The following is a 56,358-nucleotide window of genomic DNA, read 5'->3' as shown; positions in this document are numbered from 1 at the left end:
CGTCCCTATGTCGAGAATGAGTGTACGGCGAGCCTTCTCGCCGAGCGCACGATCGGCAGCTCCGGCAGGGAAGGCGGACTTGCGATGATCATCATCGACGACGACGTTCAGGCAGGCTTTCTCATTCGCGGTATTCCCTATTCCGGCGTCCACGGCCGGGCAGGCAGCATCGGCGAAATGCTGACCGGTCCCGACAATGTCCAGCTCAATACCGTCGTCGGTTTCGAATCCCTGCGATCACGGATTGGCGATCAGGCGTTCACTAGCCTGCTGAAGGGCGAGGAAATCTCCTCGCCGTTGCTGTCGCAATGGATACGGGAAGCCGCAGGCCATCTGCTCGACCCGATCATCGCCATGGCCGGTTTTCTCGCGCCGAGCGTCGTCATGATCGGGAGCGATCTGTCGCAGAGCGTGATCGAAGCGCTGATCCATCAGCTTTCCATCGAGCGGCGCGACACTTCCACGAGACCGTTGCTGACGCCCTGGATTTCGCCGATGAAACCCGCGAGCTTCAGCGGTGGCGGTGTTGCGCTTGGTGCAGCACTCCTGCCCTTCCTCAACACTTTGCTGCTGCCGCCAGCTTCCGCCTGATGGCCGGGTCAGCCGAGCGCTTCATCGGCGCGGCTGAGATCGGAGGCCAGCGCCTTGTCCAGGACTTTCTGGATATTGGCCGCCCGCCGGAACGAGGGTTCCTGGGTCCTGCCCGCCCGCACGGCCTGGACGAAACGCTGGTAGTTGGTCTCGACCGGATCGAAGGGGACGTCACGCCAGGTCGCGGTGTGCACGTCTTCTCCAAGGCAGGCGCGAAGTGTCGATTTTCCGGTATCGTAGATCATCTCGATCGAGCCGGTTTCGCCATAGACCCTGAGGCGCAGCTGATCCATCTGTCCGGCCGCCGTGCGCGTCGCCTGGATCGTCCCGATCGCCCCGCCGGTGAAATCGACATTCATCGTAAAGCTGTCATTCGCATCGAGATCATATTCGCCGATCTTGTGGCCCGGCGCCTTGTCGAAGGTCTTCAGCCGCGCGAAGACATGAGCAACGTCGAGGCCGGAGCCGTAGGACGCGAAATCAACGATGTGGATGCCGATATCGCCGAGCGCGCCGTTGGATCCATGCTTCTTGCTCAGTCGCCACAGCCATTTGCTTTCGCTCTTCCAGTCGCCCCAGTGACGACCGACCAGCCAGCTTTGCAGATGCGACGCCTCGACATGGCGCACTTGCCCGATTTCGCCGGCGAGAACCATCTGCCGGCCTTTCTGGAGAGCGGGCGAATTGCGATAGGTGAAATTGACCATGCCGACCTTGCCCGATCGCTCGATGGCCTCGGTCATCTCCATGGCCTTGATCGCATCGGTGGCGAGCGGTTTTTCGCAGAAGACGTGCTTGTCGGCGGCGATCGCCTGTAGCGTCGTCGGGTGGTGAATGCGGTCCGGCGTGACATTTGCGACAGCGTCGAATTCGCCCCAGGCGAGAGCTTCCTCAAGGGTCGTGAAACGGTTAGCGATGCCATGTTCAGTGCAAAAGGCCGCGAGCCGTTCCGGCACGACATCGACGCCGCCGACGACGCTGACGCCTTCGATCGCCTTGAAGTTGGCGGCATGCTGGTTGGCCATGCCGCCGGTACCGAGAATGAGTAAACGCATCTTATCCTCCATAGAATTAACTTCCCTGCCGCAGTTCGGCCGGGGCAAACCGCACTCACGCCATCGCAGCCATCCGCGATTGCCTCGTGCTCTTCTTCAGGAAAATTGCGGTCGACGCGCCGCGTGTCCCACAGGACGCTCCATCACTCTCACGGCGCAGATCCTTTTCCGAAAATCGATCTCGATTTTCCGGAACTGTGCACTAGCTGCTGTTGATTGTCGCCAGCATCTCAACCTCCCAGGTTCTGGCCTCCCAAGCTGTGGCTTGACATCAAATCAAAGTAACTTAATCTAATTAATGCAGCACGGAAATGAGGAGAGGTCAACTGACCGCCAGGCTGTATCCGTTCAAAATGGGGAGGAGACCCATCATGAAGAGCGCCACCATCAGCGCATTTGCGCTGAGCACCATGTTATTTTCAGCATCTACGTCATTTGCCCAGGAACTTGCCACGAAGGACAGGATCGGCCTTGCCGATGCGCCAAAATCCCTCGTCGTCCGTTTGACGAACGACAGTCCCAACAATTCGGATCCGGCGATCGCCGAGGGCTATCAGAAGCTCTTCGTCGATTTCATCAAGAAGCACCCGGACTGGAAATTGCAGATGCAATTCATGTCCTCGGACATCGGCACGGAACAGGCCAAGATGCTGGAGCAGGCCAAGGCCGGCAACGCGCCTGATTGCGCCGCTGTCGACTCCTTCGTGCTTTCGCAATTCATGGTCAATCACGTGCTTGCGGACTTCACGCCGTATTTTTCGAAGGAGGAAGTGGATGACCTGTTCCCCTTCATCCGCAGCGGCATCACGGATAAGGACCAGACGGTCCGCGCCTGGTGGTGGGATACGGACCTTCGTGTGCTCTACCGCAACAAGTCGATCGTTGCGGACGCCCCGCAGACATGGGACGACCTGAAAAAGGCCGCACTCGCCTCCACCAAGGAAGGCATGGAAGGCGTTCTCTTCAATGGCGGGCGCTGGGAAGGGACGACCTTCGACTGGCTCGCGAATTATTGGGCGCTGGGCGGCAAGCTCGTCGACGACTCGGGCAAGCCAGTATTCGGCGAAGGCGAGAACAAGGAGAAATTCCTGAAGGCGCTGAATTATTTCAAGGATCTCGTCGATTCCGGCGCCGCGCCCAAGCGCGTCAGCACGATCGCGAATTACGACGATATGAACGCTGCGGCCGCAGCGGCGACGACGGCTCTCTTCATCGGCGGCAATTGGCAATATGCGCAGCTGAAGGCCACGCTCGACGAGGACGAGTTCAACAACTGGACCTTCTCGCCGATCCCCGGCCCCAGCGCCGATCAGCGTTCGACCGGCACCGGCGGCTGGACGATCGCCTCCTTCAGCAAGGACAAGGACAAGGTCGAGATGTGCGCCAACCTCGCCCGCGAGGTCTACATGGGGCCGGCAAACGCGCTGCAGCAGCAGTTGCCGACCAGGAAATCGCTGTTCGACAAATATGAGGTCTTTTCCACCGAAGCCAACAAGACCTTCGCCAAGGCTCTGGTCGACGGACAGGCACGCCCGGGTGTGCCGATCTATCCTGAAATCTCCAACCAGATCCAGATCATGATGGGCGACGTGCTTTCGGGGACCAAAAAGCCGGAAGACGCTTTGAATGCTGCCTTCAACGCGGCGCTGGAGGCTTACAAGCGTCTCTAGTGCTTCTGAGCGTGACGGCGCCTGCTCCCAGGCGCCGTCGACCTACAGTGCCGCGCGTCTCTTCAGACGCGCAAAGGACGCTGTAAGACTTTGAATCTGCGCATCGTGCTTTCCGATGCGCTAGCGAAACCCCGGACAGAGAAGCTAATGAGCCCCATTGCCATCGAGGCCGACAGCCCGCCTCAAAGCAGAACGTTCATGCGCCGTTTTGCCGGTGCGCCCCTGCCCTGGATCATGCCTGTGATCGTCGTCATCGGCATCTTCTATCTTTATCCTGTCATCGACGTTTTCAGGCTTTCATTCACCAATGCCACGCTGATCGGCGACAACCAGGATTATACGCTAGGGTCGATCACCAATGCGTTGAGCTCGCCGCAGCTGCCCGACATTTTATGGGCGACCCTCATCTTTGTCGGCGGCAGCGTCATCGGTCAGCAGATCTTAGGTCTTGCGGTGGCTGTTGTGGTCATCCGCGGCGAAAAGCGCGGCCTGTTCGGCACCACCATCCTCAGAACGACGGCGCTGGTTGCCTGGGTCGTCCCCGGAATTGCCGGCGGCATCATCTGGCAGATGCTCTTTTCCGAAGCGCCTTATGGCGCGCTGAACAGCATTCTCAGGCTGATGCACATGCCGACGGTCGCGTGGCTCTCGGACCCTGCTATTGCGCCGTGGTCCACCCTCATCTCCAACATATGGCGCGGCACCGCATTTTCGATGGTCGTCATGTATGCGGCGCTGAAGTCGATCGATCCCTCGCTCTATGAAGCGGCCGAGGTCGACGGCGCGACGGCATCGCAGCAGTTTTTCTTCGTCACGCTTCCGCAACTGCGCGCGGCGATCCTGGTCAATATGATCCTCATTACGATCCAGACGGTGAATACCTTCGATGCGATCATCACGCTGACGGGCGGCGGTCCGGGGCGTGCGACCGAAGTCATCTCACTCTACGTCTTCAATATCGTCTTTAGAAACTACGACCTGTCCGGCGGCAGCGTGCTCTCCGTGCTCATGCTGATCATCAGCCTCGGGCTTGCCTTCATCTACGCGTCGTTCCTGCCGAAGGAGGAAGAGCAATGAGCGGACGGACCGGAACGCGGCTCGGCGATGCGATGAGCTATCTGTTCATGCTGATAATGTTCGTGTTCTTCGCCGGCCCCCTCACCTATCTCCTGTCGATGGCAATGCGTGACAAGCGCGAGATCTATCGCGGCGCGGCGCGATATATTCCAAACAATCCCACCATTGATAACTTCATCACCGTTTTGAACAACAGCTACTTTCCGATCTATCTCTGGAACGGTCTCAAGCTTGCCGCCCTCAGCGGACTGGGCGTCCTGATCGTCGCACTGCCCGCGGCTTACGCCTTTTCCCGATTTCAGTTCCGGGGCAAGGGCCTGTCGATGATGGGGCTGCTTCTCTTCCAGATGATCTCGCCGCTCGTCATCATGGTGCCGCTCTATCGCTACATGAACCGTCTCGGCCTGCTGGATACGCATTTTGCCGTCGTTATGGTCTACATCGCGCTGGGCGTTCCGCTGGCGACCTGGCTGTTGAAGAGCACGGTCGACGGCATCCCGCGCAGCCTCGACGAAGCGGCCATGATCGACGGCTGCAACAGGTTTTCCGTCTTCTGGCGCATCGTTCTGCCATTATCGGCGCCGGGCATAGCCTCGGTCTTCATCATCACGGTGATTGCAGGTTGGTCGCAATTTTTGGTGCCTTTTCTGTTGCTCACGAAAAATGATCTGATGCCGATCGGCGTCGGGATCTTTAACTTCCGCGGCATGCAAACCGACTCGTCCATCCAGCTGCTTGCCGCCGCCTGCCTGATCGCGGTCGTTCCGGCGATCGTCGCCTTCCTGTCGCTCCAGCGACTGATCCTCGGTGCGATGACCAGCGGCGCGGTCAAGGGATGAGCGGTTCAGTCTATGCGCACGGAAGGATTTCGAGCATGAACCAGACACTCGGCGCCAGGCTGTCGCCGGATCTGACCGGCGCCAATGTCGAAGATGCAGGCGAGCATAACAGGGCCGTCGTCCTGCGCTGCATTCATCGCCAGGCGCCGATTTCGCGCGCCGAAATTGCCAGGCGGACGGGTTTTACCAAACCGGCAATCGCCCGGATCGTCGATCGCCTGCTGGACGAGGGGCTGATCATGGAAGCCCGCCGGCGGCATGGGTTGAGAGGTCAGCCGGCAATCGAACTCGAAATCAATCCGGATGCCTGTTTTGCCATCGGCATCAATATCGATCGCGACCATCTGACAATCCTGGCCGTCGATGCCGTCGGCAATGTCCGCGCCCGCGTGCATCACGAGAAACGTTTCATCCTGCCGACGGAATTCCTGCAGCTCACGGCCGATGCTATTTCGCATTTCCAGCGCAGCCGGCTCATCGACGACGCGCGCCTCGCCGGCATCGGTCTGGCGATGCCGGATTGGCTTGGCGAGATTTCGCTCCTCGGCAAGCCCAAGACCTATCAGGAGTGGACGGCATTCGATGTGCGCGCAGCACTGGAAAACCTGACGCAGCATCCCGTCTTCATCGAAAACGAAGCCAATGCCGCCGCCCTTGCCGAACTCGATTACGGACTGGGCGCTGAAAGCAGCAGCTTCTTCTACATTGCCATCAATCCTTGCCCGGGTGGCGGCCTCGTGCTCGACGGCAACGGTCATCGTGGCGCCATGGGCCTCAGCGGCGAAATCGGCTGGCTTCCGATCGCCGACGGCGGGGACGGAAAGGCCCATAAGGTCCAGCTTCTCGGCGAGATATTCTCGCTGTTCTTCCTCTATGATTTCCTCGCGCAGCACGGCGTCGAGGTGAGTGTTCCGCACGATCTCCTGACGTTGGATGCGCATGGCAGGCGCCTCGTGTCGCAGTGGCTGAAGGAAATGAGCGCGCATCTGGCAGTCGCCGTCAAGCATATCGGCATGATCGTCGACCCCGACGCCGTCCTCGTCGGCGGCAGACTGCCGATCCGCATTGTCGATGAATTGCTGCGCTACGTGCACGAGCATCTGGATGCCGAGGACACCAGCCTTCCCTCGCTTCATCGCGCTTCGCTCGGAGAGGATGCCTCGGCCATGGGGGCGGCGGCCATGCCGATGGCAGCAGCCCTGATGCTCGCATCGGCGGACGCTGCGCAGCGCACACGTTCGCCACTCAAGAACATGGATCGCCTGAACAGTTGAAACGGCCGGCGAGGCCCACGGATTTTGGTGAAGAACGGATTTTGGTGAAGATGGGAGGATTTTGGTGAGGATCGGCTTTTACACCTCGACATTCAACGATCGTCCCCTGGAGGAAGTGGTGGATTTCGCCGCATCGGCAGGTTTCGACGCAATCGAGATCGATGTCGGCGGCCATATCAAGACGCCCGATCGGGTGGATGCCGCCGTCGCGCTCGCACGCAGCCGCGACCTCTTCGTGTCGTCGATCACCTATTTCGGCAATCAGCTCGATGCTGACCGCGCAAAGCGTGAGGCACTTCGGGCGAAGACCGCCGAGTTTGCCGGCGCGATCGGTGAAGCGGGTGTCCCAATCTTTGTGATCTTCCCAGGCCGGGACGACACCGCAAGCGACGAAGCCAACTATGATGACTTCGCCGATTTCGCCAACGGCCTGATCGCGCAGACACAATCCCAAGGCCTGACCTTTGCAATCGAGAACTGGCCGGGTCCGAAGGACAATTTCATTGGGACGACGCCAAGAGGGTGGCAGGAGCTTTTTCAGCGGATCAGGGATCCTCGTTTCGGGCTGGAATTCGATCCCTCCCACCTCATTCGCATCGGCGTCGATCCGTACCAGGCGATGGAGGCGGTGAAGGATCGCATTGCCATCCTTCACGCCAAGGACACGGCAATCGATCCGGAGAGCCTGCAGGCTGTCGGCTATCACAGCAAGGGCTGGTGGCAATACAAGCTGCCGGGGCTCGGCCTGATCGATTGGCCGCGTTTCCTGCGCCAGGCCCGCGGGGCTGGTTTCGACGGTACGCTGTCGATCGAACATGAAGATGCCGCCTATGGCTGGCCGGGCAAGGACTTAACCGCACGAAAGCAGGGCGAGCGCCTCGGCCTCGATTATTTGAGAAATGTCCTGAGCGGACTTTGATAGCGATTTCGGGAGAACTGTTATGGCCCATGTTTCGGTCAACAATGCGCGCAAGGATTACGGCGCGTTCAAAGCCATCAAAGGCGTATCAGTCGACATCGGAGACGGCGAGTTCGTCGTTCTGGTCGGCCCCTCGGGCTGCGGCAAATCCACCCTTTTGAGGATGATTGCCGGCCTGGAGGGCATCACCTCAGGGCAGATCCAGATCGGCAAGCATATCGTCAACGAGCTTGCGCCCAAGGACCGGGACATCGCCATGGTGTTCCAGAATTATGCGCTCTACCCGCATATGACCGTTGCGAAGAACATGGGCTTTTCGTTGCGGCTGAAACGAATGCCGCGGACGGAGATCGATCAGCGGGTCGGCAACGCCGCGAAGATTCTCGGCCTCGAAAGTCTCCTGGAGAGATATCCGAAGCAGCTATCGGGCGGCCAGAGACAGCGCGTGGCGATGGGGCGGGCAATCGTGCGGGACCCGGCCGTCTTTCTCTTCGACGAGCCCCTGTCGAACCTCGATGCCAAGCTCAGGGTGCAGATGCGCTCGGAGATCAAGGAACTGCATCAACGGCTGCAGACGACGACCATCTATGTCACTCACGACCAGATCGAAGCCATGACCATGGCCGACAAGATCGTCGTCATGAAGGACGGTCTGATCGAGCAGTCGGGTTCTCCGCTGGAATTGTACGATCGTCCAAACAACCTTTTCGTCGCCGGATTTATCGGCTCTCCGGCAATGAATTTCATCAGCGGCACCATGACGGAAGATGGGTTTCGAACCGCCGATGGCCTGCTCCTGCCGAGCGAGCGCCGTCCGCCTGAAGCCGTGACCTACGGCATTCGTCCCGAGCATCTCCGATTGGACCCGGGCGGCATCGAGGTAACAACGGTGGTCGTCGAGCCCACGGGTTCGGAAACGCTGCTCATCGCCCGGCTGGGAACGCAGACGCTCACTTGCGTCTTCAAGGACCGGATCAGGGCAGCCCCCGGCGAGGTGCTGAGGATCGCGCCAATCCACGATGCGGTTCATCTGTTTGCCGGAGACGAGCAGCGGATCACATCAGGCGAAGCCCCGTTGAATTGACCCGGCCGATTGCCCCTCCCCTTCGGCCGGCGCCAGCCGGGGGCGCGTTTTCCGCGCCCCCGGCCCCGAAAGCTCTCAGTCCTGCACGGCCGGTTTTCGCGCTCGTTTAAGGCCGCGTCGCTGGCGAGCGTGATGCTGGCGGCTGTGGTTTCCTCCACCATCGAGGCGTTCTGCTGGTTACCTGGTCGAGCTGGCCTATCGCCGAATTGATCTCCGACAGGTTCGTCGCCTGTTCGCGCGCCGAGGCCGCCAGCGCTTCCGACGTTGCGCACGCAGAATGGGACACTCTAACTCTAACTGACGGCGTTCCTTTTGCCGAGGAGGGCTGCGCGGATCTGTTCGCTTTTGCTCAACGAGGGAGGAGGGACCGGTGGTGTCTGCTCTGGCGCGTCGGCTTTGCCGGTGGTCTGCTTGAGGCTCAGGAAGCGTTTTTGCGCGACCAGCCGATCTTCGGACGACAGTGGTTCGACGGGTTCACCGTCAAGGTCATGGCGCATGGAATCGGGCTGGGCGCTGGCGAAATAGTAGCGCCGGCCGTGGACATAGGCCGCGGTCGCCCGCCTGAGCGTCGTGACGCCGGCATCGGGCTTCAGGAGCGGGCGGAGTTCGTTGAAAAGGCCGACGGCAAAAGGAAGGACCGGATCTCCCGCCTTGGCAGGAAGGACGCCGACCGGCCGGATCAACAGCGTGTTGATCGCGTTTGCCTTCTCCACGTCGAGCTCGGTTGCCGCAATCGGTCCGCGGCTGATCTTCCAGGGCTTGTCCATGCGTCCTCCATGTAACGTCCATAGCGACCGACTGTGATGGTATCTTGACGGACAGGGCGAGCAACGGAAGTCGCACATCGTCGGTTCCACTGCAAGCAGGTGAGACGCGGAACAGGAGCCTGGTGGCGAAAAGCCGCTCCCCCGGGGCCGATATGGTCCGGTGTCATCGGTTGGCGTTTCATCTAATCGTTTTTATCACGGAATATGCATTGACCTGCCGCATCGATTACACTTCATATCCGCGCCCAAGATGGAGTGACCGGCCGGGGGAGGATATATGCGGGTTTTCTCGAGCATTGACGAGCTGCGCCACACGCTCGATGCGCTGAGGCGGCAGGGGCGGACCGTCGGCCTCGTCCCGACGATGGGCTATCTCCATGCCGGTCATATGGAGCTCGTGTCGCGCGCTCGCGCCGAAAACGACATCGTCGTCGTCTCGATTTTCGTCAATCCGCTGCAGTTCGGCCCGGCGGAAGACCTCAGCAAATATCCGCGCGATCTGGAGCGCGATGCCACCATGCTGAGACAGGCCGGCGTCAATTTCCTCTTTTCGCCCGGCGTCGAGAACATGTATTCCCGCCCAATGCTGACCGTTGTCGACGTTCCCGATCTCGGCCGCGAGCTCGAAGGGGCGGTCCGGCCGGGGCATTTTGCCGGCGTCGCCACTGTCGTCTGCAAGCTTTTCAACATCGTCCAGCCGCAGACCGCCTATTTCGGAGAGAAGGATTACCAGCAGGTCGTCATCATCAAGCGCATGGTGGACGATCTGGCCGTGCCGGTGCGCGTGATAGCAGTGCCGACGGTCAGGGACAGCGACGGCCTCGCATTGTCGTCGCGCAACGTCTACCTCAGCGCGGCGGAGCGGCGCGCGGCGGTGATCGTCCCTCAGACCCTTGACGAGGCGGAGCGTCTGGTCGCCGGCGGCCTTGCCGATCCGGTGCAACTTGAGGCAAAGCTCACGGCGTTTCTCAATCGCGAGCCTCTGGCAAAGCCCGAGGTCGTCGCCGTCAGGGATGCCTCGACGCTGCAGCCGGTCACGTCGATCGCAGCCCCTGTCGTCGTGGCGCTCTTCGTTCGGGTCGGCTCGACACGGCTTCTCGACAACAGGGTTGTTGGTGACAACCGAGTGATCGGGAACAACAGGGTTGTCGGCCGGCGGGGCTTGCCGGGAAAGGGAGTGACCAGATGAGCGCGGCCGGAATTCAAAAGCGCCTGACACCAACGCGCATCTCAGCCATGAAGGGCGGCAAGCCGATCGTCTGCCTGACCGCCTATACGACGCCCATGGCGCGGCTGCTCGATGAGCATTGCGACCTCCTGCTGGTCGGGGATTCGCTCGGCATGGTGCTCTACGGGATGGAGAGCACCATCGGCGTCACGCTCGACATGATGATCGCGCACGGCAAGGCGGTGATGCGCGGCGTCGACAAGGCCTGCGTCGTTGTCGACATGCCGTTCGGCACCTATCAGGAATCGAAGGAGATCGCGTTCCGCAACGCTGTCCGCATTCTGCAGGAAACCGGCTGCGATGCCATCAAGCTGGAGGGCGGCGAGGAGATGGCCGAGACCATCGCCTTTCTGACGAAGCGGGGGGTTCCGGTCATGGGGCACATCGGTCTGATGCCGCAGCAGGTCCAAACCGCAGGCGGCTATCGTTCCGTTGGTCATTCCGAGCACGAGACGTCGAAGATCCGGCGCGACGCCCACGCTATCGGCGGCTCGGGAGCCTTTGCCGTCGTCATCGAGGGAACAGTGGAGCCGCTCGCCCGGGAAGTGACGGCCGCCATGCACATCCCGACCATCGGCATCGGCGCTTCTTCCGCCTGCGACGGCCAGGTTCTGGTCTCCGACGACATTCTGGGGCTCTTCAACGATTTCACCCCGCGTTTCGTCAAGCGCTACGACGAACTCGGCAAGAGGATTTCGGCCGCCGCCGCCGCTTACGCCGGCGAGGTCCGGTCGCGACAGTTTCCGGCAGCAGAGCATACGTTCAAGCGGCGATCCTGAGGCGAGGCGATGTCAGGTCCATCACCGCGCGATATACTGTTCGCGCATGCTGTCGGCTGAGCGGCGAACCGCCTCGGAAACCTGCACGAGCTGTTTGGCCATGGGCGTCGAATGGCGCCAGATCATCCCGATCGTTCGCGACGGCTGCGGAGACTGGAAGCGCGAAATCGAAACATGCGCCGAGCGCGTTTCGAGGGGAACAGCCATCTCGGGAATTAAAGTGATGCCGATCCCGGCGCTGACCATCTGAACCAGGGTGGATAAAGAGCTGCCTTCCATGACTTCCCGGGGGCGGGCCGGCCCTATCTTGCAGAACGACAAGGCCTGATCGCGAAAGCAATGGCCTTCCTCGAGCAGCAGCAACCGCATTTCGCGCAGCGCCTCGCGTTCGGGCACCGGCTTGCCCTCGTCTTCGGGCCGCCGGACCAGCACGAATTCTTCCTTGAAGAGCTCGAGCTCGGTCAGGGAGGGTTCCGACACCGGCAAAGCAACAATTGCCGTGTCCAGCTGGCCTTGCGCCAACTCCTGAACCAGCTTCGACGTCTGCGTCTCGCGCACCTCGATCTGGATGCCGGCAAAGCTCCTGTTCAGATCGTTGATGATCGCTGGCAACAGATAGGGCGCAATCGTTGGGATGATGCCGATGCGCAGCCGCGTCAGGAAGGGATCGCGCGAGGCCCGCGCCAGCTCCGCCAGTTCATCCACGCCACGCAGGATATCGCGGATCCTGAGAGCCACGGTCTGACCGAAGGCGGTCAGCTTCACCTCACGCGCGTTGCGCTCAAAAAGCTCACCGCCCAATTCTTGCTCAAGTTCTTTGATTTGCATTGACAATGCCGGCTGGGAGATCGCACAGGCGTCGGCAGCGCGTCGGAAGCGGCCATCTCTTGCCAGTGCTTCAAAATAACGTAGCTGTTTCAGGGTAAGGTTCTTCATAACCTCAGCTTATCGCAACGATCAGTAAATCCAACTTAAATTTATGAAGCGCTTCCGATATGAAGACTGCAAGGGGAGAGTGGGGCGCCAGCTCGGCTCATCTTTTTACGCGCAGACAGATCAAGCAATGAAGGAGACGATCATGGACAACCCCACTGACAGCGCAGGCAAATGTCCTGTGCCACACGGCAATACGCCTCGCAGCAGCCGATCCAACCGCGACTGGTGGCCGGACCAGTTGAACGTGCAGATTCTTCACCAGAATTCAGGCCGCGCCGACCCGCTCGGCCAAGCCTTCGACTATGCCGAGGAGTTCAAGAAGCTCGATCTCGACGGACTGAAGAAGGATCTTCACGCGTTGATGACGGATTCGCAGGATTGGTGGCCGGCCGATTTCGGTCACTATGGCGGCCTGTTCATCCGCATGGCCTGGCACAGCGCCGGCACTTACCGCATCACCGATGGCCGCGGCGGCGCCGGGGCCGGCCAGCAGCGTTTTGCGCCGCTCAACAGCTGGCCGGACAACGTGAACCTCGACAAGGCCCGCCGCCTGCTGTGGCCGATCAAGCAGAAATACGGCAACAGGATCTCCTGGGCTGACCTGTTGATCCTCACCGGCAACGTCGCGCTCGAATCCATGGGTTTCAAGACCTTCGGTTTCGCCGGTGGTCGCGCCGACGTCTGGGAGCCGGAAGAACTCTACTGGGGTCCTGAGGGAACCTGGCTGGGTGACGAACGCTACAGTGGCGAACGCGAACTGGCAGAGCCGCTTGGCGCCGTGCAGATGGGCCTTATCTATGTCAACCCGGAAGGCCCGAACGGCACTCCGGATCCGCTGGCATCCGCCCGCGACATCCGTGAAACCTTCGCCCGTATGGCGATGAACGACGAAGAAACCGTGGCGCTGATCGCTGGCGGGCATACCTTCGGCAAGACCCATGGCGCCGGCGATCCGTCGTTTGTCGGTGTCGACCCGGAAGGCGGCGAGCTCGAAGCTCAGGGCCTGGGCTGGACCAGCAAGTTCAACACCGGCGTCGGTCGCGATGCCATCGGCAGCGGCCTCGAAGTGACCTGGACCCAGACGCCGACCCAGTGGAGCAACTACTTCTTCGAAAACCTGTTCGCTTTCGAATGGGAGCTGACCAAGAGCCCGGGCGGCGCGCATCAGTGGCAGGCCAAGAACGCCGATGCCTCCATTCCGGATGCCTATGATGCATCGAAGAAGCATCTGCCGACCATGCTGACCAGCGACCTGGCACTGCGTTTCGATCCCACCTACGAAAAGATCTCGCGCCGCTTCCTGGAAAACCCTGCCGAGTTCGCCGATGCCTTCGCCCGCGCATGGTTCAAGCTGACCCACCGCGACATGGGACCGAAGGTGCGCTACCTCGGTCCGGAGGTTCCGGCCGAAGACCTGATCTGGCAGGACGTGATCCCGGCCGTCGATCATCCGCTCGTCGACGACAAGGACATCGCCGACCTCAAGGTAAAGGTGCTGGCAACCGGCCTCACCGTACAGGAACTGGTCTCGACGGCTTGGGCGTCCGCCTCGACCTTCCGCGGCTCCGACAAGCGTGGCGGCGCCAATGGCGCGCGCATCCGCCTTGCCCCGCAGAAGGACTGGGAAGTCAACCAGCCGGCGCAGCTCACCAAGGTCCTCGGTGTTCTCGAAGGCATCCAGAAAGACTTCAACGCCGCCCAGACTGGGGCGAAGAAGATCTCGCTGGCGGACCTGATCGTTCTGGCCGGTGCAGCCGGTGTGGAAAAGGCGGCAGCGGCCGGCGGTCATGCCGTCAGCGTGCCGTTTACGCCGGGCCGCACGGACGCCGCCGAGGCGCAGACCGACGCGCATTCCTTCGCGGCGCTGAAACCCCGCGCCGATGGTTTCCGCAACTATATCGGCGGCCGGCAGTTCATGAAGCCGGAAGAGGCCCTGGTGGACCGCGCCCAGCTGCTGACGCTGACCGGACCTGAAATGACCGTTCTTGTCGGCGGTCTGCGTGTGCTGAAGGCCGGCGCGCCTGAGCATGGCGTCTTCACGTCTCGTCCGGAAACGCTGACGAACGACTTCTTCGTCAACCTGCTCGACATGGCCACGCAGTGGGTTCCTGCCGCCGGCAAGGAAGGCGTCTATGAAGGCCGCGACCGCAAGACGGGCGCTGCCAAATGGACCGGCACCCGCGTCGACCTGATCTTCGGCTCGCACTCGCAGCTTCGCGCCTTCGCCGAAGTCTACGGCCAGGCCGACGCCAAGGGGAAGTTCGTCAAGGACTTCGTCGCCGCCTGGAACAAGGTCATGAACGCCGACCGCTTCGACCTCGTCTGATCGGCAGCATTTTCCCCGGGCGCAGTTGCGGCTGCGCCCGGGCATTTTCTTTTTTCATCGTCTTGCGCTTCCACCGCATCGCTTCTTCTCCCTCATCTCTGTGCTTGTCGTCACAGAGATCCAGTGCGCCCAAGTCCTTGGGCGCGGGAGACTTCCTTGCTTTGATAAGCGTCATTCACCGCGCAGACGCGCGGTGGCTGGATTCCTGTGACAGGCACAGGAATGAGGAACGCGGGTGGCGTCGCACGATCGCAGCACAGTCTCTGTGCTTTAGCGAGGCAGAATGGCGAAAGGCGAAAGTGACAGCAGATCGGGATCAGTCGTCGCCGTTACTGTCGCTACCTGGGCATGGCTTATGCTGTAGCCGTAGGTGAGGACGCGGTCACCGTCGATCATGAAGAATTGCGCCTGATCCAGGCCGGGCCGCAGCGTAGCCGTCACGGTGACGGTCTCGTACATTCTTGCCAGGTGCAAAGGCTCTTCCGGAACGATACGAACCAGTTGGTTGGGCGGAGGGGAAGGCATGTGGCTGCAGGCTCCGGCCCAAGGCACCAGCATGAATTCGTAGACAAGATCGCCATCCTGGTCGATCGGCAGAACGAAGCCCGTCAATGCGATCGGATGCCCCTCGCCATGCCAGGCGAGTGTTTCGCCCTGTGGGCCGCTGACCGCCTTGCCCGACAGCGGCACTGTCGCTTTGGCCTGATCGGCCGGCCGTAAAGCGCTCCAGAAGATAGGCTGCGCCGCAGCGTAGGCGTTAGAAATTGGCCATGCGGAACCAAATGCCAGCGCCGCGAACGCCAGGAGGAAAGGTTTGTGTTTCATCATTGCATCTCCACGGGGTCGGCCGCTTTGACTACCTTGCCGCTGCCGCGTGGATGCTTCTCTCGATCCCGCTTAGCCGTCAAAGCTTCGGGCGCGGACTACTCAGGGCTTTGCAGGGAACAGGGAGAGGGTATGCCGTGCAAGCCCTCTCTTTCGTCATGTTCGAGCCCGTCCTGCTGCTGTTCGGCAAGAAAGTGACCCGCAGCGCCAGGCAATCGCTGCCATCGACCGGAGGAAATAGCTCGGGGGAACGACGACCGAGTGGTTGGCAGTCAGGAGACCCCGCGTGAGGTGAACACGGGATCTCCCTGCCGGACCGGCAGGCCGGTGAAGCCTTACGTCTCCGGCATCATCGAAGAGTGGTGTGAGGTGATCAGCCAGTTCCCGTCCTTGAACTCATAGGTATAGGTGTAGCGGGCGGGAACCTTCGAGCCGTCCTTCAGGCTGAAGGTGTAAGTGCCGACGTCGACGGCCCAGTTACATCCGATCTGGATGTCGCGGCTGTCGATGTGGCCTTTCGGCTCATTCGCCAGGAAATGCTCGAAATAGTCGATCCGGTCCGCCTGGGTCAGACGAGGTTTGTCCGACAAGGTCGCGAGAAGCACCGAGTCCTCACTGTAATTCTTGGCGACCTCCTGGGGGCTCAGCGTCGCGAGCGAGGTATTCCAGCGGTCGAAGAGCTTGGCGATTTCCGCCTCGCTTGTCGGCGCACAGGTTGCGGTTTCGGTAGCCGCCGCGGCCGACTGGACGTGAACGAAACCGAGAACGAGGGCGGCGGCAATGATGGTACGCATTTTGACTTTCCTATGTGGCGGTTCCGGCGGACATCGCATCGGTCAACCGCATGACCAGCAATTTAAGTGTCCTATGCTGCCGCCACATCTGCCGGCTGGCTTCGATCCGATCTGCCAAACGGCATAGATGACATTCCCGTCGGAATGACTATCGTGCCGGCGTCATTCATTTTCGGAGCAGTCCTATTGGGCATGGAGCACGATACAAGTTCGACGCATTCGCCAAACGTTGCGGAACTGCGGGCCCTTTACCGGGCGGCGGAAGCGCGGGCGGCTCGTCTGCGTTTCATCATCGAAGTGCAGAACCTGCTCGATGCCGCGGCATTCGAAACGGCTGCCCAAGACGTTCTGTCCCGGCTTGCCGACTTCGCAGGAGCATCGCTTGCCAGCCTCGTTTTTCCGTCGTTCCAGGGAAAAGCGCCTGTGCAGCTGACGGTGGGCAAGTCGACGAGCCCGGAAAGCGATAACATCTTGTTTGCCTCGCAGGACGGCTCCGATCTCCGTTTGACGATTATCGGCGCGTCGAAAACACGCGTCATCGATGCCGACGACCGGCAGACATTGGAGGTGGTGGCGGGACAGCTCGCCGACGCCTACAATCTCAATCGGCAGGCGGCGGAAAATCAGGCGCTTCTCGGCGATCTCCAGCGGCAGCGAAGTGAACTCGCGGCCCTTGTTGCGCAGTTGATCCAGGCGCAGGAGCAGGAGCGGCAGCGGGTGGCGCTCGATCTTCACGACGGCTCAGCGCAGCTGGCGGCAGGCCTCAGCTATCGCCTGCAGGACCTTGCGGCCCGCATCGGCGAGGCGCATGCCCTGAAGCCTGAGATTGACCAGCTGGCGACGCTCGCGCGCCATTCCGTTGCCGATCTCAGGGCAGCCATCGCGGATCTTCGCCCGCCCGAGCTCGATGACCTCGGTGTCGCCGCGGCCCTGCGCACGCGTCTCGATGCGATCGATGATCTCGAGGTGATCGCCGATCTCGATGCCGCCGCCGACCGCTGGCCGGCATCGACGGGGATCATCTTCTATCGTGTCGCGCAGGAAGCGATCACCAATGTGATCAAGCACGCCGAGGCGAGCCGGCTGGTCGTCCGTCTCTTTGAGGATGGCGCGGGCGAAGCGCATCTCGAAGTGATCGATGACGGCAAAGGCATCGGCGAGGTGCGCCATCCCCAGATGCGGGGCGGGCGGCTCGGCATCGTCGGCATGCGTGAACGGCTGGCGCTGCTCGGCGGCCGGATCGAGATCAGCGCGGGGTCTTCAGGGGGCACACATGTCCGTGCCGCGGCCCCGCTTGTGCAGGAGACGACATCAGAATGACGGCATCGATCCTTGTCGCCGACGATCATGACATCGCCCGCGCAGGCCTTATCGCCATGATCGGCGGTGAAGATGATTTTCATGTCGCCTGGGACGTGCGCGACGGCGTGGAAGCGGTGGAGGCCTGTAGGCTGCACAAGCCGGATCTCGCTCTCCTCGACATCCGCATGCCGCGCCTGGATGGCCTCGCCGCGACGAGGGAGATCCGGCGCGTGTCGCCGGGAACACGCGTCATGATCATCACCATGCATGACAGTCTCGACTACCTGGAAGCGGCGATCGAGGCAGGCGCCACGGGCTATCTGCTCAAGGACGCCAGCCGGGAAGACATTCTCCGCACGATCCGGCGGGTCCTTCAGGGCGATGCCTTCTTCGACGGTCCGCTCGTCGCAAAACTATTGCGCCGCGCCGCGACCAAGCCGCAGACCAACAGCAGCGCTCTCGAGACGCTGACGAGCCGAGAGCGCGAAGTCCTGTCTAAGGTGGCCGAAGGCCTAACCAACAAGGAGATCGCCAGGACCCTGAAGATCTCGCCCGGTACCGTGAAGATCCATGTCGAGCGCATTATCGGCAAGCTGGACGCCGGGGATCGGACGCAGGCTGCAGTCATGGCCGTTCGCGGCGGGCTCGTCGAAACATCGAAAGAGCAGCAACAATGACCCCGACAGGACGTCTGACGGGGTGGCGTTTCGCCGACCTTCCCCTTCGAGCGAAGGGCATTGTCATCATCACGGTGCCGCTGGCGCTGCTGCTTGCAGCCCTCGCCTCGGTCTTCGTGGCCGACCGGCAAAGCCGGATTGCCGAGGATCAGGTGCGGGTCACGCTCGAGATCCAGTCGGGCATTCAGGAGATCCATGCCTCGATCGCCGAAGCGGCGACCGCGATGCGGGGTTATCTGTTGACCGGCAGAACCGATTTTCTTGATCCCTTCAACCGGGCTGAGGAAAGACTGCCCGTCGTCATCGACGAAGTCGGTCGCCGATTGAGGGATGAGACGCAAAAGATCCACCTTGAACGCATCCGCACGCTGGTTGCCGCGAAAGTCGACCGTCTCGAATTGCTGAAACGGGCCGACATTCTGCGCGCCGGCGGACGAGAGGATATCGCCGCACAGCTCATCGAGGGCAAACAGGTCCTCGACGTGCTCCGGCAAGAGATCGACGCGATGAGCAGGCGCGAGGCCGATCTTCTTCACAGCAGGACAGAGGCTGCGGAGCAGGTTCGAAACTTGTCCCGAAGCCTGATGATCGCCGCCGGTTTCCTTGGTTTTGCAGGGGCGCTCATCGCCGTTTTCCTGTTTTCGGCAAGCATCGTCCGACGGGTGCATGCCCTGAAAGCCCAAGCGCACCGACTGTCGCGGGGCGATGTCGTCAGGGTAGCGGATCCCTTCCGTGATGAACTCGGCAGTCTCGAACAGGCGCTCGAGGATGCAAGCGTGCTTTTGAAAAAGCGCGAGGCTGATTTGACAGAGAGCGAGGAGCGCTTCCGGCTGCTGGTCGAGGGCGTCAGCGACTATGGTATTTTCGGGCTCGATACTACAGGGCTGGTGGTGAGCTGGAATGCCGGTGCGGAGCGGATCACCGGCTATGCGGCCGAAGAGATCATCGGCCAGCATTTTTCCCGCTTCTATCCCGCCGAAACCAAGGACGCTTTGCCGGCAGAAGAGCTTTCCAGGGCGGCCCACGGCGGACGAGCCGAGGCGGAAGGCTGGCGCGTCCGCAAGGACGGGTCTCGATTCTGGTCTCACGTCGTGGTGACCGCCCTGCATGATGAGACCGGCCGCCTACGCGGCTTTTCCAAAATCACGCGAGATATTACCGAGCGGAAGCAAATCGAAGAGGCCCTGCTTGCCGCCCGCGAGGATGCGGTTCGCGCGAGCAACGCCAAGAGCGAATTCCTGTCGCGCATGAGCCACGAGCTACGCACGCCGTTGAATTCCGTCCTCGGCTTCGCACAGCTTCTGGAGATGGATGTCACCGATGCGGATTCCAGGGACAGTGTCTCCCAAATTCTAAGGGCCGGCAGACATCTGCTCTGCCTGATCGACGAGGTTCTCGACATGGCGAGGATCGAGGCCGGTCGCATGGATCTTGCCATTGAACCGCAACGCGTCGCCGATGTGATTGATGAAGCGGTGTCGCTTGCGAGGCCGCTCTGCGGCAAGCAACAGATCCGCATAGAGGTCGTCGAGCCCGAGCGAGATCTGTCGGTCCTGGCTGACCGGCGGCGTCTCCTCCAGGTGTTCCTGAACCTTCTCTCCAACGCGGTGAAATACAATCGTCAGCTGGGAACCGTGACCGTCAGCCACCGCGAGATTGGCGACGACACCATTCGGATCGAGGTCAGCGATACCGGTCCCGGCATCCCGGCGGAACGTGTTTCCCGGCTCTTCACCCCATTCGATCGGCTGGGAGCCGAACGTATCGGTCAAGAAGGGACCGGTCTCGGGCTCGCGCTGTCGCGGCATCTGATCGATGCCATGGGCGGCGCGCTCGCCTTCAGCAACCGTCTGGAAGGTGGCGCCACCTTCCACGTCGATTTGCCGCGTCCGCCCGCGGCGACGCAGGAAACCCGAAGACGAGGCCTCTCCGTCGAAAGTCCGCCATAGAAGACGTTGCCTATGATTTAATTGCGCGCTCGATATCCTCCAACGCCTTTGACGAAATGTTTGGCCCATGACAGACCCCACCGACATCGTGCGACGATCGACGATCCTGATCGTCGACGACGAGCCCGCAAATGTTTCGCTGCTGGAGCGCATTCTCAAACGCGAAGGCTTCAAGGAACTCATCAGCACCACCGAGCCACGCGAGGCGTTGCGGCTCTTTCGCGAACATCCGGTGGATCTCGTTCTTCTCGACCTGATGATGCCCGATCTCGATGGCTTCGCTTTGCTGGAGACCTTCGCAAGGCTTATTCCTGAAAACAGCTATGTGCCGATCCTGGTTCTGACCGCCGATGCAACATTGCCGACGCGTCGGCGGGCCCTTTCTCTCGGCGCGAAGGATTTTCTGACGAAGCCGTTCGATGCGATCGAGGCCATCCTGCGCATCTTCAACCTTCTCGAAACCCGTATTCTGACCCTGGAGCTTGCTAAACACGGGCTGGCAACGCCGAAATCGGAGCGTCCCCGAATTGATTGATCGGGATCGATTGATGGCACCAGCTATCTTGACGTATGGGCGTTAGGCCATCGGCAATGTTGACCGCGCAGTGCGGTGGAAATCGGCTGCAACGAGAGAGACGGCTGAACCAAGCGCGCAGCGTCGATAATGGGGCCGGCGAGGAAGCCGGCCCCACCAACTCAGAACATGGTGTTCTTGTTTGCCGCCTCTTTCGGAACGGCCTGGATCACGTCCCAGTGCTCGACGATCTTGCCGTCCTTGACGCGGAAAATATCGACGATCGCCTGGCCGAGGTCGCCTGCGCCGTTCGTCGCGTGCACATGCAGCCAGACCAGATCGCCATCGGCGGCGCTGCGGACGATCTCAGCCTTTGATTGGGCATTGTCCTTGAAGAAGCCGGTGAAGAAGGAAATCAAAGGCTTCTTCCCATCGGGAACTTGAGGATTGTGCTGCCGGTAGTCGTCGGCGACGACCGAAGCGGCCGCAATATCGTGCTTGTTGAAGAACCGATCGTAGAACTCCACAACCAGCTTCCGGTTGGCTTCCTCGATCTTCAAATCCCGCGAGGCCGATTCAGCAAAAGCCCCGGCCGGCGCAGCAACGCCCGCCAAAATGACGAGTGCGAAAAGCGATTTCCCGAATTTCATGCATCAAGCTCCTTGGTATGGATTCGCGATCTAGTCTAGAAAGCAGACTATGAGAGCTGGTCTATGAAACCTCGACATGCCTAGCAAGAAGGCACGTTTTAGTAGCGAGGTCAGCCGATGATGACCGAGGATGGAGCATGCCCAAGGAAACGGATGAGCCGAAACAACAACCCGGGGCGGGATGCCCGATCAGAGGCGTGCTCGATCGTATTGGCGATCAATGGAGTCTGCTCACCCTTGAGGCACTGGAAGACGGAAAGAAACGCTTCAACGAGCTGATGCGTGAGATCGGGGACATATCGAAACAGATGCTCTCGAAGACGTTGAGGCATCTGGAGCAGGACGGCTTCGTGCGGCGCACCGTCTATCCGCAGGTTCCGCCTCGCGTGGAATATGAGCTGACGGAACTGGGGCAATCCTTCCTTATTCCCATGAAAACCCTGATCGGATGGGCCGAGCAGAACCACCCGGCAATCATTAGCGCGCGGCAACGAAACGAAAACGCCTAGTGACCGCGTTCGTCAGGCGAGCAGAACCTTGCCACCCGTTCGGAAGGGAAGCGCGGACTGCAGGGCTTGCCGGACACTTTCCAAAGGAAACACCTCCCGGATCTCGGTCTCAATGACCTTCGAAGCGATGTGCGCCGCGACCTTGGAATAGGCGTGCTGCACGTTGTCCATAGCTTCGGAATGAACCCATTCCCGGAGGTGAAAATAGGAAAAGGAAATATCGGGATGGGACGCCCAGAATGAATTCGGGATGCTCTGCCCCGAGAGCAGACCGTAATGCACGAAGCGTCCGCCCGGCCGCAGCGCACCGGCGAGGGTCCCGGCGCGCACACCTCCGACGCAATCGAGCACCGCGTCGAGCCCATGCCGGCCGGCGAGCCCGGCAGCCAGATCGCTTTCGTTTTCTTCCCTATCGATGATGACAGCCTCGACCCGGCCGCGCAGGCGCTCAAGTGATCCTTCGCTGCGAACGATCGCCACCGGCTCCACGCCCGCGGCATTGGCGAGGCTGATCAATATCGATCCGATCGAAGAGGCGGCAGCATTGATGGCGATACGCATGCCCGGCCTCAGCCCGATCTTGGCATGCAGCATCAACCAGGCCGTCATCGGATTGACGTAGCTGGTCGCAGCCTCGAAGTCGGTGAGCTCGTCAGGAACACGCAGGCACCAGCCGGGATCGGTATCCTTGAATTCCTGCCAGCCGCCGGCGCTGCGCACCGGCAGTACGCGTGCGCCGGGAGAAAGCCGATGAACCTCTTCACCGCACTGTTCGACCACACCGAACGCTTCGAAGCCGGGAATGAAGGGCAATGTCGTGCGTCCGCTATAGGCTCCTGATATGGTGATGATATCGGATGGATTAATCGCTCGCGCCAGCAGGCGCACCCTCACCTCGTCGCGCCGCAGGGGCGGCAGCGCAGCCTGCTCGAGCTCAACGACATCCTGAGCCAGGCCGAATTTTCGCACGACTGCCTGATATTGCATTGCATCCCCCACACACTGCGGTTAGATCACCCCGTCGAATTTTCGGTGATCGAATGAGCGTTGACGACAGGCCTTTAGCATCGTTCCGGGTCTCGATGCGAGACATCGACATCTATGGTCATGTCCACAACTCCCGTTACCTCGACTATTGCGAGGATGCGGTCGTTGAGTTCCTGCGGCAACGGCAAATTCTCAGCCATTTCCGTCACACCTCCTCCGGCGTGGCCTATCACGTGAAGAAGGCGGAGGTCACCTTTCACAGCCCCATCGACCTTGACGATGTTGTCGAGGCAAAGGTGGACGTGGAGAAAATAGGGCGCACGAGCCTGTCCTTTGGCATAGAACTCTTTCGCCAGCGCGATGGCGCTCATTGCGCATCGGCGCATTTCGTCTGGGTCTGCGTCGGCCTCTCCGACAGCCGCCCGACGCCGATTCCTGAAGCGACCAGAGCCGCTCTGTCTCCAGGCTGACGACCGAACATTCAAACCCGCGGGTGTCCATGCCGATCCATGCGCAGCTTCTTCGACATGCAACGGAGGCACCGGAAAAGCCGGCGCTGGTGATCGACGGGCGTTCGCTCAGCTATCGCGAGCTCTATGTGCGCGCCAAGGCAATTTATCGGTTTCTCCAAGATCTCCCCCGCTCGAACCGCCGCACGCTCGATCTGCCCGGTGTGGAGAAGCTTGCCGCTCTCAGCCTTGGCAACCATATCGGCTTTGCCGAGTATTTTGCGGCGGCCACCGCTTTCCCGAACGCCTGCGCGGTCATCGACCCGATCATGCCGGCGGAAAGGATCGAACGCATAATCGAGCGGCTGGCGCCTGATGTTCTGATCGTCGACGACAATGCTGGGCCGAGCGCCGAAATTGCCCGGAGATTCGGTATCCCTGTCGTCGCTGCCGGAGCGGAGGCCTTCGACCTTGCCTCGGCGGAAGGTGAAGCCGAACTGCCGGTCGATGCCGACAAGATCTTTCTGATCGGCTTCACGTCAGGGACCACCGCTGAGCCGAAGGCCTATTATCGCTCGCGCGAACAATGGCGCCGGAGCCTCGATCGCGGACGCGTTGTTTTCGAGCTCGAAGACGCGCCGTCGACAATGTGCCCGGGAGCCCTCGCGCATGGCCTGGCGCTTTATGCATTGGTCGAAGCTTTGGATGCCGGGGGGACCTTTCATTCGATAAGGAAATGGGATCCGGGCGTGGTCGCACGCACGCTCTCCTCCTGGCAAGTCGAACGGCTGGTTGCCGTGCCCACCCATATAGCCGGCATTGCAAGGGCCTGGGCAGGCGAACCCGCTCTAACCTCTCTGCGCGACGTTCTCACCGCCGGCGCAAAGCTCGACAGAAACGGGGTCGAGTCCATGCGCCGACTGTTTCCGAATGCCCGTATCCGCGAATATTACGGCGCATCCGAGCTCGGTTTCATGACGGTCTCGACCCTCGTCGGCGGCGAGATCGATTTTCCGATCGAGCGGGTGGGGCAAGCCTATCCAGGCGTGGCAATCTCCATTCGCGATCCCAATGAAAAGGATGTCGGGACCGATGTGCCGGGAACTATATTCATCGACAGCGACCTGATCGCGGATGGATATCTTTGGGGCGACGACGGTCAAGCGTTCCGGGTCACAGAAGCCGGAGCGACGGTCGGGGATCTCGGCGAACTCGACGCCAATGGCATGCTGCGGGTGATCGGCAGGGCGGGCGGCATGATGATATCAGGCGGCAACAACGTTTATCCCGCCGAAGTCGAGAGTGCGCTCAAGGCCTGCCCCGGGGTAGAGGATGCCGTTGTCTTCGGGCTGCCGGACGCCTATTTCGGTCAGCGGATCGTCGCCGTCGTCTCGGGAGAGACGATAGATCCGAAAATCCTGGGCGATCATTGCGCGCAGATGCTCGGGAAGTACAAGATCCCCAAGCAATTCTACCATATAAGGTCCTGGCCGATGACGAGCAGCGGGAAGATCTCGAGGGGGCAAGTGGAGCGGGCCGTGGTTTCTGGAGACGATCTTGTCCTACGCCTTTCAGCCTGACGAGGATTGGCAGCCAGTCGTGGTTGCCGCCTACCGGTCGCCGATTGGCCGGGCTTTCGGGTCGCTTGCGACTGTCGCGGCGGAAGACCTGCTTGTGCCGATCATTCATCGGATCCTTTCTGAAACGGGAATTGCACCCGACACCATAGACGACGTTCTGGTGGGCAACGCCGCCGGCGGTGGCGGAAACATCGCGCGGCTGGCAGCCCTCACCGCAGGTCTGCCCATGGCGGTTCCGGGTGTTTCGATCGATCGGCAATGCGGCTCGGGCCTGGAAGCGATCATCATGGCAGCCCGGCTGATCCAGGCGAAAGCCGGTTCGTGCTTTCTGGCCGGCGGCGTGGAGAGCGTCAGCACCGCACCATGGCGCGTCGAAAGACCAAAGGCGAATGGGATGCCGCCGCGATTTTACGGGCGCGCCCGGTTTTCGCCTGAAACGATCGGCGACCCGGAAATGGGAATTGCCGCCGAAAACGTTGCGCGTCAATTCGGCATATTGCGCCAGAGACAGGATGAATTCGCCCTGCGCAGCCACCGGCTCGCCGTGCAGGCGGCCGAGGCGGGCATCTTTCGGCCCGAGACTGTCGAAATTTCCACCGGCCGTGGTCTGGTCGAACGGGACGAGTGCCCACGCGTCTCCACATCTCTTGAGGCTCTCGCAAACCTCCGGCCGATCTTCGTGGCCGATGGTTCGGTGACAGCAGGCAATGCCTGCCCGCTGAACGACGGCGCCTGCCTGGTGCTTGTCATGAGCCGCGCAATGGCGAGAAGCATGGGCATCGAAAAGGGTCTTGTCTTCATCGACAGCGCCGCTGCCGGTGTGGACCCCAATCTGCTCGGCATCGGGCCGGTCGCTTCGACCAGGAAGCTGCTGCAGCGTCAGCCCGGGCTCTCGCTCTTAGACATCGATGCCATCGAATTCAACGAGGCCTTCGCGGCCCAGGTTCTGGCATCGCTGGATCAGCTCGATATTCCTGTCGACACAATCAACAGGTACGGCGGAGCAATTGCCTTGGGCCATCCGTTCGGGGCGTCCGGCGCAATCCTCGTTACCCGACTATACAGCCAGCTGATCCGCGACCTCAGCGGATGGGCGCCAGGCGCGACCGGCCTGGCGATGATCGGTATTGGCGGAGGCATCGGGCTGACTGCCATGTTCGAGGCTACCCAGCTTTCCTGATCCGCCGAAGGGCAGACAGTTAGGCGGCGGCGCGTTTGTGATCTGCCGGATGCTGAAGCCGAAAGCCGATCGCCAGCCTGTTCCAGGCGTTGATCATCGCAACACCCATCGAAAGGGCCACGAGCTCGTCATCCGAGAAGTTGGCGTGCGCCTCTTCATAAACATCATCCGGCGCATGGCTTTTCGCGATCTGAGTGAGAGCCTCGGCCCAGGCGAGTGCGGCCCGCTCCCGAGTGGTGAAGAGCTGCGATTCCCGCCACGCGTTCAGAAGCAGCAGCCGGTCATCCGTTTCGCCGAGCTTCAGCGCGTCCTGGCGGTGCATGTGCAGGCAGTGAGCACATCCATTCATCTGGGAAACGCGCACTTTGACGAGTTCGAGCAACTTCGGATCGAAGCTTTTGGCAATCCAGCCTTCAACGGCTATGAGGCCGTCGATGCCGCTGTTCTTATGGGCCATGAAGTTCAGACGCTTGATCATTCTTATCTCCATCGTGAGAGGATTGATGACGCAAGCGTCGGCTTGCAGGCCAGTGAATACGCCTTGCCTTCTAGGTCGGCCATCTGCCCCGACGGTACATCAGGCCGATGCCTGTCGACGTGATGTTCCGCCATTTCGGCGGGCTGCCTCGACCGCAGAGCCAGCTGGCCTACTACGTTCGCATAGGCTGACAGCGACCGAGGAAGAATAGTTTGGCGCAGCGATCCGGCGCATCCTCCTGCCCATCGGCTACACCGGCCGCACCGGCGACGGTCCCGATGAAGTCGCTTCGCCCATCGAGGACGCGGCGGGCATGCCGAGCAGTTGCCTGCTCACCTTCAGGTCACCAGAGGACATCCTCGTAAAGGACAGGAGACTACCCATGAAAATCGTCGTTATCGGCGGCACTGGCCTCATCGGCTCAAAGACCGTGGAAAGATTGCGCAACAAGGGGCACGAGGCATTGGCGGCTTCGCCGAACTCGGGTGTGGACACGATCACCGGCAAAGGCCTGGCCGAAGCGCTCGCCGGGGCACAGGTGGTTCTCGATCTCGCAAACTCGCCCTCGTTCGAGGACAAGGCCGTCCTGGAATTCTTCCAGACGTCGGGCCGCAATCTGCTCAAGGCAGGGGATGTCGCCGGCGTCAAGCATCATATCGCGCTGTCGATTGTCGGCATGGAGCGGCTGCAGGGCAGCGGCTACATGCGCGCCAAGATGGCCCAGGAAGAGCTGATCAAGAGCTCCGGCATACCCTACACCATCGTGCACTCCACCCAGTTCCATGAATTCATGGCTGGCATCGCCCAATCGGGCACCGTCGGCCAGACCGTGCATCTGTCGCCGGCCTATGTGCAGCCGATCGCCTCGGACGACGTCGCCGACGTCATGGCCGAGGTGGCGCTCGGTAAGCCTGTGAACGGCACGATCGAGATCGGCGGGCCGGAGAAGATCCGCCTCACCGAAATCGTGACGCGTCTCTTCAAGGCAACGAACGATCCGCGGCAGGTGATGGCGGATCCGCACGCCCGCTACTTCGGCGTCGAGCTCGAGGATAATTCGCTCGTGACCGGCGCCAAGGCGCGGCTCGGCCAGATCCGCTTCGACGATTGGCTGAGCCGGCAGCCGCCTCAGAAAAAGAGCGCCTGATACCGGGCGCCCGACCCATTCCCATCAACGCAGGAGACCAGACATGCTCAGAAAAATCATCTCGGTGGCGGCGCTCGCCATTGTCCTTGCCGCCGGCACTCAGGCTCACGCCGCAGGCGGCGACGCGAAAGTAAGCGTCGTTTTCGACCAGAAGCTTCCGAATGTTCCCGGCAAGAGCATGCGGGGGGTGCTCGTCGAATATGCGCCGGGCGGCTCCTCGCCCGGTCATACGCACCCGACTTCGGCCTTTATCTATGCCACCGTTCTCGAAGGTGCGATCACCAGCAAGGTGAATGACGGGCCGGAGAAGGTCTACAAGGCCGGCGAAAGCTTTGCCGAATTTCCCGGCGATCATCACAGCGTCAGCAAAAACGCCAGCAAGACAAAGCCGGCGCGCCTGCTTGCGGTCTTCGTGCTGGATACCAAAGAGACGGAACTGACGATCGACGACAAGTGACGCCATGCTCGATGCCCGGCGGCGTCGGGCATCGATTTCCCTGCCGTTTCTCAGGCGGCCTGCAGCGCCAGTTCCAGGTCAGCGATCAGATCGTCCGGATGCTCAATACCGATCGAAAGGCGGATGGTCGATTCCAGAACGCCGATGCGCTGGCGGACATCGGCGGGCACGCCGGAATGCGTCATGGTGGCCGGATGGCTCGCAAGCGATTCCGTGCCGCCGAGGCTGACCGCGAGCTTGAAGATCTGCAGCGCATTCAGGAATTTGAACGAGGCGGGCTGACCGCCGCGGATGTCGAAAGAGAATGTGGAGCCAGCGCCGGTGCATTGCGCGATGAAGGTCCGGCCGGCCGGCGATTCCGGATCGTGGTAGGGCAGATAGTGGACCTTCTCGACTTTCGGGTGATCGCGCAGATAGTCGGCGACGGCACGCGCGTTGCTGTTTGCCCGCTCCATGCGCAGTTGCAGCGTTTCCAGCGAACGGCCGAGCATCCAGCAGGAATGTGGATCGAGCTGGGTGCCGATCGCGCCGCGCAGGGCCTTGATCTGCTTGATCACCGCCTTTCGACCGAGAACGGCGCCGGCGATCAGATCCGAATGACCACCGACATATTTCGTCAGCGAATAGAGCGAGATATCGGCGCCGTGCTCAATCGGCCGCTGGAAGACTGGTCCCAGCAGGGTGTTGTCGCAGACGATGATCGGCATATGGCCCTGTCTTGCACCAATCATGTCGGCCACGCGTCGGATCATTGCGACATCGACCAGACTGTTGGTGGGATTGGCAGGCGTCTCGATCAGGATGACGGAGACGCGGCCCTTGGCCATCGCCTCTTCTGCCGCCTTTTGCACCGATCCTTCGCTGACGCCGTCGGCAAATCCAATGGCGGCGACGCCGAAGTTCAGAAAAGTCTTTGCCAGCAACGTTTCGGTTCCCCCGTAGAGCGGCTGCGAATGCAGGATCGCATCCCCCGGCCGAACGAAGGCGAACAGAGTGGTGGCGATCGCCGCCATGCCGGATGAAAACAGCACCCCGCTTTCCGTCCGTTCGTAGACGGCGAGCCTATCCTCGACGATCTCGCTGTTCGGATGGTTGAATCGCGAGTAGACGAGGCCTGCCCCCTTCCCCTCGGGCGGCTCGCGACGGCCCGACACGTAATCGAAGAAGTCGCGTCCATCCTCGGCTGTCTTGAAAACGAAGGTGGACGTGAGAAAAACCGGTGGCTTGACCGCCCCTTCCGAAAGTTCGGGATCGTAGCCGTAGTTCAGCATCTGCGTCTCGGGATGCAGCGCATGATTGCCGATATGAGTTTTGGAAGGATGCGGGGCGGTCATCATCGTCTCCTGTGTCGGGACTGCAGAAATGCCAGAATACATCAAAACCATATGAGGGGAGCAATCATCGCGGTCAGCTCGTGGTCTTGCCCAGAGTGTCCGCGACATAGGCCCCGCGCGATCCCATCGGCAGCGGCGCTCCCGTCGTCGTGTCCTTCGCGGTCTGATGCTCCAGTTCGGCGTTAAGCTCGCCTCCGATGATGAGAATGACGACGGAAAGCCAGATCCAGATGAGGAAGCCGATCAGTGCGCCGAGCGTGCCGTATGTCGCGTTGTAATTGGCGAAATGATCCAGATAGTAGGAGAAGCCGAGGGACATGGCGGTCCAGGCGACCGTGGTTAGAGCAGCGCCCCACGTCATCCACCGCAGCTTGGCAGGCTCCCGGCTGGGCCCGAAGCGGTAGACTGATGTAACGGCCACCGCGACGACCAGCAGAAGCAGCGGCCATCGCATGAGAAGGGCCATGTGTTCCTTGAATTGATCGAGCCAGAGATAGGAGAGGACAACCGGCATGATCCCGACGAGCGCCACCATGACCACCGTCAAAAGCACCGCGCATAAGGTGAAGCAGAGGCCGATCAGGTTCAATCGGATAAGCCCCCGCTTCTCCTCCTCCTCATAGGCCACGTTCATCGCGTCGAAGATCGCCAGCGTGCCGCTATGCGTGCTCCAGAGGGCGATGCCAAGACCGACGAAGAAGGTGATGCCGAGCGTAGCGTCGCGCCGATTGACGAGTTCCTTGATCTGGTTGGCAAGAAGATCGAACGCTCCTGATGGCAGGAGGCCGGCCAATTCGCGAAGATGTTCGGATATCGTGGCCGGATCTGCAACCAGCCCGTAGAGAGATACCAAAGCCGCCATGGCTGGAAACAGCGCCAGCAGCAGATAGAAGGTTACGCCCGCGGCAATCAGCGTGACCCGGTCGGCGAGGACCTCGTGGAAGACGCGCCAGAACACGTCGCGAAGGCCGCTGAGAGGGATGGCCTCGGGCGTGCTGGCGCTGCGGCCATGATCGTCACCTGCGCGGCCGGCATCCGCAGACGGAGCGACCGACCTGCGCTCAGTTGCCTGCATCAAGACAAATACGCCAATCGCGGCGGCCATCATTGTCGCCGCAATGGGGAATTTCTTGAGGTGAAGTACAACTGGCATGAGGATGTTCTCCGATCTGGTGCGGAGATAACGCAGGGTGCCACTAAAGGATGCAAGCCCTTGCTTTCCTGCGGACATTTAAGCCGGAGCCCGAGATCAGTCCGCTTCCCCCCGGTCGAGCCAGGCGGCAGGGATTTAAGGGTGATTGAGGCCTCGTCAAGCCGCGCCGCCACTGCGGTCAGCATCGCCTAAATCAAAGGATCTTAAGTAGCTTTAAAAATTATAAGTCATTGATATAACTACGATCGTCTCCTGCTACGGAAGCGAATCTGGACTTTAGTTTCGTTACTGCGTTGCTGGGTGTTTTTTCACAAGTCTACCGATAAGGCGGCTTGGCGGCCGCGAGGCGGTAAATTGGTTGCGCGACTCATATCGGAGGAGCGACTTGGACCTGAATTCCACCTGCTGCCATCCGATACCAGCGCCTGTCGGCGACCGGCACCTGTGGCCGACGCGCTGTGCAGCAAGCCCGCTAAAACAATAGCGCCGGTGACAATGGCCTGCAATAGCCGTTTACGTTATCAACGGGCAAATACCAGGTTTGCCCCTGCGAGCCGAATGCATTCGCTCGCCGCGCCTCATGGCTAAGCGTCGTCGAGACCGAGACCGAGACCGAGACAGTGCCCTGCCCGCGGGCGCGATCTCGATGGCCACGGTGGTTGCTTGACAGCGTCTCGGTAATCGGCAGAACGCGCATCGCGATCGCCAAGTCGCCACGCGATAGCAACTGTGTGGCAAGGCGGTGGCGACATGATGCGCGCTGCTCCGGACGTCGGTCAGCCCGCAGCCTGGCGTTACGTGCCATCGGCGCCCCTCCCCGACTGTCACTGGCAGCGCTGCTCCGGCAGTTCATTGCTGGGTATTCTCCAGCACCCCTTCGCAAGGCGCAGGATCATCTCGTGCCATATCGGCTGGGATTAACGCAGGTTTCCACATTGCATTATAGCGAGGGGCTGCGCGTCATCGAATAACGTGCATCAATGATGGGCGCCGCCCCATCTGACATGGCGGCGAAGCCGCGCCGCCACGGTCGGCTATCCCAGGACAAGGCGGAGCGGAGGCCACCGTTCCCACATGCGCTCGCTCGCTCGCTGCCAAGCAGATCGGCGATGGTCGGCGCTGGGTCATGTGCGGTGACGGACTGCCGGTCGATATCAGCGGCCACCCGTTCGCAATGAGCTGATGCGTCGGAAAGCCTCGGCTGTGACCTGCCGGTCCCGTAGGTCGAAAGGCAGCCCCTCCCCTGTCGCGTGATCCTTCCGCTCGGTCGCATGAAGAGCCGAATGCGGTGGCAGCGAGACAGCCGTCCTGTCGGTCGGCTATCGCGCGGAAGGCGCAGCCTCAGTGACGCGAGGACAGTCGACCCTCCGGTCTTCCCTCTGGCGATTACGTGAATCCTTGCAGGCCGAATGTGGCCTCACCGTGCCGTTGTCCGCGGACAACCGGATGATCAACCTGATGGCTGTCAGGTCGTTTGGACCCGAGCCGATCTCCGCAGCAATTGGTTCGCGCGGCGCAGAATATCCCTGATATCGCCCTGCTGATGGATGCCATGGACTTGCGGCAATACGGACGCCTCGATGGCTCTGCCCGGCATTGTAGGGCAGCGGTCCCATGCGCCTTGCCGAACAGGCGTGGCGCATTTGGCTCCAAGAGTTTCGAGGATCTCTGTCGGGTCTGCGGACGGGTCCGCGATACCAAGAACTTGCCCCGCGTTTAGGGAGGAGCCGAACATTGCCAATTCGAAGAGATGCGGGCTACGGCTTCGGTCACCGAAAGGGATCCGCAGCAAGGATGGCATGGCGCCGCGGCGGCGTCATCCTTGCCGCTCTTGCGCCTCCCTGATTGGGCGGTAATCGAGGCCGCCCGTCGCCCGGCGGAGGTCGTTTGGCTAACGGCTACGCCTCGGTCGCACCCCGGGGCAGATCGGGCAAACGGGGCAGCGGCCAGCCATGTCCTTCGAGGCCCCTGCGGGGCGTCTTAGGGGAGGGTTGGAGAGAGTGGGTGACAGGTGACGGCGGCGAATCCAGCAGCGTGTCAGCTCGCGGGGCATCGATCGGTTTGTCCGTCTAAGCTTGCCGATTGGTCCTCCTTCCTGAACTTTGTAGGTCAAAGGCCGAAGCCTCGAGTGATGCCGTGGATGGCGGAAAGCCGGCGGCGGCATCCGTATGTGGTGGGCGGATGGACGGATGTTCTGGTCGTCGTGGTCGTCGTCGCCAGATCAGCCAGCTTGGCGATCGCCTTGTTCGATATCTCGGCCAATTCGACCATCAGTCAGGTGGAGATAAGCGAGGCCACGCCCGTGAGCGGGTGAAGGGTTGGGCAAGTGGGTTCCAGGGCGGATCGTCGTCGATCATCGAGGCAATCTCCATTCGCTCGTCCGGTTCTTGGCGGACCAGCAGTGCTGTCCCCTGCCCTCATCAATCAATTCGTGGTGGAGCAGGTCGGCCCGCTGAAAGCTGTTGAACTCCCTCCGCCGGATCACTGGCAGCAAGTTGTCCGCGGACAACCCCTCGTCTAGCCCTGATCGCGTGCGAGTTAGGGCGGTATTTACCTGACCCTTCGTCTGCGGCATCCGCGCAGCCGCCAGGCTTGAATTTGCCGCATTGCGACATTACCTCGTGATGGACCGAAGCGCTTTCCCCTCCTAGCCGCTTCGGTCCGACGGACAGCACTTCTCCTCCCAGGCTGTCGGTCACTTTCGAAGCCCGGCGCATCTCTCCCGCGCCGGGCTTTTGTCATTCTGGCAACTCGCCGTCGGACAGGCAGCGCATCCTCACCTTCCATTCGTGCAGATCCGACCTCGCGAGATGTGTCGAGATCAGGGACGCTCGGGCCGGCGATTGGTTGTCTGTGCCGCCGATTTGTGCCGCGGCCGCCGGATCGCCTCCAGCAGGAGAGCCGCGCGTGGTGCCTTGTGAGGTCGCTGGCGAGCAAGCCGCGCGTCAAGAGCGCCGCCGACCGACGATGGCGCGGTCGCCGCGCTTGCTGATCTCAGCCGCCGAGTGCGTTAGCCAGGGTCGCGCCAGCCTATTGGAATCGATCAAGTCAGCTGTTGTGCGCCATATCTGACGCATGTTGGCCGCAGCATTTCAACAGCCGTCTACGCCCAATCCGATCTCGATCTCAGTCGGTATAACGTGGCTCCGATCCTTGCCGCGCGCTTGCTGGCACCGAGAGATGATGGATGTTGATTCCAGGCCCTCCAGCACTGGGCAGGGTAGGGTGCCGCTGGTTCGCCTAGACTAGGTTTCGAGATGGCTGGATTCGAGGGTGGGGCTCTGAGCGCGTTGTCGCCCATGCCTTGCGCCGGTTGTTGGGCGTTGCGACGTCATCGTCGGTCAGAAGTACGGCTAGCTGATTGCGTCGGTCGAAGGAAGGATGGCGTCGGGGACGTCAAGCTCTTCAGTGCCGCGGCGCGCTACGGCACTCCCGTTCCCCGCAGAGATGGGCGGTCGGTTTTGCGGAAGCGGCGCTGATGGCTCAGGCGTCGTCATAGCAGAGCGCCCATTGGTCGCCGATATGCCAGCAGCGCCCTATCCGCGGCTCCGTCTTCCAGAGCAGGCTTTTGACGAACTCGATGCCGCCGCGCCTGAAGGCGGCGGTCAGCGCCTCGATCTCGCTATCGTCGATTGCCAATCCACCGTTGGCGCAGACGAAATAGGCTGTGCCGATCCAACGCGCCGGAAATCCACCCTCACCGCGCTCAATACGAAGTGCAGCACCATGGGACGCATGACGGCCGCCTTTCGGCGGTCGGTCCTGGCGCGGTACGCCGAGTGGCAGCACCAGACGCCCTCCAGGCCGCAGCCTTTCGATCCAGGGTGCCGCGGGGCGCGCGACGGCGAAATTCACATAGATCGCATCCACCTCTTGCTGCGGCCATTGACTGCCGTCGGCGTTAACGACGCTGATATTGGCCCGATCAGCAAGCGCTGCTTGAGCGTGGGCAGCCAGATCGGGATCCATCTCGACGGCATAGACGTGACCGGAAGTGCCGACAAGCTCCGAAAGAATGGCGCTGTAATAGCCGGTGCCGGCACCGATATGGGCGATGCGATCGCCGATTCGTATGTCCAGCTCTGCCAGGAGTCGGGCATGCAGTGAGGGGCTGCCATTGTTGACACCCTTGTCGGGCTGCAGGGCGAATAGCACGTCCTGATAGGCCAGAACCAAGTCGGAGGAGGGGAGGGGGCGATATCCTCCGCCCAGGTTGGCGATCTGCCATGGCGGCGCACCGAGGAATTTTTCGCGCGAGACGGTGGCAAAGGCAGCTTCGATCCGCGGGTTCGTCGTTGCGGCGGTTGCCACCACCTGATGGGCGTAAGCGCGGCGGATCACCGCCAGTTCGTCGGCCGTGAACATCGCAGTCGGCATGGGCAAATCTCCGGGCATGCTTTGACCTGTTCCTTTTTTACGTCTTTGCGGCTCCAATTCCATCACTATCCCGATGCTTGATCTCTATGCGTGGTGGATAGCCTTCTCGGAGAGGGAAACTCGTGACGGAAGCTAGTCGCTAATTCGCTTCCATTACAGAAAAGTATGCTGTTTCTTCATGAGGTTAATATTCCCCCGGCTGCGAATTGGACCGGGCGACGCCGGGCAACGCTGAACCGGTCCAGCCCTTGGATGCCAAGCACTCCCACAGCGCCATCGACACGTTTCAGGCGTCGGGTTTCTTGTGGTGCCCAGCGTCTACTCTGTAACGCTTCTTGATCCTATCGACGGGCGTCCCGTCCTGAAGCGGAACCTGGACCAGCCGATCATAGGTCTCGAAGCCCATCTTTGCGTAATAGCCAAGGCCGCTGACGTTGTCGGCGCGAATGGTGGCGTTGATGAATTCGAGCCCGAATTCTTCCGCTGCCGCTCGGGTTGCGGGGAAGAGAGCGGTGCCGACGCCTGCGGTCCTTGGGTTCGTGCGCGCAAAGGTCGCGATGTCGGCGAAGCCTTTCGGCGGATCGCCGTATAAGCTCAGGGACTGAAAACCGACGAGCGACTGATCGTGCTCTGCAACATGGCAGGTAAGAGGAAACTCGCCATCGATGAACCAGTCCGCGAACTCGGCAGCCGAAAGCGGAGTCTCGAGTGCGGTTGTTCCGCCGGCCCGGATTATTTCGTTCAGGAGACTGCTCAGCTCCTCCGCGTCAGCAGAGACTGCCCTTCGAATGTGCATGTCCTGGCAACCTCGTCTTCGACCAACAGCCAATTGGCGAGATTAGAGAGTACAAGTCACTATTTGGTCTTCAAGGGCAAATTCCGGTTCCGCGTTCGACGGACCTGCTGACGCGTCTCATTCAGGCGCTCAAACGCTGCTGCGTCTCTCGGTCGAAGAAATGCACCTTAGCGGTTTCGAAAGAGAGCTTCACCCGCTGCTCCGGAGCCAGTTCGACACGTTCGCGAACGACCCATGTCAGCTCCCTGCCTTCGAGCTCCACGGCGACATGGGTTTCCGATCCTGTCGGTTCGACTACTTTGACCACGGCATCCACGCCGTTCTCACCGCCGAAGGTGATGTCTTCGGGACGAATACCCAGCGTCAGCGGTCTGTTGGCGGAATTGGCCGGAGCCCGCGAGAGGGGCACACGGGAACCGCCCGGCAGCGACAATAGAGGCGTGCCTGTACCGTCAATGGTCCCCTCGAGAAAGTTCATCGCGGGGGAACCGAGGAAACCTGCGACAAAGATGTTGCGCGGTCGGTCGTAGAGTTCGAGCGGACTGCCGATCTGTTCGACGCGACCGCCGTGGAGCACGACGATCTTGTCAGCCATGGTCATGGCTTCGATCTGGTCATGGGTGACATAAACGATCGTGGTCTTCAGGCGCTGGTGCAGAGCCTTGATCTCCGCTCTCATCTTCACGCGCAGTTTCGCATCCAGATTGGAGAGTGGCTCGTCGAAGAGAAAGACTTTCGGATCTCGCACGATGGCGCGGCCCATCGCGACGCGCTGTCGCTGTCCGCCCGACAGCTGAGCCGGCTTTCGATCGAGAAGCGGCTGCAATCCGAGAATTGCGGCCGCCTCACCGACCTTCTGTTCGATTTCCGGTCGCTTGACTCCGGCGAGCTCGAGCGCAAATCCCATGTTCTGGGAGACCGTCATCTGCGGGTACAACGCATAGTTCTGGAAGACCATCGCGATATCGCGATCCTTCGGCTGCAGATTGTTCACGACCCGGCCGTCGATGCTGATTTGACCGGCGGTGATATCCTCGAGCCCCGCAATCATGCGCAGCAATGTCGACTTGCCGCAGCCGGAGGGGCCGACGAGAATGGTAAATTCACCATCGGCGATCTCGACGTCGACGCCATGAATGATGTCGACCGTGCCGAAGGACTTCTTGACGTTTCTGATACTCAAGCCAGACATTTCGTACCCCTTGCCATCTTCTAGCGCTTCCTGCGCACGCGCAGCGCCTGGTACGGCTTGCGCGGGATCTTGACGCCGAAGGCAGCGTCCGGCTTGCCGCCGCGCACGACTGAGCCATGGCGCGTCGGATGCGGAACGGGCGCCTCCACCTTCTCGACCGGCGTGATCGTCATCTCCCACGTGTCGATGAGATCGACATCATAATCGTCGCCGTCGACCGGCAGGCCCGTGGACCAGATCACCGGCTGATGCTCGCCGAAATAGATCAGGCGAAAATCGCCGTCGCCGTCGCGGGCGCCCGACACGCGAGACCAGGGCCATTCGCCGATGATGCCGAGCGGCTCGAGGCCGTGCCTGACATCGGCTTCCAGGAGCTCCCGGAGGAAGGCGATGCGCTTCCACGATTCGCCGCGCAGTTCTCCGCCCTTGGCCCACCAGATCAGATCCTCAGGATGGGAATAGGTTTCCCCATGACCGGCATAGCCGCCACGCGCCATGGTGATCCAGAAGCGATGCACGAGCTCTTGCGCGTTGAGATTGCCCCATGACTGCAGGATGTCGCCCTCATATTCCGGCTCGTCATTGACGACGGGCTTGCCGTAGGCGTCGCGCCATTCCTGCGTCCGCTTGACGTCAGGGTTCTGAATGCAGGTGTGCGTCACCCATGGCTTGCGATGGTCGAAATTCGCCGTCACGTCGCCATTATGGATGGAGCGAAGGTGCTGGTAAGGGTCGTTCTCTTCCAGAATGTGGAAGTAGCGATCCCACTGCTCCATCGGCTTCGTATCGATGAGGAAATCATATTCATTGGCAAGCGACCACCAGACGTTCCGGTAGGCGGCGAGACGAGCGGCCAGATATTCGACATAGCGAAAATCCTGGTCGGCCGACATGTCGGCATAGCCCCACCGGTCATAGGGGTGGAAGATGATGATATCGGCTTCGATCCCCAGCTGGCAGAGTGCTGCGACCTGCTTCTCGAAGTGCTGGAACGAGGCGGGGTTCGGGCGGTCGAAGTCTTCCTTCCCGTCCGCTCCGCGTTCGAAGCAGGCGTGCAGCGGCTCGTTGACGTTATAGGGATAATCCTTCGGAAACACGCCCATCCGCATCTTGTTGAAGCGGGCCTTCTTGAGGGTTTCGAGGGTCTGCTTCTGCATGTCGAGCGGCTGGTGCGTCCATGCGTAGCAGGTCGTTCCGAAGGACAGGAACGGGGTGCCGTCCGCATAGGCGAAGTGGAATTTGTTGCGCACGCGCACCGGGCCGTGATTGCCGGCCGAAGGCTCGGTCGCGGTCAATGCGCCGGTCTTGCCGTCGAGTGCAGCAGTCTTGGAACGGGTCAGAAACGACCACTCGCCTTCGATGTCCGGCATGAAGCGGATACGGTAGGTGCCGTTGCCGTCATAGAAGCCCGGCACGCGGACTTCGCGGCTCTTATGGGTGAACACGGCATCGAATGCCACGTCGAGATAGGGATTGCCGCCGGAGGGTCCATCAAAGGAGGCCTCGAACACACCCCATTTTTCGACTGTTGCATCAGACATAGAATATTCTCCTCGTGGAATGCTTTTCGTGGCCCTAGCCCTTGACGGCGCCGGAGGTCAGGCCAGAGACGAAGTAACGCTGGAAGATGAGATAAACGATCGTCGCTGGCAGGACGGTCATCACGATGGCCGCATTGAGCTGGCCGTAATTGCTCGAGAACTGCCCCTGAAACGACATCAGGCCGAGCGGTAATGTCCACATGTGCTGATCCTGGAGCAGCACCAGCGCCATGGCGAATTCGTTCCAGGTGGAGACGAAGTCGAGGATGAGCAGTGCGGCGAGCACGGGCAGGCATACCGGCAGAAAGATCCGTCTGAAGATGATGAAGTGGCTCGCACCGTCGATCAGTGCTGCTTCCGACAGCTCCTTGGGAATGCCCTTGAAGAAACCATGCAGGATGAAAACCTGATAGGGAACGCCGAAGGCGATGTAGGGAAGAATGACACCGGGGTAGGTGTCGATCAGGCCGAGTGAATTGACCAAGGTAAAGAGCGGCGCAAGCATCACCTGGAAGGGGATCATCGTGCCGAACACCACAAGCAGCAGCAGGGCCTTGGTGATCTTCAGCTTGATCTTGGCAAGGGCATAGGCGGCCATCGCCGAAAGGAACAGCCCGAGCGGCACCTTGATGATCGTTATAATGACGCTGTTGAAGAAGGAGCTTGCGAAGTTGCCGCGGCTCCATGCAGCGCTGTAGTTTTCGAAAGCGAGATCGGTTGGCGGCACGAAGGCGCCCGTGCCCGTCACCGCCGCCGGCGTCTTCAACGAGGTGAAGACGATGAAGACGAATGGCGCGACCCAGACGAGCGCCACGATAACAAGCGTGATCCAGAGGCCGATCAGAATGGGATCCCGCTTCATCGACGATGGTTCGACCTGCAAATGCACTGCGGTCTGGTCGCTCGGCACTGCTGTCACGATTCAACCTCCTCGTGCTTCTGGGTCCATCTCAGATAGGGAATGACGACGGCCATGGTGATCAGCAGCAGCACGACAGAAATTGCCGCACCCCGTCCGAAATCGAAGATCTGCATGGCCTGCGTGAACGCCCAGAGCGCCAGCATCTGAGTAGACTGCGCCGGCCCGCCGCCCGTCAGACCGTAGACGATGTCGAAAGCCTTCAGGGAGGAGATGACGGAAAGAACGAGGACGATCGTGATCGTCGGGCGCAATGCCGGCAATGTCACATGCTTGAACACCGCCCAGCGGCCGGCGCCATCGATGCGCGCGGCCTCCACGAGTGTCTGAGAGACATTCTGCAGGCCCGCCAGGAACAGGACCATCGAGAAGCCGACCGTCTGCCAGAGATAGGCGACGAAGACCGAATAAAGGGCGATATCCCTGTTGCCCAGCCAGTCCTTGATCCAGCCCTGCATGCCCCACGAGGTGAGCAGCTGGCTGAAAAGGCCGAAGAAGGGATCGTACATCCACTTCCACATGGTGGCCACCGCGATGGGCGCGATGATGACGGGCAGATAGAAGATCGCCCTGAGGCCATTGCGGCCGAATATCTTCTGGTTGAGACTGAGCGCCAGCAGCAGTCCCACCATCGGCGGAAAGATCAAGCTCATCACGGTCCAGATTACGGTGTTGCGGAAGGCAACCCAGAAAACCGGATCTCTCGTGAAAATCGCCGAGTAGTTTGCAAGCCCTACAAATTGCCTCTGCGGATCCAGCCCGTTCCACTTCTGGAAGCTCAGGATGACGACATTGAGCATCGGATAGAGGGCGAACACGGCATAAATTGCCAGGGCCGGAACGAGCAGGATGAGCGCTTGCACGCGCGGATCATGTGTCGACTGTCGAAGTGACATGCTTTCCTCCCAGAGCGCCGTGCGTCCTCTCGGACGCACAAAGGACGCTCCAACTCTTTGAACCTAGGCATCGTGCTTTCCGAAAATAGATTCCGATTTCGGGCCGATGCGCTGGCAGTGAAGCCGCCGCCAGCTCATGAAAAGGTGTGCCAGCCGCCGACACGAGGATCGGCTGACTGGCGCCTTGGAGGAATCAGGTTCTGCTTGCGATGAAACTCTGCAGCTGCTTGGCCGCGTCGGCCGGCTCGGTGTTTCCGGAGGCAACGTCGTTGATGACGCGGAAATACTCCGTCGTGACGTCGAGCGGGAACGCCTGATCGCCGTTCATGTACACCTTGCTATACTTCTGGAAGATGCCCAGCCATTCCGCCTCGAGCGGTTTCTGGTTGGCATATTGTACATTCTTGTTGACGGAGGTCGAACTCAGCTGGCCGAGCAGATCCTGCTGCACCTTGGTCGAGAGGAAATAGTCGAGAAACTTCGCGGCTACGTCAGGGCTCTTGCTCTTGGTGCTGATGTAATTGTACTCGGCAAAGCCATAGAGACGGTCGGTATTGGTCGGGAAGGGGAAAATGCCGTAGTCGTCGAGATTGGCGCCGGAGCCGTCGAGCTGACTGACCAGCCAGTCGCCTTCGAGCATCATTGCCGCACGACCGGCGGTGAAGAGGCTGTAGGACTGTTTGTTGTCGATGCCCATGAATGGCTGCAGCGTATAGTCCTTCGCCCACTTGGCGAACTCCGCGAAGGATTCCGTCGCGCAGGGTTCCTTGGTCCAATCCAGCGTCATCGCCTTCAGCGCATCATGCTTTTCAGCACCGCACTTCGTTTCGAGGATGACGTCCATGAGACGCATGACGTGCCAGTTGACCGTGCCACCGAACGTAAAGGCAGGAATGCCTGCGGCCTTCAGCTTATCGGCCGCGGCAAGCAGTTCCTCGTAGGTCTTCGGCTCTTCCTTGATGCCGGCCTGTTCGAAAAGCTTCTTGTTGTAGTAGACGGCCTCACCCTTGAAGGTGAAGGGAACGCCGTGCTTGCCGCCGGGATAAAGGTCGGCGAAAGCCGCCGCTGAGGGCAACAATTCGTCTTTCCACTTATACTCGGCATAGTACTTGTCGAGGGGCAGGGACAGGCCGGCCTTCACATATTCGCCGCCGAGGCCGAGGCCCGCCCAGCTGAAGTAAATGTCTGGCCCCTTGTCGGAGCCTGCAGCGACGCGCAGGGCCGTCTTGTGCTCGTCGACGGCGCGCTGGACGATCTCGACATGCGTTCCGGGGTTTGCGGCTTCGAAATCGGTGGCCACCTTTTTCAGGGCCGTATTGGCGGCATTATTGTCGAAGTTGAGGGTCCAGAGCGTGATGTCTTCAGCAAGAACCGGCGTGGCCGATAGTGACGCCACGGCGATCGCAACGAGGCTGGCAGTCTTCAATTTCGCAGAAAGGGTCAGCATTACCGTCCTCCTCTTGTAAAGCCGGGCCCCTTGTTGCAGATAGTCATCGACATGTCAACTGGTATGACGAGCTAACCATCACGACGCTGAGCAAATTTGGCCATGGCGGCGATGATGATGACGGCGGACGCGGCGCCGGGATCGATGTGGCCGATCACGCGGTCCCCCAATCGCGAAGCCCGTCCCTTGGCCGCCGTCATGTTGCTGGTCGCTTCACAGCCTGCCCGCGCTGCCCGCTCGGCGGCCTCAAAACATTGGGGGAGGGGCTTTCCCGACCGCCAGGCATCGAGTGCCGCGTCAGCCGCGGGTTTCCAGGCGTCAACCATCGTCTTTTCACCGGGTTCGGCCTTTCCGCGCTCCTGGATTCCCTGCGCCATTGCCGCAAAGACGCTGAGGAAGTCGTCATCGCTCAATGTCTGCTTGTCTTTGGCGGCCGCTCCGGCGCGCATGAAGGCCGTGGCATATAGCGGGCCGGACGAAGCGCCGACCGCATTCAGGAATGCCTTTGCCGCGATGTTGAATGCGGTTGTCGGGGCAATTCCGGCGTCAAGTTCGCCGACCGCTTTCGCCGCGGCCTGGCAGCCTGCATCCATGGCAAGGCCGTGATCTCCATCGCCGATGGCACCGTCCAGCTCGCAAAGACGATCTCGTTCCGCCGCGATATCCTCGGCAATCCCAGCAAACAAGCGCTGCAGGTCTTCGGTCGTAAACGTCATCGATTACCTCGCAAACATCGCGCAATCACAGGGGTGGTCGATCAATCGCTGAAGTTCGTCGTCAAGATGCATGATTGTGATCGACGCGCCGGCCATTTCGAGCGAGGTGCAGTAATTCCCGACGAGCGACGTATGGAGGATGAGCCCGGCATCGTCGAGCCGGGACTTCACGCGCCGCATCATGATGTAGAGTTCCATCATCGGGGTCGAACCCAGCGAATTGACGAGCACGGCGACACGATCACCCCGGTCTGCTTTCATTTCGCGAAGAATGCTGTCCATGAGTTCGTCGGTCACCGCGTCGGCCGGCCTCAGCGGCTCGCGCGCCACGCCAGGCTCCCCATGGATGCCCATTCCGATCTCCATCTCCCCTTCGCCGATCAGGAAATTTGGCCGGAGAGTCTGGGGCAGCGAACAGGGGGAAAGCGCCACACCCATCGTATAGGTTCGCGCATTGGCATGGCGGGCGACACGCTCGACGTCGTCAAACGAGTAGAGAAGATCGCAGGCTGCGCCGGCGGCCTTGAAGATGAAGACGTTGCCTGCCACGCCCCGTCGTCTTTCCCTCTGATCAGGAGGGGCGGACGCCACGTCATCCGTGGTCAGGACGGTGCGTACCTCGATCTCGTCAAGCGCCAGCATCTCGGCAGCCATGTCGAAGTTCATCACGTCGCCGGCATAATTGCCATACATGAACAGGACACCGGCGCCACCGTCGACCGCCATGGCGCAGGCGACAATCGGATCGGGCGGCGGCGACGCGAACACATTGCCGATTGCGGCCGCGTCCGCCAGCCCCTTGCCGACGAACCCCAGAAATGTCGGTTCGTGCCCGGATCCACCGCCGATGACCAGCCCGACCTTGCCCTTGCGGGGCCCGTTTCTGGCAATGATCGCGCGGGGCATGTCCTCTACCGCATAGAGATGGCGCGGATGCGCCGCCAGGATCCCCTGCAGCATCTCATCGACGGCATCTGCCCCGGCATTGATAAGTTTCTTCGTCTTCATATCGATCCTCCCGAGAGCGAGTTCCGATCGCATAGATGCAGCTGCACTGCTGGAGGTCAATCCGCCAGCGCGTCGTGCTCCAGCGGCAAGACGGCGACAGCCAATGGGGCAAGCAGCAGATCCCCGCTTGAGTCCTTCCCGGTCGGCCTGCATGCGCTGCAATCGACCTTTCTCTCTTCGCTCGTCAGATTGACCACGTAAAGCCTGGCGCCTGTAGTTTCCCTTGCAACGAAAGACAGGACCTCGGCAGGAGAGGAGGAAACGCATTCCCGCCAGGTTGCGCCAGCCAATCGACACAGTGTCCGGACCGTGTCGAACAGCGGACGACGCCCGCCTGGTTCGGTCGGTTCCCCCGGACCTGCGATCAGGCCGAACGGACCTGATAAGGCTGATAGCGTCAGGCATTCCAGATCGGCATCCAGCACCCGCATCGCATAACCGAACCCGAAGGCCTGTCCGAAGCGTCCATTGTGGCGCGGGTCACGATCGGCCATCGGTATGCGGGCGCCGGACGGATTGTCCATCGTACGGCTGCCATAGGGATTCTGCCGCATCGGGATCGTCGATGGGCCGATGCGGTAAGGCTTGTCGCCGTAGATCGCACGCACCGACCGCGTGATGAAGGGCAGCGCTTCCAATGTCTGCATGACGCTGAGATCGTCGGCCGCATGCACGATCGGGTTGGTGCAGTGGCTGACGAAGTCGAGCTGTCCCTCCGGGACGCGCTTTCGGTTGAGCTCGGTGAAATAGCTCAGCATGCCGCCGCCGATGCGAATGCCGGGAAAGGCGGCGCGAGCGGCGGCATAGACTTCATCCAAAGGCGGGCAATCCGGCCATGTGCTGCCGGGCGGCGTCGACTGCCGGTCGACCGAAGGCGAGATCATGATTGCATCGGGCCCGAATTCCGCCAGCTGCATCTGGCGGGCAATCTCGGCCGCCTCGATTGACGGCGACGATTTGCAGGCAAGGGCGATCTCCAGCGTCGAGCGGCCGCGATGGGCCGCGGCGAGTATGGCGAACTGCGCGAGCGCGTCGACGCCGTGCCCGGCACCGGGGTCGAAATGGAAGAGGAGTTCCTGGGGAGCGATCTCCGTCAGGACGGACTTTGCCGAGAGGGTCGCATCGGCTTCTTCGGGTGTAATGATCACGCCGATATCCGGCATGGTGCCGGTGCGCGCACCGAGTTCAAGTTTTATGGCGCCGCCTGACACCCCAGGAGGATGCCGTGTCGAACCGCTGATATCCCTGATAATAAGCGACGTTTTCTGCCGGACAGGCTGATTGGCGGCAATCTGGTAGGGCCAGGGCAGGGCGAGCGGCCTGACATATGTCTTATAGGATGCGTCCGACCAGTTCCTTTGATCTTCCATTTCAAAAGTGTCGCCCTCCATCCGGCATTCCGCCTGAACGTCAGGCATGACCGCGTGGGTGATGGCGCGCATGTCCTTGAACGGCTGCCAGGGCTCGATGAGATCAGGAAACCGTGTCGCCACGATCTCCCCGTCGACATGGTCGACCGTCGCCGCTGAACCTGCCACGCCGACGATCGGATGCAGGATGCAGAAGCCGCAGCGGTTGGTCTCGAAGCCGGTCGGGGCGATGGCCTCAGCCTCGAAGTCGAGCCGGTTCGCGCTTCCGGTGATGCGAACGTCGATGACAAGCCTCGTATCGTCCGGTCCCTCGCAGCGGGCGAGATAGGCGACCTCGAAACGATCGTCATTCTGCTCGATCCGGAGGTCGGTGATTTCAGGGCTGTACGTCCCCCAGTCCCGGTCGCGGACAAGGTAGGAAATCGCTCGCAGCACCTCGGTCCCATCGTAGCGGATGGTGCGGAGGTTGCCGTTGGCGAGATCGGCTTCCAGTTTTCCGGCTCTCAGCCGAACCGGCGACGGATCGACGAGACGAGTGCCGTAGAGCTGGAACGCATCGACCGTCATCGCAGCATCGCTCCGACATCGATCGTCTGTCCCCTGGCCGCACTGTCATAGGCGGCCTCGACGAGCGCAAAAGTTTTCAGATTGTCGGCCCCTGACGTCGAGTGTTCCGCGCCGCGCGCCAACTGGTCGACCCAATGCTGCTGGATCGCGTAGACGCTCTCCTGGATGTTGTGCCAGGGCCGCGAGGCCCATGACAGCAGCCTCGGAGACACGTCCGTGGTCGTGGTGCCCTTGGCGTTGGTGACCTGAAGGCCGTAGCCCTGGGTCAGGCGGATCGTGCCCTCCGAACCGTCGAGCTCGATCAAGGTCTCGGGAAACGGTTCCCTGGAAAGCTTGGTGGCGTAGCTGACGTCGACGACCGACGTGGCGCCGTTTTCATGGTCGAGCAGAATGGTCGCGACATCCTCGCCCTTGATTCTCGGATTGACCCGCTTGGTGCGGGCCGTGAGCGATCGAACGTCGCCAAGGATATAGCGGGCGATATCGAGCGTATGGATGCCGAGGTCTTCGATGATGAACCGCTCGCCCTCGGCCAGATAGGGCTGGCCGGAGAAGACGTCGTAGGCTGAGCGGAAGGAGAAGCGGCCCCAGAAGGGCGTGCCGATGGCATCCGCCTCCAGCGCGTTGCGCACCGCCTGGATCGGCGTCTGCCAGCGAAAGTTCTCGTGCACCATAAGGGGTATGCCGGCATTGCGACACGCCTCGACCATCGCCTTCGCGTCCGACAAGGTCTTGGCGAATGGCTTCTGGCAGATGGCCGGCACCTTGTTTCGAGCCGCCATTTCGACGAGGGTGCGGTGGCTTTGGACGGTCGTAGCAATATCGACGAAATCAAAACCGCCATCGGCGAACAACGCCTCGGCATCGCCATAGCGGCGAGCGATGCCGAACTGATCGCCAACGACCTTCAGCCGTTCCGGGTCGCGATCGCAGATCGCGACGATGCTCGCACCCCGAACGTCGTTCCAGGCATGCATCTGGTTGACCGCAAAGAAGCCGCAACCGATCAAAGCCCCTTTCAATTCCGTCATCTCAACCTGCCTTTGCCATCTGCATGAGGGTAACGCGCTGCTGCAGGCGGCGCTGCGCCTGGTCGACGACGACGGCAATGATGATGACGAGACCCTTGATGACCATCTGCCAGAAGGAGGAAACGCCCATCATCACCAATCCGTCGGAAAGGATGCCGATGACGAAGGCGCCAATGATCGTGCCGCCGATCGTGCCGCGGCCGCCCGACATCGAGGTGCCGCCGAGCACGGCTGCGGCGATCGCATTGAGTTCGAAGCTTTCGCCGGTCGCGGGATGAGCTGCCATCAGTTCGGAGGAGATGACGACGCCGACGATAGCGGCGCACAGTCCGGAGAACATATAGACGAAGATCTTGACGACATCGACCCGGATACCCGACATGCGCGCGGCCCGCTCATTGCCGCCGACGGCGAAGATGTGACGGCCGATCGGTGTCGAGCGGGCGACATAGGCGGCCAGCAGGGCAAGCACGATCAGAATCCAGATCGAAACCGGCAGGCCGAGGATGCGCCCCGCGCCGAAGAAATCGAAGCCAGTCGTTGCGTATTCAGGCCGGCCGACAAGGTTCGGAAATGTCTGGCCGTCCGACGACAGCAGGGCGAGACCGCGGGCGATATAGAGCGTGCCGAGCGTGGCGATGAAGGGCGCGACGTTGAGCTTGGTGATCAGCAGACCGTTGATCAGACCGATGAGCAGGCCGATCGACAAGGTGATCATCACGATCTCGAAGAGGTTGAAAAAGATGGTGTAGCCGATCGGCAATTCGATGCCGTGAAGGATCAGGCCGCCGGCGACCATGCCGCAAAGCCCGACGATCGATCCGACCGAGAGATCGATGCCGCCGGTGATGATGACGAAGGTCATGCCCATCGCCAGGAAGGCGTTGAGCGCCACATGCTTCGACATCAGGATCATGTTCGCCGTCGAGGTGAAGTTCGGAGCGAAGATCGCGAAGAAGATGATGACCGCGAATAACGCGATGAACGTCCTGAGCTTCATCAGCGTCAGCAGCGCCGAGCCGTTGGCGCCCTTTGGCGCGAGAGTGGTTGATGTAGCCGCGATCATGACGCGAGTTTCCCTTGATGTCCGTGTCCCTTGGCCGAAGCCGCAATGATGGCTTCTTCGGTGGCCTCGTTCCGGTCGAAGACGGCGACCAACTGGCCGTTGCTCAAAACCGCGATGCGATCGGAAAGCGCCATGACCTCTTCGAGGTCTGAAGTCGAAAACAGAATGGCGAGCCCGTTTGCGGCCAGCCGCCGCATGGTGCGGAAGACATCGGCCTTGGCGCCGACATCGATGCCGCGGCTCGGCTCGTCCATCAGAAGCACCTTCGGATTGGTCATCAACGCCTTACCGATGACGACCTTCTGCTGATTGCCGCCGGACATCGATGTCACCTCGAAATCCGGGTTCGGCGCCTTGATCGAGAGATCGCGGATCGCATCGCGAATGGCGTTCTTCTCCGCACCTCTGTCGATATGGAAGAGCCGGGTGAAGCGGCCAAGGCTCGCCAGCGTCAAGTTGGAGGCGATGGAAAGCACCTGGACCAGACCTTCGCGCTGCCGATCTTCCGGAATGAGCGCAAGGCCGCGGCGGATGCGCCGCGTGGTGTCGCGGGCGCGAACATGCTTGCCGTCGATGAAGATCTTGCCGGTCGAGTGTGTGTGACGGCCGATCACGCATTCGAAGAATTCGCTGCGCCCGGCGCCCATCAGACCGTAGATGCCGAGGATTTCGCCTGCCTTGACCGACAGGGAGACATTGTTGACCGAAAGCCCGCCTGTCGGCCGCGGCAGGCTGATATTTTCGGCGCGAAAGACTTCAGCTCCCACGGCGTGGTCCACGGATTTTGCAAAATCCTTGGCATCCGAGCCGATCATGGAGCGCACGATCCAGCGCGTGTCGATGTCGCGGACCATCGCCGCGCCGGTAACCTGGCCGTCACGCAGCACCGTGATGTAGTCGCCGATCCGCATCAGCTCTTCGAGCCGGTGCGAGATATAGACGATCGCCACACCCTGGGCCTTCAGTTCCGCGATCACCTTGAACAGGATCTCGACTTCGGCCGCCGAAAGCGCCGACGTCGGCTCGTCCATGATCAGGATACGGGCATTCAACGACATCGCCTTGGCGATCTCGACGAGCTGCTGCTGGCCGATCGGCAAATCCTCGACCATCGTATCGGCCTCGATGCCGGCATCGAGACGCTTCAAAAACGCATTGGCTTGTTGCACCTGTGCCTTGTGATCGATGCCGAGGATGCCGCGGGTGATCTCACGCCTGGCGAAGATGTTCTCGGCGACCGACATGTTGGCGAAGAGATTGAGCTCCTGGAAGATCATGCCGATGCCATTCGCCTGCGCGTCGGCAGGGCTGTCGAAGGATACCTGCTTGCCATCCAGGATGATGCGGCCGAGCGTCGGACGCTCGACACCGGCGATGATCTTCATCAGGGTCGACTTGCCTGCACCGTTTTCGCCGACGAGGACGTTTACCGCCCCGCGGCGCAGCTCAAGATTGGCGCGCTTGACCGCAACGATACCCGAATAGACCTTCGACACCTCGTCGAGGCGCAGGATGATGTCGTCCTGTTGTGCCTCTGCCGCCGTCATGAGCCGACCTTCAGTTCCGAAGGTGTTACGAGCGGAAGCTCACCGCTTTTCGGCAGCGGAAAGGCGCCGATCGCGGTCACCGTCTTGCCGACCAGACCTTCGCGCGGGACGGCCGACAGAAAGGCTGTATTGGCCTTTTCGTTGAAGGCCTTGCCGAATTGCGCCCACTCGATCTGGTTCTTGAATTCGTTGAAATTGACGAAATCCAGCGTGTCGCGCAGGGCCGTGCCGCGGAGCGCCGGCCCGATCTGGACCTTGGCGTCGGCCTTGCCGTCGCCATCGGCGTCGACATCGAGCGTTGCCGCGCGCGAGGCCGTATCGGCCGCGACGACCTTGCCGGTGATCTTCACCGCATAGGTCCATGGCGAGCTGCTCTGCTTGCGGGGATTGCCATATTTCTCGCCGGCGGCGTCGGGGCTGGAGGCGGAAAGCTGCATGACGTCTTTGAGGTCACCGGCGCGCTTTTCGAAGTAGGGCACTGCCTCGGACTGCCAGATCGCTTCGACCTTTGCATTCGGGTCGAAGGCGGTCTTGGCCGCTGCCGCAGCTTTTTCCTCAGCCGTTGGCGTCTTGATGATCTTGCAACCGGGCAAAGCTGCCGCCACGACGGCAGCGAGCAGGGCGCCCTTCATTCTCAACATACAGTGAACCTCGACGTCTTGCGAAATGCATTGCGGAGGGCGCAGCGCTGCGCCCTCCGCAATTCGCGGCTGATCAGTTGGTCAGGGCGAAGGTTTCGAGTTTGCCGGCATTGTCGGCATTGATGAGAACGCAATCCATCAACTGCTTCTCTTCCTTTGGTGTCGTCTTGTTCTTGATGTAGGCGTCGGCCTGTTCCACCGCCAACTGAGCCTGCGCATAAGCGGGCTGCAGGACTGTTGCCTTGATGCCGCCCGACTTGATGGAGTCGCGCACGTCGTTGGAGCCATCGAAGCCGACGACGATCACGTCCTTGCGGCCGGCCGCCTGCAGCGCTGCGATCGCGCCCATGGCCATGGTGTCGTTGCCTGAAATGACGCCCTTGATGTCGGGATTTGCCTGGAGGATGGTTTCCATCTTCGAATAGGCTTCCGTCTGGCTCCAGTTGGCCGACTGCTTGGCGACGGACTTCAGGTCCGGATAGTCGTCGATGACATCATGATAGCCTTGCGAGCGGATGCCGGCATTGGTGTCGGACTCTTTGCCGACAAGCTCGACGTAATTGCCCTTCTCGCCCATCAGCTTGACGAATTCCTGCGCGCCGAGCTGAGCGCCCTGATAGTTGTTCGAGACGATCTGGGCGACGGCAACGCCGGTGGCGTTGATTTCGCGGTCGATCAGGAAGGAGGGAATGCCTGCATCCTTTGCCTTCTTGACGGCCGCGACGGAGGCGTCGGCTCCGGCATTGTCGAGTATGATCGCCTTGGCGCCGCGTCCGATTGCCGTATCGATCATTTCGGACTGCTTGTTGGCGTCGTCGTCATGCGTCATGAGCAGCGTTTCGTAGCCAAGCTCTTTCGCCTTGGCTTCGGCGCCGACGGCTTCGGCCTTGAAGAAGGGATTGTCATGCGCCGGTGTGATGATGGCGATGAGATCGGCCGAAAAGGCCGGAAGAGCCGTTCCAAGCGCCAGTGCGCCGGCAAAAGCTGCAAGTGTCAGTCTGCGCGTCAGTTTCATAGTTTCCTCCCTGTTGTGACTAAAGCCCCTTCTCCCTGGGGCGGTTGAGGGGAGGGCTTACCTCCCCAAGCCGGTTCAGGTGATACGCCGGATGCTTTCGGCGATCTCCTGCGGTTCGAATACCTTTTTCCAGTCGTCGCGCATCAGCGCCGGGATGCCGAACTCGATCGCCTTGTTGCAGGCATCCGAGAACACGCCGTCGACTTCCTTGAAGATGACCGCGCCGAGCACGTTCATATGGCCGAGCAGGAAGTCGCGGGCCGCCTGTTCAGGGACGCCGCGTGCCACGCATTCGTCCATGGCCTGTCGCATGACAACGAGCAGCGATGCACAGACGGTTTCCGACAAGCCCGGTTCGAGCATCGCAAGCTGATCGACCGTGACCCGGTGCGAGCGCATGACCGGGGCCCAAATCAGCTTGGCGATTTCCTCACCGAGCGCATAGGCGCTTTCGGGGCCCTGCATTAACGCCGAAACGATATGCTGTTTGGCGAAGAGGCCGCCGAAGTGGTCCTTTTTCGCCTGCATGTCCGTCTCGTCATTGAAAATCGGCGGATGGCAGGGATGGGTGACGAAATAGGTAAGATCATCGCGCTTCGGCAGGTGGCCGGCAAAGGGAGCCGCAGCGTCCAGCGCGATCACCATGGTGCCTGATGTGAGCTTGTCGACGATGCCTGCCGCGACCTTGCCGATCGCCGTGTCCGGCACGGCAAGGATCACCACCTCAGCACCGTCGAGCCCGATATCGACGGGCACGCAATCGACACCGAGATCATTCTTCAAACGGGCCTTGCCTGCATCGCTCACCTCGACATGGCGGACCTCGAAACGCGAGCCTTTGAGATTTTTGGCAAGCCGGTATCCCATTTTCCCGCCTGCACCGAAGAGGGCAATTTTAGTCATGTTTCCTCACCTTTTCCCGTTCTCGATAGGATCATATACTGGTATGATGAGTCAATCACCATATCACTACTTAATTTGTTGGAGTCACGTTTTTCTGCGATCGCACGTTTCGGCCGATGCCGAAGGAAAACCATCAGTGCTTCCTTCCCTCGCGGATCTGGACGAAATAGCCGTCCGTCCCGACCTGGCCGCCTTTGAGCGCGATCTGCAGGCCGTTGGTCGGCTGATAGTCGCCATGCGCGAGGCAAAGCGGAGAGCCCGGCGTCTGGGGAAGCGGAAGAAGTGTCGTCAGCGCGTCGATCTTCAACTGCCTGAGAGCATGACTGGACGTGTCGCCGCCGGCGACGACCGCACGCGAAAGCCCTTCGTTCTCGATCAGGCGGCCCAAGATCGTGCCGAGCGCGCTCCCGAGCCGGTGACGCGCACCCGGAAACCTGTCGATGTCGGCGCCGCGGTCTGCGGATGGTCCAAGCGCGGTGTAGAGAATGACGCTCTTGCCTTGCTTGAGCTTCTCGGTTCCCGCCTCTACCGCAGCACTCACCGCGCCTTCGCCATGCTCCGAGACCAGTGCAAGCGGATCGAGCGCGATACTCTCAAAGCCGTTCTCGACAGCCGTCCGGATCTGCCGCTCGGTCGTCGGCGACACGCTGCCCGATACGACGGCGAGGCGGTCGACGGGGCCGATATCGGGAAACACGGCGCCGCTTCCGCCGATGAAGCCGTTCCGCCGCCATGCGCTGAGCAGGGCATATTCGACTCCAGAGGAGCCGGCGACAAAACTTCCGGAACGGCCGGTGACACGAAGCAACTGCCGACCGGCAGCCTCCTGTGTTGCCTCGGAATCGACATCGATGAGCAGGATCCCTTCGGAATTCGACGCCAGCTCGTCGACCCGCGTATCGGCATCCGAGCCGCTGATCGCGACAAGATCCGCGAGCAGGACGGGAAGGAGGGTTTGCTTCGACAGATGCACCGCAAGGTCCGCCTCGTCCATCGGGGTCACCGGATGGCGGCTCATGACGGGATGGCGGTCGATGCGAAAGATCCGGCCCTGGTAAGCGGCAAAGAGATTGCCGAATGCCGTGTAACGCTTCAGTTGCGGCGCGCCGACGATGACCGGCACCAGGGATTGCCCGAATACCGATCGGCCGATTTCGATCGCCTTGCCGATATTGCCGATTTCGGGGCTGGAATCGAAGGTCGAACAGACCTTGTAGTGGCAGATGTCAGCGCCAAGCGAATTCAGCCATCCGATAGCACGCGCAAGGTGCTCTCCCATCCATGCGGGGGTCTCGGAACGGCTCGTTCCGGCAATGCCGATCGCACGGCAATCCCTAAAGCGCGCGAGCAATTCCGGCGTGGGAACGTCGAGGAAGAGCACGGTCGATACACCGTTCGATGCCAGGGCCTCCATCACATCGGTGGAACCGGTAAAGTCATCGCCGTAATAGCTGACGAGAAGTCCCTCCATCGCGGTCACGCGCCCTTGCCGTCGCTGAATTTTGCAATAGAGGCGGCGAGCTCCGGGTGATCTTTTGCGTAGACCTCCAGCGGTATGTCTGCGACTGCCGCCTGCCAGGCCTGCTGCACGGCGCGAACGCCGGCCGCCGGGCCGCCGGGGTGGCTGACGATGCCGCCGCCGCAGAGATAGAGAAGATCGACGGTCCGGCCGGTCCGTCGATAGGTCTCCGGGGCCTGTCCTCCCCACTGCCCCGAACCGGCAACCGGAAGCGGGCAATCGGAGGCATTAAACAGTGGTGTGCTGACCGCCTTGAAGGAAGAGACGAAGCTGTCGTCCGGCTCCCAATATTTGACCCTGATGCCGTTGATCTGAAACTGATCGACCCCCAGCAGCCGCCAGAACTGCTGGTAGACCTTGAAATCCATGCCGGCGCCGGGGTCGCGCGTCAGCACGTCCCAACCGTTTCGATGCGCGTGCAGCACCAGATTGGAGCGCTTGCGCAGAAAGCTCATGCCGCCGAAGCCGATCCAATTGATGTTGACGACGGCGCAGTTACCGCCGGCTGTGGCAACGATGTCATGGTTGCGCATCATCTCGTCGGGGTCGGCATGCGAAATGCCGAAGGCATACATCACCTTCTTGCCGGTCTTCTGCTCGTGATCGAGAATGCGCGGCATGATCGCCGCAACGCGGTCCTTGAGCGGCGAATAGGCCGGGCTCATCAGTTTTTCGTCATCCTTGATGAAGTCGACGCCGGATGAGATCAGCTCGCCGACGAGTTCCGCCGTCTCGTATGGCCTGAGGCCAAGCGCCGGCTTGACGATCGTTCCGATAATGGGACGACCTTCGACGCCGGTGAGGCGGCGGCTTCCAGGGATGCCGAACTGCGGTCCGGGATGCGCGCTTTTGAAGGCGTCGGGCAGTTTCATGTCGACGATGCGGATGCCGGTCATGCCCTTGATGGAATAAACGCCGCCGATCGCAATGGTCATCAGTGCCGAGAGATCGGTCCCGATCGCCTCCAGCGGAAAGGCAATGTCGACATCGGCCCGATTGAGCAGCGTGCCGGGGGCGACCTCGGGCCAGGTCGGATCACGCGCATCTTCGAGTGGGCGGATCGCCAGGACGCGGGCGGCGACACGCGACTTCAGCTCTTCGGTCTCACCGGGAACGGGCACGAAGGTGCCGGTCGACTGGTCGCTCGCGATCTTTTCCGCCATCGCCTCGACGCTGCCGGGCGTTTCGATACGATAGGTCAGGGTAATCATCATGAAACGGACGGTAGCTCCTCTCGCCCGGCAGATTGCCATGGCGTCAACTCATGATCTGGTATAATGAGTATTCCAACTTCTGAAAAGTAGAATCTTCGGATCCGCAAATTTTCGCCGACAGCTTTGTTCTCGACCCGGAAAACTGTTAGGAGGAAACATTTTGAGCCAGCGAGATGTGATGACCCAGCCCCTCGAACAAATCGTCCGCCGGAAACTCTCTGACGAAGTGTTTGATCGACTTGAGCGAATGATCACGTCGGGCGAGCTTCAGCCGGGCGACGAGATGCCCTCCGAGCGCGTGCTGATGGAACGCTTCGGCGTCGGCCGGCCGGCGATCAGGGAGGCCATGCAGTCCCTTGCCAACAAAGGTCTGGTCAGCATTTCGCACGGCGAACGGGCGAAGGTCCTCCGGCTGACGGCAAAGTCGATATTCCGCCAGGTCGATCTCACTGCCAAGATCATGCTGTCGCAATCGTCGGATTCGTTGGAATACCTCAAGAGCGCCCGCATCTTCTTCGAGCGGGGCATGGCGCGCGAGGCCGCGCAGCGCGCCTCTGCAAGCGATATCGCCGATCTCAGGAACATCATCGAGCGCCAGCGAATGTCGCTTGGGCGGGCCGAAGAGTTTATCGACGCGGACATGGAGTTTCACACCCGCATCGCGCAGATATCAGGCAACCCGATCTACGTCGCCGTCAGCGAAGCAATGCTTGCCTGGCTAAAGGAATATCATACCGAGATGCTGATCTGGACCGGCAAGGAAAAATTCACGCTCGCCGAACACGACGAAATCGTCGATCGCCTGGCCGCAAACGACGTGGATGGCTCGGAAACGGCACTCCTCAAGCATCTCGAGCGGTCGCGAGCGCTTTACGCGAAGTAATCTTCACGAACTCGACGATCGCCGTCGGCTGGCGCCGAATTAGCTAGTCTCCTGTGCCACCGCGTCGCGTGCTTCTTGCGCCTGCGCCCGCCATTGCTTGACCAATTCCCGCCTCTTTCCGGGATAGCGATCGGCCAGGAGTGCTGCTTTAAGGATACGGTCGGCGCGAAACATCCGGAAATCCTGTCGCAGTTCGCACCACCCGGCAATGATCCGCCTGGAATCGAAGAAGGCGACCGCAATCGGCCATATGATACGGTCGCTGCCGGCATCTCTGGCATCTCTGTAGATGATCCGCAGCTTCATCTGCTGCTGCATGGCCTGACGCAGGACCTTGAGGCTGATTGCGGGTGCCGGCAGCGAGGGGAGGCCGATATGGAAATCATTATCGGTCAATCCATGACGGAGTTCCGACGGGAGCACGGCTTCGATCTTGGCAAGGGCGTCCTGCGCCGCCGCGCGTAGATCCTCGTCCGTATGGCGGGTGACCCATTGTACGCCCAGCGTGATCGCCTTGATCTCCGCTTCCGAGAACATGAGAGGCGGCAGTATGAAACCCGGCTGCAGCACATAGCCGAAACCGGGTTCCCCTTCGATTTCCGCGCCGATGGATTGCAGCAACGAGATGTCCCGGTAGATCGTCCGCAGGGAAACGCCCGTTTCCTGCGCGAGATAGTTCCCAGAGACCGCTTGGCGATGGCGGCGGAGAATCTGGAGAATTTCGAACAATCTCTGGCTCTGGGACATGGCCATATCTTACCATAGCTTCTGCCGGACCTGCCGAAGGGGCTCCGGAGCATCGGTTTCAATTCATGCGAACCAGGACCTTTCCGTTGCTCTTGCGGCCATGTTCCAGAGCCGTCAGCGTCTCTATCCCATCGCTCAGCGGTACGATTTCGGAAACCGGAAGCCTCAGCCTGCCCTCGTCTGCGGCACGGGCAAGCCCCTCGGGGTGTCCATTGCCACCTTGATGGTGATCATTCGAAAAACTTCCGGGTAACAAGTTCAGTGCGGCTTGGCCGTCGCCATATACTCGGCAAATGGCGCCGAGTCGTAGATCACATCGGTGGATGCGATCTTCCCCCCACTGATCGTGATGAGCTCGACGGTCACTGCGTGCGGAACGGGATGGGTTTCGGCCTCATAGACGACGACGGCCTGATTATCATCGCCGTAGACC

At 61.1% G+C, this 56,358-nt stretch carries 52 protein-coding genes (2 of these 52 only partly in view); 22 read left to right on the top strand and 30 right to left on the bottom strand.

Annotated features, from left to right (window positions below; genetic code table 11):
* Positions 1 to 591, top strand: the 3' portion of a protein-coding gene (locus tag ELH03_RS24220) for an ROK family transcriptional regulator (protein ID WP_130766783.1). Its footprint begins 549 nt before the window's first position; 591 of the gene's 1,140 nt are visible here — the last part of the coding sequence; its start codon lies off the left edge, out of view; it ends in the stop codon at positions 589 to 591.
* Positions 592 to 599: 8 nt separating this feature from the next.
* Here ELH03_RS24220 and ELH03_RS24215 read toward each other — a convergent pair whose 3' ends face one another.
* Positions 600 to 1,646 (bottom strand): Gfo/Idh/MocA family protein, encoded by a 1,047-nt coding sequence (locus ELH03_RS24215; protein ID WP_130766782.1) that lies wholly within the window; start codon positions 1,644 to 1,646, stop codon positions 600 to 602.
* Between the two features lie 371 nt (positions 1,647 to 2,017).
* On the opposite strand from ELH03_RS24215, the gene ELH03_RS24210 reads away from it, so the two are divergent.
* The 6 genes from ELH03_RS24210 to ELH03_RS24185 all read left to right on the top strand — a co-directional run bounded on the left by ELH03_RS24210 (position 2,018) and on the right by ELH03_RS24185 (position 8,509).
* The gene (locus ELH03_RS24210) at positions 2,018 to 3,316 is read left to right on the top strand and encodes a type 2 periplasmic-binding domain-containing protein (RefSeq protein ID WP_128404222.1); all 1,299 of its coding nucleotides are present in this window, start codon (positions 2,018 to 2,020) and stop codon (positions 3,314 to 3,316) included.
* 147 nt (positions 3,317 to 3,463) lie between these two features.
* Complete coding sequence (locus ELH03_RS24205) at positions 3,464 to 4,393, top strand: carbohydrate ABC transporter permease (RefSeq protein ID WP_020047456.1); 930 nt, start codon at positions 3,464 to 3,466, stop codon at positions 4,391 to 4,393.
* Positions 4,390 to 5,232: a carbohydrate ABC transporter permease gene (locus ELH03_RS24200; protein WP_003562327.1), complete on the top strand. Its 843-nt coding sequence runs from the start codon at positions 4,390 to 4,392 to the stop codon at positions 5,230 to 5,232. Before ELH03_RS24205 ends, ELH03_RS24200 begins: the two co-directional genes overlap by 4 nt.
* Positions 5,233 to 5,267: 35 nt before the next feature.
* On the top strand, positions 5,268 to 6,506 hold the full coding sequence (locus ELH03_RS24195; RefSeq protein WP_105008528.1) for an ROK family transcriptional regulator: 1,239 nt from the start codon (positions 5,268 to 5,270) through the stop codon (positions 6,504 to 6,506).
* 64 nt (positions 6,507 to 6,570) lie between these two features.
* Positions 6,571 to 7,425, top strand: coding sequence for a sugar phosphate isomerase/epimerase family protein (locus ELH03_RS24190; protein ID WP_130806813.1), 855 nt, complete (start codon positions 6,571 to 6,573; stop codon positions 7,423 to 7,425).
* Between the two features lie 22 nt (positions 7,426 to 7,447).
* On the top strand, positions 7,448 to 8,509 hold the full coding sequence (locus ELH03_RS24185; protein WP_130766781.1) for an ABC transporter ATP-binding protein: 1,062 nt from the start codon (positions 7,448 to 7,450) through the stop codon (positions 8,507 to 8,509).
* A 293-nt stretch (positions 8,510 to 8,802) separates the two neighbouring features.
* On the opposite strand, the gene ELH03_RS24180 is transcribed toward ELH03_RS24185, so the two are convergent.
* Positions 8,803 to 9,276 carry a ProQ/FINO family protein gene (locus ELH03_RS24180; protein WP_130766780.1) on the bottom strand — a complete coding sequence of 158 codons (474 nt, stop codon included), beginning with the start codon at positions 9,274 to 9,276 and terminating at the stop codon, positions 8,803 to 8,805.
* 277 nt (positions 9,277 to 9,553) lie between these two features.
* On the opposite strand from ELH03_RS24180, the gene panC reads away from it, so the two are divergent.
* Together panC and panB are read left to right on the top strand one after the other, a co-directional pair.
* A complete protein-coding gene (gene panC, locus ELH03_RS24175; RefSeq protein WP_130766779.1) occupies positions 9,554 to 10,465 on the top strand; it encodes a pantoate--beta-alanine ligase in 912 nt (303 codons plus the stop codon).
* Entirely contained in the window at positions 10,462 to 11,283 is an 822-nt protein-coding gene (panB, locus tag ELH03_RS24170) for a 3-methyl-2-oxobutanoate hydroxymethyltransferase (RefSeq protein WP_130766778.1), read from the top strand. Before panC ends, panB begins: the two co-directional genes overlap by 4 nt.
* Positions 11,284 to 11,304: 21 nt before the next feature.
* Here the strand turns inward: panB and ELH03_RS24165 are convergent, their stop codons facing one another.
* Entirely contained in the window at positions 11,305 to 12,219 is a 915-nt protein-coding gene (locus ELH03_RS24165) for a hydrogen peroxide-inducible genes activator (protein ID WP_130766777.1), read from the bottom strand.
* Between the two features lie 142 nt (positions 12,220 to 12,361).
* On the opposite strand from ELH03_RS24165, the gene katG reads away from it, so the two are divergent.
* Positions 12,362 to 14,545, top strand: a complete 2,184-nt coding sequence (katG, locus tag ELH03_RS24160; RefSeq protein WP_130766776.1) for a catalase/peroxidase HPI — start codon at positions 12,362 to 12,364, stop codon at positions 14,543 to 14,545.
* Positions 14,546 to 14,815: 270 nt separating this feature from the next.
* On the opposite strand, the gene ELH03_RS24155 is transcribed toward katG, so the two are convergent.
* Together ELH03_RS24155 and ELH03_RS24150 are read right to left on the bottom strand one after the other, a co-directional pair.
* Complete coding sequence (locus ELH03_RS24155; protein WP_128411307.1) at positions 14,816 to 15,373, bottom strand: DUF3299 domain-containing protein; 558 nt, start codon at positions 15,371 to 15,373, stop codon at positions 14,816 to 14,818.
* A gap of 332 nt (positions 15,374 to 15,705) precedes the next feature.
* Positions 15,706 to 16,164: an SgcJ/EcaC family oxidoreductase gene (locus ELH03_RS24150; protein ID WP_128411306.1), complete on the bottom strand. Its 459-nt coding sequence runs from the start codon at positions 16,162 to 16,164 to the stop codon at positions 15,706 to 15,708.
* Positions 16,165 to 16,356: 192 nt separating this feature from the next.
* On the opposite strand from ELH03_RS24150, the gene ELH03_RS24145 reads away from it, so the two are divergent.
* From ELH03_RS24145 to ELH03_RS24130, 4 genes are all read left to right on the top strand, one after another.
* Positions 16,357 to 17,484, top strand: coding sequence for a sensor histidine kinase (locus ELH03_RS24145; protein WP_130766775.1), 1,128 nt, complete (start codon positions 16,357 to 16,359; stop codon positions 17,482 to 17,484).
* Positions 17,481 to 18,143 carry a response regulator gene (locus ELH03_RS24140; RefSeq protein ID WP_130766774.1) on the top strand — a complete coding sequence of 221 codons (663 nt, stop codon included), beginning with the start codon at positions 17,481 to 17,483 and terminating at the stop codon, positions 18,141 to 18,143. The genes ELH03_RS24145 and ELH03_RS24140 overlap by 4 nt, the downstream gene beginning before the upstream one ends.
* Positions 18,140 to 20,092, top strand: a complete 1,953-nt coding sequence (locus ELH03_RS24135) for a sensor histidine kinase (RefSeq protein WP_130766773.1) — start codon at positions 18,140 to 18,142, stop codon at positions 20,090 to 20,092. Before ELH03_RS24140 ends, ELH03_RS24135 begins: the two co-directional genes overlap by 4 nt.
* A gap of 67 nt (positions 20,093 to 20,159) precedes the next feature.
* Positions 20,160 to 20,627 carry a response regulator gene (locus ELH03_RS24130; RefSeq protein ID WP_130660302.1) on the top strand — a complete coding sequence of 156 codons (468 nt, stop codon included), beginning with the start codon at positions 20,160 to 20,162 and terminating at the stop codon, positions 20,625 to 20,627.
* Positions 20,628 to 20,788: 161 nt separating this feature from the next.
* Here the strand turns inward: ELH03_RS24130 and ELH03_RS24125 are convergent, their stop codons facing one another.
* Positions 20,789 to 21,256, bottom strand: coding sequence for a nuclear transport factor 2 family protein (locus tag ELH03_RS24125; RefSeq protein WP_130766772.1), 468 nt, complete (start codon positions 21,254 to 21,256; stop codon positions 20,789 to 20,791).
* 137 nt (positions 21,257 to 21,393) lie between these two features.
* Between ELH03_RS24125 and ELH03_RS24120 the strand changes: the two genes are divergently transcribed.
* Positions 21,394 to 21,765, top strand: a complete 372-nt coding sequence (locus ELH03_RS24120; RefSeq protein ID WP_130660300.1) for a winged helix-turn-helix transcriptional regulator — start codon at positions 21,394 to 21,396, stop codon at positions 21,763 to 21,765.
* 12 nt (positions 21,766 to 21,777) lie between these two features.
* Here the strand turns inward: ELH03_RS24120 and ELH03_RS24115 are convergent, their stop codons facing one another.
* Positions 21,778 to 22,752 (bottom strand): zinc-dependent alcohol dehydrogenase family protein, encoded by a 975-nt coding sequence (locus ELH03_RS24115; protein WP_130766771.1) that lies wholly within the window; start codon positions 22,750 to 22,752, stop codon positions 21,778 to 21,780.
* A gap of 53 nt (positions 22,753 to 22,805) precedes the next feature.
* Here ELH03_RS24115 and ELH03_RS24110 point away from each other — a divergent pair, with 53 nt between their 5' ends.
* The 3 genes from ELH03_RS24110 to ELH03_RS24100 are packed head-to-tail and all read left to right on the top strand — an operon-like array spanning position 22,806 to position 25,961.
* Complete coding sequence (locus ELH03_RS24110; RefSeq protein ID WP_128411299.1) at positions 22,806 to 23,222, top strand: acyl-CoA thioesterase; 417 nt, start codon at positions 22,806 to 22,808, stop codon at positions 23,220 to 23,222.
* A gap of 29 nt (positions 23,223 to 23,251) precedes the next feature.
* The gene (locus ELH03_RS24105; protein WP_130766770.1) at positions 23,252 to 24,781 is read left to right on the top strand and encodes a class I adenylate-forming enzyme family protein; all 1,530 of its coding nucleotides are present in this window, start codon (positions 23,252 to 23,254) and stop codon (positions 24,779 to 24,781) included.
* Complete coding sequence (locus ELH03_RS24100; RefSeq protein ID WP_130766769.1) at positions 24,759 to 25,961, top strand: thiolase family protein; 1,203 nt, start codon at positions 24,759 to 24,761, stop codon at positions 25,959 to 25,961. Before ELH03_RS24105 ends, ELH03_RS24100 begins: the two co-directional genes overlap by 23 nt.
* A 19-nt stretch (positions 25,962 to 25,980) precedes the next feature.
* Here the strand turns inward: ELH03_RS24100 and ELH03_RS24095 are convergent, their stop codons facing one another.
* Entirely contained in the window at positions 25,981 to 26,439 is a 459-nt protein-coding gene (locus ELH03_RS24095; RefSeq protein ID WP_130766768.1) for a carboxymuconolactone decarboxylase family protein, read from the bottom strand.
* Positions 26,440 to 26,821: 382 nt separating this feature from the next.
* Here ELH03_RS24095 and ELH03_RS24090 point away from each other — a divergent pair, with 382 nt between their 5' ends.
* Entirely contained in the window at positions 26,822 to 27,586 is a 765-nt protein-coding gene (locus ELH03_RS24090) for an SDR family oxidoreductase (RefSeq protein ID WP_130766767.1), read from the top strand.
* A 43-nt stretch (positions 27,587 to 27,629) separates the two neighbouring features.
* Positions 27,630 to 28,043, top strand: coding sequence for a cupin domain-containing protein (locus tag ELH03_RS24085; protein WP_130766766.1), 414 nt, complete (start codon positions 27,630 to 27,632; stop codon positions 28,041 to 28,043).
* A gap of 50 nt (positions 28,044 to 28,093) precedes the next feature.
* Here the strand turns inward: ELH03_RS24085 and ELH03_RS24080 are convergent, their stop codons facing one another.
* Together ELH03_RS24080 and ELH03_RS24075 are read right to left on the bottom strand one after the other, a co-directional pair.
* Positions 28,094 to 29,377 (bottom strand): cystathionine gamma-synthase family protein, encoded by a 1,284-nt coding sequence (locus tag ELH03_RS24080; protein ID WP_027686185.1) that lies wholly within the window; start codon positions 29,375 to 29,377, stop codon positions 28,094 to 28,096.
* Positions 29,378 to 29,450: 73 nt separating this feature from the next.
* On the bottom strand, positions 29,451 to 30,530 hold the full coding sequence (locus ELH03_RS24075) for a YihY/virulence factor BrkB family protein (RefSeq protein WP_130766765.1): 1,080 nt from the start codon (positions 30,528 to 30,530) through the stop codon (positions 29,451 to 29,453).
* Between the two features lie 2,131 nt (positions 30,531 to 32,661).
* Here ELH03_RS24075 and ELH03_RS37520 point away from each other — a divergent pair.
* Entirely contained in the window at positions 32,662 to 32,844 is a 183-nt protein-coding gene (locus ELH03_RS37520) for a hypothetical protein (RefSeq protein WP_165447339.1), read from the top strand.
* 1,169 nt (positions 32,845 to 34,013) lie between these two features.
* Here the strand turns inward: ELH03_RS37520 and ELH03_RS24070 are convergent.
* The 18 genes from ELH03_RS24070 to oiaX all read right to left on the bottom strand — a co-directional run bounded on the left by ELH03_RS24070 (position 34,014) and on the right by oiaX (position 54,295).
* Positions 34,014 to 34,925 carry a protein-L-isoaspartate O-methyltransferase family protein gene (locus ELH03_RS24070; protein WP_130766764.1) on the bottom strand — a complete coding sequence of 304 codons (912 nt, stop codon included), beginning with the start codon at positions 34,923 to 34,925 and terminating at the stop codon, positions 34,014 to 34,016.
* A 268-nt stretch (positions 34,926 to 35,193) separates the two neighbouring features.
* Positions 35,194 to 35,703: a GNAT family N-acetyltransferase gene (locus ELH03_RS24065; protein ID WP_128404245.1), complete on the bottom strand. Its 510-nt coding sequence runs from the start codon at positions 35,701 to 35,703 to the stop codon at positions 35,194 to 35,196.
* Positions 35,704 to 35,824: 121 nt separating this feature from the next.
* A complete protein-coding gene (locus ELH03_RS24060) occupies positions 35,825 to 36,895 on the bottom strand; it encodes an ABC transporter ATP-binding protein (RefSeq protein ID WP_128404246.1) in 1,071 nt (356 codons plus the stop codon).
* A 20-nt stretch (positions 36,896 to 36,915) separates the two neighbouring features.
* On the bottom strand, positions 36,916 to 38,436 hold the full coding sequence (locus tag ELH03_RS24055) for a DUF5060 domain-containing protein (RefSeq protein WP_128404247.1): 1,521 nt from the start codon (positions 38,434 to 38,436) through the stop codon (positions 36,916 to 36,918).
* Between the two features lie 34 nt (positions 38,437 to 38,470).
* Positions 38,471 to 39,355 carry a carbohydrate ABC transporter permease gene (locus tag ELH03_RS24050; RefSeq protein ID WP_197727825.1) on the bottom strand — a complete coding sequence of 295 codons (885 nt, stop codon included), beginning with the start codon at positions 39,353 to 39,355 and terminating at the stop codon, positions 38,471 to 38,473.
* Entirely contained in the window at positions 39,352 to 40,251 is a 900-nt protein-coding gene (locus tag ELH03_RS24045; RefSeq protein ID WP_027686177.1) for a carbohydrate ABC transporter permease, read from the bottom strand. The genes ELH03_RS24050 and ELH03_RS24045 overlap by 4 nt, the downstream gene beginning before the upstream one ends.
* 193 nt (positions 40,252 to 40,444) lie before the next feature.
* Positions 40,445 to 41,698 (bottom strand): ABC transporter substrate-binding protein, encoded by a 1,254-nt coding sequence (locus tag ELH03_RS24035; protein ID WP_130660289.1) that lies wholly within the window; start codon positions 41,696 to 41,698, stop codon positions 40,445 to 40,447.
* 71 nt (positions 41,699 to 41,769) lie between these two features.
* Positions 41,770 to 42,414: a dihydroxyacetone kinase subunit DhaL gene (gene dhaL / locus ELH03_RS24030; protein WP_105008559.1), complete on the bottom strand. Its 645-nt coding sequence runs from the start codon at positions 42,412 to 42,414 to the stop codon at positions 41,770 to 41,772.
* Positions 42,415 to 42,417: 3 nt separating this feature from the next.
* Complete coding sequence (locus ELH03_RS24025) at positions 42,418 to 43,422, bottom strand: dihydroxyacetone kinase subunit DhaK (protein ID WP_128404251.1); 1,005 nt, start codon at positions 43,420 to 43,422, stop codon at positions 42,418 to 42,420.
* A 56-nt stretch (positions 43,423 to 43,478) separates the two neighbouring features.
* Entirely contained in the window at positions 43,479 to 45,359 is a 1,881-nt protein-coding gene (apnL, locus tag ELH03_RS24020) for a D-apionate lactonase (protein WP_130766763.1), read from the bottom strand.
* Complete coding sequence (locus ELH03_RS24015) at positions 45,356 to 46,390, bottom strand: Gfo/Idh/MocA family protein (protein WP_128410249.1); 1,035 nt, start codon at positions 46,388 to 46,390, stop codon at positions 45,356 to 45,358. The genes apnL and ELH03_RS24015 overlap by 4 nt, the downstream gene beginning before the upstream one ends.
* Position 46,391: 1 nt before the next feature.
* Positions 46,392 to 47,456 carry an ABC transporter permease gene (locus tag ELH03_RS24010; RefSeq protein WP_130766762.1) on the bottom strand — a complete coding sequence of 355 codons (1,065 nt, stop codon included), beginning with the start codon at positions 47,454 to 47,456 and terminating at the stop codon, positions 46,392 to 46,394.
* Positions 47,453 to 49,003, bottom strand: coding sequence for a sugar ABC transporter ATP-binding protein (locus ELH03_RS24005; protein ID WP_130660285.1), 1,551 nt, complete (start codon positions 49,001 to 49,003; stop codon positions 47,453 to 47,455). Before ELH03_RS24005 ends, ELH03_RS24010 begins: the two co-directional genes overlap by 4 nt.
* A complete protein-coding gene (locus ELH03_RS24000) occupies positions 49,000 to 49,644 on the bottom strand; it encodes a DUF2291 family protein (protein WP_128404256.1) in 645 nt (214 codons plus the stop codon). Before ELH03_RS24000 ends, ELH03_RS24005 begins: the two co-directional genes overlap by 4 nt.
* Positions 49,645 to 49,717: 73 nt before the next feature.
* Positions 49,718 to 50,659 (bottom strand): D-ribose ABC transporter substrate-binding protein, encoded by a 942-nt coding sequence (locus tag ELH03_RS23995; protein ID WP_003550404.1) that lies wholly within the window; start codon positions 50,657 to 50,659, stop codon positions 49,718 to 49,720.
* A 75-nt stretch (positions 50,660 to 50,734) separates the two neighbouring features.
* Positions 50,735 to 51,562 (bottom strand): phosphogluconate dehydrogenase C-terminal domain-containing protein, encoded by an 828-nt coding sequence (locus tag ELH03_RS23990; protein ID WP_130657118.1) that lies wholly within the window; start codon positions 51,560 to 51,562, stop codon positions 50,735 to 50,737.
* A gap of 133 nt (positions 51,563 to 51,695) precedes the next feature.
* Positions 51,696 to 53,033: a four-carbon acid sugar kinase family protein gene (locus tag ELH03_RS23985; protein WP_130766956.1), complete on the bottom strand. Its 1,338-nt coding sequence runs from the start codon at positions 53,031 to 53,033 to the stop codon at positions 51,696 to 51,698.
* 5 nt (positions 53,034 to 53,038) lie between these two features.
* Positions 53,039 to 54,295: a 3-oxo-isoapionate-4-phosphate decarboxylase OiaX gene (oiaX, locus tag ELH03_RS23980; RefSeq protein WP_130766761.1), complete on the bottom strand. Its 1,257-nt coding sequence runs from the start codon at positions 54,293 to 54,295 to the stop codon at positions 53,039 to 53,041.
* 178 nt (positions 54,296 to 54,473) lie between these two features.
* Here oiaX and ELH03_RS23975 point away from each other — a divergent pair, with 178 nt between their 5' ends.
* Positions 54,474 to 55,178: a transcriptional regulator NanR gene (locus ELH03_RS23975; RefSeq protein ID WP_105008566.1), complete on the top strand. Its 705-nt coding sequence runs from the start codon at positions 54,474 to 54,476 to the stop codon at positions 55,176 to 55,178.
* A gap of 39 nt (positions 55,179 to 55,217) precedes the next feature.
* On the opposite strand, the gene ELH03_RS23970 is transcribed toward ELH03_RS23975, so the two are convergent.
* On the bottom strand, positions 55,218 to 55,925 hold the full coding sequence (locus tag ELH03_RS23970) for a helix-turn-helix transcriptional regulator (RefSeq protein ID WP_130766760.1): 708 nt from the start codon (positions 55,923 to 55,925) through the stop codon (positions 55,218 to 55,220).
* A gap of 258 nt (positions 55,926 to 56,183) precedes the next feature.
* A protein-coding gene (locus ELH03_RS23960) for a nuclear transport factor 2 family protein (RefSeq protein ID WP_128404260.1) crosses the window boundary here: on the bottom strand, positions 56,184 to 56,358 show its 3' portion. Its footprint extends 209 nt past the window's final position; 175 of the gene's 384 nt are visible here — the last part of the coding sequence; its start codon lies off the right edge, out of view; the stop codon is at positions 56,184 to 56,186.

This window comes from Rhizobium beringeri (assembly GCF_004306515.1).
Lineage (GTDB): Bacteria > Pseudomonadota > Alphaproteobacteria > Rhizobiales > Rhizobiaceae > Rhizobium > Rhizobium beringeri.
Note: the sequence above shows the minus strand (reverse complement) of the source record. Positions and strands in the feature narration are given on the sequence as shown.

Bases quoted from the DNA above. Each gene is read 5' to 3' on its own strand.
- ELH03_RS24150 (WP_128411306.1), bottom strand. From the start codon at position 16,164: ATGCGTACCATCATTGCCGCCGCCCTCGTTCTCGGTTTCGTTCACGTC.
- ELH03_RS23990 (WP_130657118.1), bottom strand. From the start codon at position 51,562: ATGACTAAAATTGCCCTCTTCGGTGCAGGCGGGAAAATGGGATACCGG.
- ELH03_RS24115 (WP_130766771.1), bottom strand. From the start codon at position 22,752: ATGCAATATCAGGCAGTCGTGCGAAAATTCGGCCTGGCTCAGGATGTC.
- ELH03_RS24135 (WP_130766773.1), top strand. From the start codon at position 18,140: ATGACCCCGACAGGACGTCTGACGGGGTGGCGTTTCGCCGACCTTCCC.
- ELH03_RS24090 (WP_130766767.1), top strand. From the start codon at position 26,822: ATGAAAATCGTCGTTATCGGCGGCACTGGCCTCATCGGCTCAAAGACC.
- ELH03_RS24070 (WP_130766764.1), bottom strand. From the start codon at position 34,925: ATGCCCGGAGATTTGCCCATGCCGACTGCGATGTTCACGGCCGACGAA.
- ELH03_RS24105 (WP_130766770.1), top strand. From the start codon at position 23,252: ATGCCGATCCATGCGCAGCTTCTTCGACATGCAACGGAGGCACCGGAA.
- ELH03_RS24045 (WP_027686177.1), bottom strand. From the start codon at position 40,251: ATGTCACTTCGACAGTCGACACATGATCCGCGCGTGCAAGCGCTCATC.
- ELH03_RS23975 (WP_105008566.1), top strand. From the start codon at position 54,474: ATGACCCAGCCCCTCGAACAAATCGTCCGCCGGAAACTCTCTGACGAA.
- ELH03_RS24185 (WP_130766781.1), top strand. From the start codon at position 7,448: ATGGCCCATGTTTCGGTCAACAATGCGCGCAAGGATTACGGCGCGTTC.
- ELH03_RS24035 (WP_130660289.1), bottom strand. From the start codon at position 41,698: ATGCTGACCCTTTCTGCGAAATTGAAGACTGCCAGCCTCGTTGCGATC.
- panC (WP_130766779.1), top strand. From the start codon at position 9,554: ATGCGGGTTTTCTCGAGCATTGACGAGCTGCGCCACACGCTCGATGCG.
- oiaX (WP_130766761.1), bottom strand. From the start codon at position 54,295: ATGATGATTACCCTGACCTATCGTATCGAAACGCCCGGCAGCGTCGAG.
- ELH03_RS24205 (WP_020047456.1), top strand. From the start codon at position 3,464: ATGAGCCCCATTGCCATCGAGGCCGACAGCCCGCCTCAAAGCAGAACG.
- ELH03_RS24085 (WP_130766766.1), top strand. From the start codon at position 27,630: ATGCTCAGAAAAATCATCTCGGTGGCGGCGCTCGCCATTGTCCTTGCC.
- ELH03_RS24000 (WP_128404256.1), bottom strand. From the start codon at position 49,644: ATGTTGAGAATGAAGGGCGCCCTGCTCGCTGCCGTCGTGGCGGCAGCT.
- ELH03_RS23985 (WP_130766956.1), bottom strand. From the start codon at position 53,033: ATGGAGGGACTTCTCGTCAGCTATTACGGCGATGACTTTACCGGTTCC.
- ELH03_RS24080 (WP_027686185.1), bottom strand. From the start codon at position 29,377: ATGACCGCCCCGCATCCTTCCAAAACTCATATCGGCAATCATGCGCTG.
- ELH03_RS24165 (WP_130766777.1), bottom strand. From the start codon at position 12,219: ATGAAGAACCTTACCCTGAAACAGCTACGTTATTTTGAAGCACTGGCA.
- ELH03_RS23970 (WP_130766760.1), bottom strand. From the start codon at position 55,925: ATGTCCCAGAGCCAGAGATTGTTCGAAATTCTCCAGATTCTCCGCCGC.
- katG (WP_130766776.1), top strand. From the start codon at position 12,362: ATGGACAACCCCACTGACAGCGCAGGCAAATGTCCTGTGCCACACGGC.
- ELH03_RS24210 (WP_128404222.1), top strand. From the start codon at position 2,018: ATGAAGAGCGCCACCATCAGCGCATTTGCGCTGAGCACCATGTTATTT.
- ELH03_RS24180 (WP_130766780.1), bottom strand. From the start codon at position 9,276: ATGGACAAGCCCTGGAAGATCAGCCGCGGACCGATTGCGGCAACCGAG.
- ELH03_RS24015 (WP_128410249.1), bottom strand. From the start codon at position 46,390: ATGACGGAATTGAAAGGGGCTTTGATCGGTTGCGGCTTCTTTGCGGTC.
- ELH03_RS24130 (WP_130660302.1), top strand. From the start codon at position 20,160: ATGACAGACCCCACCGACATCGTGCGACGATCGACGATCCTGATCGTC.
- ELH03_RS24110 (WP_128411299.1), top strand. From the start codon at position 22,806: ATGAGCGTTGACGACAGGCCTTTAGCATCGTTCCGGGTCTCGATGCGA.
- ELH03_RS24005 (WP_130660285.1), bottom strand. From the start codon at position 49,003: ATGACGGCGGCAGAGGCACAACAGGACGACATCATCCTGCGCCTCGAC.
- dhaL (WP_105008559.1), bottom strand. From the start codon at position 42,414: ATGACGTTTACGACCGAAGACCTGCAGCGCTTGTTTGCTGGGATTGCC.
- ELH03_RS24215 (WP_130766782.1), bottom strand. From the start codon at position 1,646: ATGCGTTTACTCATTCTCGGTACCGGCGGCATGGCCAACCAGCATGCC.
- ELH03_RS23995 (WP_003550404.1), bottom strand. From the start codon at position 50,659: ATGAAACTGACGCGCAGACTGACACTTGCAGCTTTTGCCGGCGCACTG.
- ELH03_RS24065 (WP_128404245.1), bottom strand. From the start codon at position 35,703: ATGCACATTCGAAGGGCAGTCTCTGCTGACGCGGAGGAGCTGAGCAGT.
- ELH03_RS24055 (WP_128404247.1), bottom strand. From the start codon at position 38,436: ATGTCTGATGCAACAGTCGAAAAATGGGGTGTGTTCGAGGCCTCCTTT.
- ELH03_RS24155 (WP_128411307.1), bottom strand. From the start codon at position 15,373: ATGATGAAACACAAACCTTTCCTCCTGGCGTTCGCGGCGCTGGCATTT.
- apnL (WP_130766763.1), bottom strand. From the start codon at position 45,359: ATGACGGTCGATGCGTTCCAGCTCTACGGCACTCGTCTCGTCGATCCG.
- ELH03_RS24145 (WP_130766775.1), top strand. From the start codon at position 16,357: ATGGAGCACGATACAAGTTCGACGCATTCGCCAAACGTTGCGGAACTG.
- ELH03_RS37520 (WP_165447339.1), top strand. From the start codon at position 32,662: ATGCCGTGGATGGCGGAAAGCCGGCGGCGGCATCCGTATGTGGTGGGC.
- ELH03_RS24140 (WP_130766774.1), top strand. From the start codon at position 17,481: ATGACGGCATCGATCCTTGTCGCCGACGATCATGACATCGCCCGCGCA.
- ELH03_RS24010 (WP_130766762.1), bottom strand. From the start codon at position 47,456: ATGATCGCGGCTACATCAACCACTCTCGCGCCAAAGGGCGCCAACGGC.
- ELH03_RS24095 (WP_130766768.1), bottom strand. From the start codon at position 26,439: ATGATCAAGCGTCTGAACTTCATGGCCCATAAGAACAGCGGCATCGAC.
- ELH03_RS24125 (WP_130766772.1), bottom strand. From the start codon at position 21,256: ATGAAATTCGGGAAATCGCTTTTCGCACTCGTCATTTTGGCGGGCGTT.
- panB (WP_130766778.1), top strand. From the start codon at position 10,462: ATGAGCGCGGCCGGAATTCAAAAGCGCCTGACACCAACGCGCATCTCA.
- ELH03_RS24195 (WP_105008528.1), top strand. From the start codon at position 5,268: ATGAACCAGACACTCGGCGCCAGGCTGTCGCCGGATCTGACCGGCGCC.
- ELH03_RS24200 (WP_003562327.1), top strand. From the start codon at position 4,390: ATGAGCGGACGGACCGGAACGCGGCTCGGCGATGCGATGAGCTATCTG.
- ELH03_RS24060 (WP_128404246.1), bottom strand. From the start codon at position 36,895: ATGTCTGGCTTGAGTATCAGAAACGTCAAGAAGTCCTTCGGCACGGTC.
- ELH03_RS24120 (WP_130660300.1), top strand. From the start codon at position 21,394: ATGCCCAAGGAAACGGATGAGCCGAAACAACAACCCGGGGCGGGATGC.
- ELH03_RS24075 (WP_130766765.1), bottom strand. From the start codon at position 30,530: ATGCCAGTTGTACTTCACCTCAAGAAATTCCCCATTGCGGCGACAATG.
- ELH03_RS24025 (WP_128404251.1), bottom strand. From the start codon at position 43,422: ATGAAGACGAAGAAACTTATCAATGCCGGGGCAGATGCCGTCGATGAG.